Raw genomic sequence first — 55,650 nt, forward strand, 5'->3', positions numbered from 1 at the left:
GAGTTGATCGAGTTCACGAAGACGTTGATTGCCGGCTATAAATGTCCGCGCAGCATCGAGATCACCGAGACGCCGCTGCCGCTGTCCGGTGCCGGCAAGGTGCTGAAGCGCGAGCTGCGCAAGCCGTTCTGGGAAGGTCGGGAGCGGCGGGTCAGCTGAGGGCTTCCGCGCGTTGCGGCATGCGCGCCGAGGAAGTACGAAGATTGATGTTTCCAGATCGCGGTCGCGCGGGTATCTCTTGCGTGACTTATCGGGGACATCCACTCTTGGTCCAGAGGCGCGAGCTCAAGCTCGATATCGAGCGCATTGGCACTGTCTCAGCGATCCTGACGCAGCCGGACCATCCGCGCGCCTGCTACGTGCTGGCGCACGGCGCCGGCGCCGATATGCGGCACTCCTTCATGGAGAAGGCGGCGGAGGGACTCGCCATCCGCGGCATCGCGACGTTCCGCTTCAATTTCCCTTACATGGAGAAGAAGCTGGGCCGTCCTGACCAGCCGGCGGTCGCGCATGCCGCGATCCGCGCGGCGGTCGAGGAGGCGGCGCGGCTCTGTCCCGGCTTGAAGCTCGTCGCCGGCGGCAAGTCGTTCGGCGGCCGCATGACCTCGCAGGCGCAGTCGAAATCGCCGCTGCCGGGCGTGAGAGGGCTCGCCTTCCTCGGCTTCCCCCTCCATGCCGCCAAGAAGCCTTCGTCCGAGCGTGCCGAGCATCTTGCCGGCATTGCCATCCCCATGCTGTTTCTGCAAGGCACGCGCGATGAGCTTGCCGATCTCGGCCACTTCAAGCCGGTCATCGCGCAGCTCGGCGCGAAGGCGACGCTGCATCAGGTCGAAGGCGGGGATCACTCGTTTGCGGTGCTGAAGAAGTCCGGCCGGACCAATGACGAAGCGCTGACGGAAGTGCTCGACACACTGGCGGCCTGGATCGACAAGCTCTCCTGAAGCTCACGCCGCATACAGCCCCTTGTCGCGCGCCTTCTGAATCGCCAATGCGGCGATCAGGTCGAGCGTCGGCGTCGACAGGCCGGCGGTGCGCGCGAAGGCCTGGGGCGCCTTCACCAGCACGTCGATCTCCATGGCGCGGCCGAGCTCGTAATCCTGCAGCAGCGACGGCTTGTGGTTGGGCGCGGGGCCGCTGCGGGTCACGCGCTTGACCTCGGGGATGAAGTGCTGCGCGATCTCGTTCGCCTCGTTCAGCATGCGCGGAATCACCTCAGTAAAGGCGGGGTCGTCGCGCACGCCGCGCGCGGTCTGGCCGGTGAGCAGGCACAGCACCGAAAGCGACATGTTGGTCAGCAGCTTTGACCAGATCGCCTCGCGGATCTCCGCCACCGGCGGCGATTCCAGCCGCGCGTCGTTGAAGACGTTGCGCAGCCTCGTGATGCGCTCGCAATGGCGGTCGTCGCATTCGCCGATCAGGAGGCGGTTGCGGTCCGGCGTCAGGTTCTGCACCACGCCCGGCGCGGTCACCTCGTTCGAGGAGAAGATCACGCCGCCGATGATGCGCTCCTTCGGGATGCAGGCGCGCAACCGCCCGCCGGGATCGAGGAAGGAGATGTCCGGCGGCGTCGGATGCCGCGGCGGCAGGCCGATGCCGTACCACCAGGGAATGCCGTTCTGCGCGAACAAGATTGCGGTGTCGTCCTTCAGCAACGGCTTGATGCTGGACACCAGTCCGGTCAGGGCGGTGGCCTTCAGCGTCGAGATCACGACGTCCTGCGGGCCGAGCTGGGCCGGATCGCCGGAGGCGTTGACCTTGGCGGAAACCTCGGAATCGCCGACCCGCAGCTTCAGGCCGTTCGCACGCACGGCCTCGAGATGCGCCCCCCGCATCACGCAGCTGACCTCATGGCCGGCGCGCGCCAGCCGAACCGCGATGTGGCTGCCGACGGCGCCCGCGCCGAAAATGCAGATGCGCATGATGAGTCCTGTCCCTTGATGCCGCCCCGTGCCAGCATGACACAAGCCGCCATGCGATGGACGCGGCCGCCCCACGCTGGAAAGCTATGGATCAAGCGACGCGGCCTCGGCCATAGTGCCCAACAAACGACCGAAGGGACGGCCGATGACTGCCAACCCGGTGCCGCGCACCCGCGATGAACGCGGGCCGCGACCGTCACGTTGAACCAGCCGGAGGTCAACAACGCCTGTGGCGGCGGCCCAGGCGTCAGCAGCCGCGGCAAATGTTGTTGATGCTGCGATAGACCGCATCGTCGTCCTGCCGCATCTCACGCAGCGATTCGAGCGCAGTGTTTTCGCGCCGCGGCTCCGGCCTGCGCCTGGCCGCGAGCTCGTCCTCCTGGCGCTTGTAGCAGGCCTCCCGATCAGGCTTGGCCTGGATGAAGCGGCAGTTTTGCTCGATAGCGAAAGCGGGTGCAGCCGGGAACGCGAGGGCGATCAGGGCGGCGAAAGAGAATTTGGCGATCATCGTATCCATCCCCGCCGTTGTCTCAGGTCCGGCGACCGGGAGCAACCGTCATCCTGCGATGACGGGACGAGCCGGGCTGATCGACGGAGGACCCGGCTCCGCCGCCGTGCCTGCGCTGTCCGGAAACGGGATTCACGCGAAATCGCATTGAAAAATTGCAGGAAACGTTGAAACAACGGGGTGTCTTGATCGGGCAGGACCAGGCGCTGCCTGAAGGCTTGTAGCGGCCGCGAGTCAACCACGAGAGGAATTGGAATGATCGGGATGGCGCGGCTCGCGATAGCGGGCCTGGTGGCGATCATGGCGATGGGCACGGCGCGGGCCGAGGACGTGCTGAAGGCCAGGATCGGCGTGCTCCGCCTGTCGTCCTCCGCGCCGGTCTTCATCGCGCAGGACAAGGGCTACTTTCGCGAGGCGGGTCTCGAGGTCGAGTTGAAATTCTTCGACGCGGCGCAGCCGATCGCGGTTGCCACCACCTCTGGCGACGTGGATTTCGGCGTCACCGCCTTCACGGCCGGGCTCTACAATCTCGCCGGCAAGGGCGTGCTGAAGGTGATCGGCGGCATGAGCCGCGAGAAGCCCGGCTATCCACTGATCGGCTATTTCGCCAGCAACAACGCCTATGCCAGCGGTCTGAAGACGCCGAGGGATCTCGCCGGCAAGCGCGTGGCGATGACGCAAGTGGGATCGAGCTTTCACTATTCGCTCGGCCTGCTCGCGGACAAGTACGGTTTCAAGCTCGCCGAAGTGAAGATCGTGCCGCTGCAATCGCTGTCGAATGCGGCCGCTGCGCTCAAGGGCGAGACCGTCGATGCCGCGCTGCTGCCGATCTCCACGGCGCGAAAGCTGATGGACGAGGGCGGCGCCAAGTTCCTGGGCTGGGTCGGTGACCAGACGCCGTGGCAGGTGGGCGCCGTGTTCGCTTCGCCCGGAACGCTGACCAACAAGGCGCTGGTCACAAAACTGTTAGGCGCGCTCGCCAAGGCCGACCGCGAATATCACGACGTCATCCTTACCGCGATGAAGGACGGCGTCGCGCCGATCAACGAGCAGACCAGACCGCTGCTGGAGATCATCGCCAAGTACACCAATCTGCCGGTCGAGCAGGTGGTCGGCAATTGCGCCTATATCGATCCCGACGGCAAGCTCGACGTGAAGAACGTCGACAACCAGATCAAATGGATGCAGCAGCAGGGATTCGTCGACAAGGGTTTCGACGTGAATGCGATCATCGCGAAGGATTATGTGAAGGCGGATTGATGCTGATGGTGCAAACTCTCGCGGCAGGAGATCTGCCGCCCTCCCCTGGAGGGGGAGGGTCGATCGCGCCGGCGATGCGTAGCATCGTCCGGGGCGAGCGGGGCGGGGTGAGCCACGCCGGTGGTCTTTCCCTTATTCACGTTAGTATCCGCGGCGCATTTTATCGGCGATCGTCGTCAGTATCATCGCCGATGGACTGTCACCCCACCCCGGTTCGTATTTCGCTTCGCTCAACGCGAACCGACCCTCCCCCTCCAGGGGAGGGTGAAGAGCCCGGGCTCATCGCATGGACCTGATTGCCAACCATATCTCCCATCGCTTCGGCGATCTCGCCGTGCTCGACGATGTCTCCTTCAACGTCAGCGCCGGCGAGGTGGTGGCGGTCGTCGGTCCCTCCGGCTGCGGCAAGAGCACGCTGCTGTCGATCCTCGGCGGGCTGTTGCAGCCGACCTCCGGCGCGCCCGAGTTGCGCGGCGCGCCGCCGGCGGACAGTCTCAATCCGCTGACCTTCGTGTTCCAGGATTTCGCGCTGCTGCCCTGGGCCACGGTGGAGGAGAACGTCGAATTCCCGCTGCTGCATGCCCAGCTTAGCGCTGCGCAACGACGTGCGCTGGTCGCGGATGCCCTGCGCCGCACCGGCCTGACCGATTTTCGCACCACCTATCCAAAGCAGCTCTCCGGCGGGATGCGCCAACGCGTCGGCATCGCGCGCGCGCTTGCGGTGAAGCCCGCCATCCTGCTGATGGACGAGCCGCTGTCGGCGCTGGATTCTCAGACTCGCGAGCTCTTGATGGAGGATTTCGTCCGCCTGCTGGCCGAAGGCGGCATGGGCGCGGTCTACGTCACCCACAATCTCGAAGAAGCCGCGCGGCTCGCCGACCGCATCGTGGTGCTGTCGCGGCGTCCGGGACGTATCCGCGAGGTCGTGACCGTGCCGATGACGCGCGCGGCGCGTGGCGAAGCGGCGGCGCGCGAAAGGCTGCTTGCGCTCCAGAGCCAGATCTGGTCGCTGATCCGCAACGAGGCGATCGATGCCGAGCGCGAGGTCCAGCATGCTTGATCGCGCGGACCCATCTATGAAGGACGAGACGACGCGCCGCGTCCAGTTTCGCGGCGCCGGCTTCGTTTCGGAGCCGAGCCGCTTCGGCGGCTGGCTCGCGCTCGTCCTCGTCATTGCGATCTGGCAGGCCGCGGGCAGCGTCGGCCTCGTCAATCCGTTGTTTCTGCCTCCGCCTTCCGCCATCGCCCGCGCGCTCTATCAACTCGCGGTGTCGGGTGCGCTCTGGCAGCATCTCTCGGCTTCGCTGCTACGCATCGGCGTCGGCTGGCTGCTCGGGACCGCCGCCGGCATCGCCGTTGGCTTCGCCATCGGCCTGTGGCGGCTGGCGCGCAGCGTCGGCATCACCTTCATCTCTGCACTGTTCCCGATTCCGAAGATCGCGCTGCTGCCCCTGCTCATCCTTTGGCTGGGCATCGGCGAGGAGCCGAAAATCGCGACCATTGCGCTCGGCGTGTTCTTCTCGACTGCGATCTCGGTCTATAGCGGCGTCGATGCGGTGCCACGCAATTTGATCCGCATGGCGCAGAGCTTCAACGTTCCCTTCGCCACCATCGTGCGCAAGGTGATCTGGCCGGGCGCGCTGCCCGCGATCCTCGCCGGCTTCCGCATCACGGCGTCGGTGGCGCTGCTGCTCGTCGTCAGCGCCGAGATGATCGGCGCGCAATACGGCATCGGCGCCTTCGTATTACAAGCGGGAAACCTGATGCAGACCGATCAGCTGCTCGCGGGCGTGGTGATCCTGTCGGTGTTCGGGCTCGCAGTGGGCAAGGTGATCGGCTGGCTGGAGACGCGGCTGTTGCACTGGCGATAGCCGCAATCGCAAAGGTGATGAGGACGCAGGCGAGCGCCACAAATCAGGTCGTCATGCCCGGGCTTGACCCGGGCATCCACGTCTTTCCTCGGGCGTAGCGGCACGTGGATGGCCGGGACAAGCCCGGCCATGACGGAGGATAGAACGGCGCCTCACGCGTTGCCGCGATCTTCCCGGAACAGATCCAGCTTCTGCTGCACCGGCCGGTCCGAGAAGCTGAACAGCACGGCATCCTCATCGGCCTCGTGCGTGACCCAGTGCCAGCTCGGCACCACGAACAAGTCGCGGGGCCCCCATTCGACCACGGTGTCGCCGATGCGGCTGCGGCCCTTGCCTTCGATCGGGCAGAACACCGTGGCGTCGGTCGATCGATAGCGCGCGGTCTTGAATCCCCTCGGCAGCAGCTGGATGAAGGTGCCGATGGTCGGCATGGCGAAATCCCCGGTCTCGGGGTTGCTGAACTTCAGCTTGAGGCCGTGGCAGGCGTCCCACTCCTGGCTCGTGCGCGCCTTCTCCAGCGCTTCGCGGGTGTAGGCGTAGGGATAGCTGAAGATCGGCGAGGTCTTCGATGAGCGCTTCACGTCGACGGGCAAGAGGTTATGGCCGTAGCGCGCAAAGCTGTCGCCGGCCGGTTTCGTGATCTTCTGTTGGTCTTCCTTCGATCCTTCCGCGAATGAGCAGTCGAAGAACTGCACCACGGGAATGTCGAGGCCGTCGAGCCAGAACATCGGCTGGTCGGTCTCGTTGGAATGATCGTGCCAGGTCATCGAGGGCGTGATGATGAAGTCGCCCGGCTCCATCGCGGTGCGTTCGCCGTCGACCGCCGTGTGGGCGCCCTTGCCTTCGAGCACGAAGCGTAGCGCGGACTGGCTGTGCCGGTGCGCAGGAGCGACGTCGCCGGGCACCACCATCTGCACGCCGGCGTAGAGCGAGGTCGTGATCTTGGACTGGCCGCGCAGGCCCGGGTTCTCCAGCACCAGCACGCGCCGCTCGGCTTCCTTGGCCGTGATGAGCTTGCCGGCCTCGAGCATGTAGTCGCGGATGACGTCGAATTTCCACAGATGCGGCCGGCAGGCGCTCTTCGGCTCCGGCGTGATCAGATCGCTCATCACCGTCCACAGCGCGGTGAGGTTTTCGCCGTCGATCTTTTTGTAGAACGCCTCGCGTTCCGGCGTCTTGGTCACGGCTTCCATGGCGGCGCTCCCGTTCGTTTGTTGATTGACAGTATACTGACGATCTAGGTAGCGTCAATGTGAGGGATGACATACAAGGTCGTCATTCCGGGGCGACGGGCCGCGCAACGCGCGGCCTGGCGAGCCCGGAATCCATAACCATGATCGGGAGTATGGACTCCGGGCTCTCGCTTCGCGAGCCCCGGAATGACAGAAAACAGCAGGGGAGAGTCCCAATGAAGCTGCACGGCTATTTCCGCTCCAGTGCCGCCTACCGCGTCCGTATTGCGCTCAATCTCAAGGGCCTCAAGGCCGCGCATTTGCCGCATCATCTGCGCAAGGGCGAGCAATGCGCCCCCGCCTATCTCGCCATCAACCCGCAAGGCCTCGTCCCGGCGCTGGAGGACAATGCGGGTGCTGTGCTGACCCAATCGGTCGCCATCATCGAATGGCTCGACGAAACGCACCCCAATCCGCCGCTGCTGCCAAAAGATCCGCTGCGCCGCGCCAAGGTGCGGGCCTTCGCGCTGGCGATCGCCTGCGACACCCATCCGGTGCAGAATTTGAAGGTGCTGGCGCGGCTTCGCGAACTCGGCCTTGCCGAGGAGAAGGTCCAGGACTGGGCGGCGTGGGCCAACCGCGAGGGCCTTTCGGCTTGCGAGACGCTGATCAAGGACGAGCCGGGCCCATTCTGCTTCGGCGATGCGCCGACGCTGGCCGATCTCTGCCTCGTGCCGCAGCTCACCAATGCGCGCCGCTTCGGTGTCGATGTCTCGGCCTATCCGCGCCTGCTTCAGGCGGAGGCCGCGGCCAAGGCCTTGCCGGCTTTCGCCGATGCCGCTCCGGAGAAGCAGCCCGATGCCGAGTAAGCCGCCTCCTCCGATCACGATGGACGCGGTCTACGCCGCGCCGGGCTATCTGTTCCGGCGCATGCAGCAGATCGCGGTCTCGATCTTCATGGAGGAGTGCAAGAGGTTCGACCTCACGCCGGTGCAATATGCCGCGCTGATCGCGATCCACACCCATCCCGGCATCGACGCCACGCGGCTGTCGGCGGTGATCGCGTTCGACCGCTCCACGCTCGGCAGCGTGATCGAACGGCTCGAGGCCAAGGACTATATCGAGCGCAAGCCGGCACCGGAAGACAAGCGCATCAAGCTCCTGTACTTGACGAAGTCCGGCGCTGCCATCCTGCGCGAGATCATCCCCGCCGTCGAACGCGCCCAGGCGCGCATGCTGGAGCCGCTGAAGCCCGCCGACCGCAAGACGCTGATGGGACTCCTGGTGCAGCTCGTCGATCTCAACAACGAAGCCTCGCGCGTGCCGCTGCGGGCGGAGGATGCGCTGGAGCATCTGGGGAAGGGTGGGTGACGAAGTGAGTAAGGCGCTGTTGCAAGAGTGAAGGTGTCATTCCCCGCGAAGGCGGGGAATCCAGTACGCCGCGACCCATCTGTTTTATCACACCCGTCTCGGAGTACTGGATCGCCCGCCTTCGCGGGCGATGACGCCAATTGTGTGGTTGCAGCGGTGCCTCACATCCGCAGCAACGCCTGCCGGTCGATCTTCCCCGTGCCCGTCTTCGGCAGCTCGTCGATGAAGATCACCTCGCGTGGGTATTTGTAAGGAAGCAGCTTGCCTTTCACATAATCCTGTAATCGCCGCGTCGCTTCGCCTGGATCGACGGCGCGGTCGTTCATCACCACCACCGCCTTCAGCGTCATCCGCCGGTCCGGCAACTCGGCGGCGAACACCGCGCATTCTCGGATATCGGGGTGGTCGGCGAGGCACAGCTCGACCTCGAGCGGGTAGACCCACTGGCCGGAGATCTTGATGAGATCGTCGGCACGGCCGCGGAAGAAGTGGAAGCCGTCGGCATCCCTCACGAAGCGATCACCCGTGTAGATCCAGCCGCCCTCGCGGATGGTCTCGGCGGATTTGTCGGGGCGGTTCCAGTACAGCGGCGTGTTGGAATCGCCGCGCACCCACAAGATGCCTTCCTCGCCGTCGCCAACGTCGCGGCCGTGCTTGTCGCGGAGCGCGACCTCGTAGCCGGGCACGCGCAGGCCCGCGGCGCCGAGCTTCTTCTGCCCGGGCCGGTTGGAGAGATAGATGTGCAGCACCTCGGTGGAGCCGAGGCCTTCGACGATCTCGAGGCCGCTGAGTGTCTTCCAGCCGTTGAAGACCTCGGCCGACAGCACCTCGGCGGCCGAGAGCGACATGCGGAGCGACGAGAAATCGGTCTTGTCCGCGCCTTCCGCCTTGGTCAGCGAGGTGTAGAGCGTCGGCAGGCCGAAGAAGACCGTCGGCTTGTACTGCTCGATCGCCGCGAAGATCGCGGCCGGCTTGGGCTGGCCGGGCAGCAACAGCGTCGCGGCGCCGGCCGAGAACGGGAAGGTGATGGAGTTGCCGAAGCCGTAGGCGAAGAAGATCTTCGGCACCGAGAAGCAGACGTCGTCCGGCGTGAGCTTCAACACGCTTTTGGCAAAGGCGAGATCGCTATAGGCCATGTCGTGCTGGAGATGCACGATGCCCTTGGGCCGTCCGGTCGAGCCGGACGAGTACATCCAGAACGCCATCTCGTTGCGATGGGTGTCCGCTTCCGCAAGTTCCGTGGGCAATTGCGCGAGCCAGTCCGCCGCCGCGATCGTGCTCGGTGCGGCGTGACCATCCGCCGCGCCGTTGACGACGATCAGCGTATGCAGCCTGGTGTCCCTGCAGGCCTCCGCATTGAAGCGCGCGCAGAACTCGGCGTCCGCCACCGCAACTTCAGCCCCGGAATCGGCGAGATAGAATTGCAGGAGGTCCGGCGGCGTCAGCGTATTGATCAGCAGCGGCACGAAGCCGGCGCGCACGGCGCCGAAGAACGCGGCCGGATAGGCCGGCGTGTCGTCGAGAAACAGCAGCACCCGGCCGCCGCGCTTCAGGCCGAGCGAGGCAAAGCCGTTGCCCCAGCGGCAAGCCTCGTCGCACAGCTCGGCATAGGTCCGCGTGCCCGCGGGGCCGATCAGCGCGCGCTTGTCGCCGCGGCCCTCGGCGAGATTGTCGAACAGGATGCGGCTGGCGTTGTAGATCTCGGGGACGGCAAAGCCGATCTCGCGTGCGCCAGCGCTGTCGGCGGGGACCTGATCGGAAATCGCGTGGCTCATGCCTCGTCTCCGCCGGTGTTCCCGCCACTCTTGGCGGCCTCGTAGCGGGTCATGAAGGCCGGCGACATCGCGCGCAGCCGGGAATCGTCGATGCGGCCTGAGCGGGTGATGTAGCTGTAGGCGAAGTCCATCAGCGGAAGCTTCATGTGCTGGGCAAAGTGCTCGTACCAGAATGCACTGGTGCGCGCGGCATTGACGAGCTTCTGCACGATGGGCTTGCGCGCGGCCTGGTAGCGATGCAGCGCGGTCGCGAGGTGCGCGTCCGATTCCAGCGCCTTGACCAGCGCGATGGCGTCCTCGATGGCAAGCCGCGTGCCCGAGCCGATCGAGAAATGCGCCGAGTGCAGGGCGTCGCCGAGCAGCACCATGTTCTTGAACGACCAGTGCTCGTTCCAGACCCAGGGAAAGTTGCGCCAGACCGATTTGTTGGAGACGAGGCAATGGCCGCCGAGCGTGTCGGCGAACACTTCCTCGCAGACGCCCTTGGACTGCTCGACGTCCTTGTAGGCGAAGCCATAGGCCTGCCATGTGGCGTGATCGCATTCGACCAGGAAGGTGCTCATGGTCGGCGAGTAACGGTAGTGATGGGCGTTGAAGGCACCGCGCTCGGTCTTCACGAAGGTCTGCGACAGCGTGTCGAATCGCTTCGAGGTTCCGTACCAGACGAATTTGTTGGAGGAGTAGGACAGCGACGTCCCGAAATCGCCTTCATGGGCGCGGCGCACCAGCGAGTTCAGCCCGTCGGCTGCGACGATCAAATCATGGCCGTTGAGCTGGTCGATGGCGTGGATCTGCGTCTCGAAGCGCGGCGTGACGCCGGCATCGAGCGCGCGCTGCTGCAGGAAGCGCAACAGCTCGAGCCGCCCGATCGAGGAGAAGCCGACCCCGTCGATGGCGACGCTGTCGCCGCCGAGGTTCAGCGTGATGTTCTCCCAGCTCTCCATATGCGGCGCGATCGCGTCGACCGTCTCGGGATCGTCGGCGCGCAGGAACTCCAGCGCTTGGTCCGAGAACACGACGCCAAAGCCCCAGGTCGCGTCGGCCGGGTTCTGTTCGAACAGGTCGACCTGATCCTCGGGGTGACGCTTCTTCCAGAGATAGGCGAAGTAGAGCCCACCGGGCCCCCCGCCAATCACGGCGATCCGCAACGTCTGCCTCCCTAATTGACAGTATACTTACTATCTAGGGGTAGACTAATGTGCTGCGGCGTCCCGCGCCAGCGGAATTTATCTGCCACCGCAGGCACGCCAAAGCCCGTGTCCGGACACACGTTTGCGCGCATCCGAACCGTCAGTGGCAAATCATAGCCAAACCTGGGTGGATTGGCCACCGGAGCGTCAGACGCAGCGCTTCACATAGACCCCGTTCACCAGCACGCGGGTGCAGCGAACCGCGGGCACGGGCTTGCGGACGACCACGGCCGCGTTCGGACCGACGCAGCCGGCGCGAACGACGCCGCGCGCGCACACCACCGCATTGGCGTCGGTGGCCTCGAACGTCATGGTCGCGGCAAAGGCGAAGAGCGCAGAAGCAACGAGTAGCAATGAACGCATGTTGTTCTCCCGTGGCTAGTCGTGGTGTAACGGCCTTTCAAAAAGGGTCGGTTAGTTTACGCCTCAGCACGCGAAAACATTCGCGTCACGCACCGCAATTTTCACGTCGCGCACCGCAATTCATGCCGCGGACGAATTCAAGTCCGCTCCGCCTCATCGCGCGGCGAAAGGCGCGAGCACGTCCCTGCACGCCGGCGACAGCGATGCCGCGCGATTGGAAATGCATTGGATGATCCGGCCGCCGCCGGGCGCCACGCCGGCGCAGAGCGTGCGGATGTCGGCGCCGCAGGCCGACCGGACGATGAACAGTTCTTCGCGCGGCAGCAACGGGCGCAGCGTGATCGTGGCCGGCGCCGCGGCGGGCGCGGCCGCGGGAGCAGCTGCGGCCGGAGCCGGGCCCGCCGGCGCAGTTGCGGCCGCTCCGCCACCGAATGCGGCATTCACGGCCTTGGCGCAGCCGGCTGACACCTTCGCCTTGTTCTTCTCCAGGCATTCCAGCGCCGGCGCGCCGCCCGGCGGCACGCTGGCGCAGACCTTGGGATAGTCGCCGCGGCAGGCGCTCTTGATCGCGGAAACCTGCGCAGGGCTCGGCTGCTTGGATGCCGCTGCTTTCGGGGCGGCTGCCGCGGCCGGTTTGGCCGCCGGCTCGGCGGCGGGCGCCGCTTCCGTCTTCACAGGTTCGGATTTGGCTGGCGCCGCTTCGGTCTTTGGTGCGGCGGCCGGCTCGACGGCGCGAACCGCGCTCTGGCATCCCGCTGACAGGCTCGACATGTTCTTGGCGAGACACTGAACCGCCTCCACCCCGCCGGGCGTCACGCTCGAGCAATGCGCCATGAAGTCCGAGCGGCATGCGGACCGGATCGCGCTCTTCTGGGCCTCGGTCGGCGATTGCGCGATCGCTCCTGTTGCAGTTGCGAAGAGCGCTGCCGCCAGCAGCGCCATGCGCGCCGATGCATGTTTCAATCTGTTGAACATTTGAATGAATTCCTGCCCGATCGGCAAAGCCGACCATTCTGAAAAAATACGCAAATGCAATCGTCGCGCGTGAAACCGCGCGAGCGGCATCTTTGGCCGCTTTGACCGCTACCGCAAGTCCATAATGTCAGCGCACCGCGACGTGACTACGCCGCCACTCTCACCATGCGCTTGCCACGGTTCTCGCCCGCCAGCAGTCCGATCAGCGCCTTCGGCGTGTTCTCGAGGCCGTCGATGATGTCCTCCTGCACCTTCAGCCGTCCGGACTTGACCCAGGCCTGGAGGTCGGCGAGCGCGCGCTCGCTTTCCTTCATGTAATCCATCACGATGAAGCCCTGCATGACGAGCCGCTTCACCACGATCAGGCCAGGCACGCCGCGCGGGCCGTGCGCCGCGGGCACGCCGTCATATTGCGAGATCGCGCCGCAGCAGGCGATGCGGCCGTAATTGTTCATCTGCGGCAGGCAGGCTTCGAGGATGTCGCCGCCGACATTGTCGAAATAGACGTCGATACCCTTCGGCGCCGCCGCGCGCAGCGCCTTGAACAATGCGCCGTCCTTGTAGTCCACCGCCGCATCGAAGCCGAGCTCGGAGGTCAGCCAGTTGCACTTGTCCTTGCCGCCGGCGATGCCGACCACGCGGCATCCTTTGATCTTGGCGATCTGCCCGACGATCGAGCCGACCGAACCCGCCGCCGCGGAGACCACGACCGTCTCGCCTTCTTTGGGCTTGCCGATCTCCAACAGGCCGAAATAGGCGGTGAGGCCGGCAATGCCGAACACGCTGAGCAGATGCGTCATCGGCTCGAGCTTCGGCATCTTGGTGAGATGCTTGGCCGGCACCGCGGCAAATTCCTGCCAGCCGGTGTCGCCGAACACGATGTCGCCAGGCGCGAGGTCCGGCGTCTTCGAGCTGACGACCTCCGCGACGGCGCCACCTGCCATCACGCTGTTGGCTTCGACGGCGGAGCGATAGGTTGCGCCGTGCATCCAGGCGCGGTTGGCGGCATCGAGCGAGATGTAGCGCACGCGCAGCAAGGCCTCGCCGTCCTTTGGCTCCGGCAGCGCGCTCTCCACCATCTTGAAATGCTCGGGACCGAGCTTGCCGCTGGGCTTCTCCACCAGCAGGATCTGGCGATTGACGTTGCCGCTCATGGCGTTTCCTCTTCGATGATTTTGATCATGGATGCAGCCCGCCGCAAACAAGCCTGCAAGCCGGATGCGTCATACGTTGCGTGAAGGCTAGAGCGCGGCGTTCCATTTCACAACGGGAACATCCGGCCAACGTCCGAACGCGCCGATCACGTTGCAGCCGGCAAGGGCGTGCAAAACGGTCGACGATTTCCGCGCGGCGAATAATGATGGATCATCGCTCGTGCCGAACTTCGCCAAACACCCGAGCGAGCGCCGCGTCATACGCCGCTTGAACCAGCTTCGGATGCAGCTTGCCCAGCGTCTCCATCATCACGCCGGAATTGATCTCGAGCACGCGCCAATCGCCGTCCACGCGGACCACGTCGATCGACGCGAAGACGATGCCGATGGCGCGCGCGGCGTCGATCGCAAGCTTCACGCTGGCGGCGCGATCTTCGCCGTCCTCGAGCAGCACCGGCTTTGCACCGGCATCGAGATTGTGCCGCCAGTCCGAGCCGCGCTGCTTGCTGTAGACGACGAGCGGCACGTCATCGAGCAGCACCACACGGATCTCCTGCTCGATCGCGACATGGGGCGAGATCACGAGGCCGGGGCTCATCGAGAAGACCTCGCCGACCGCACGATCGAGTTCGCCGGCATTCGTCACCTTGAACACGGCGCGCCCCGACGTCCCCTCGTTCGGCTTCACCACCACGCCTTGCGGCGTCTGCGCGAGCAGCGCCAGCATTCTCTCGCGCCAGTCCGCGCCGGCGACGTGCGTGCCCAGCTTCGGGTTGAGGAAGAGCTCATGGGGAACGCACGGCACGTCCTCGAGCGCCAGCGCCTCTGATGTGGCCGATTTGTCGTTGGCGAGGCGGTGAGCGATGGCGCTGTTGAGGCCGATGTCGTAACCGAAGGTGAAACGGCGCATCTCGCCCCGGCGCATCGCGATCAGCCAGCCGTCCGCGCGGACATCGACTGCTATGTCCCGTTCCGCGCAATAGCGCCTGATCGCCTGAACGAAGATCCGCTCGTCCGTCATCCGATTCACTGTTCTCGGCGCCAAAAGCCGCAAATATGCGGGAAAAGGCGCCGAACCGGGTGAAGATCAGAGCTATTCTTAATGAAATTCTCGCGACCCGGCGGAAATAAAGTGCTCAAACGAGGCGACCGAAGGGAAAGAAATTGCCGAGGACGTCCGCATGGCAGCGGATTCATTAATGATGCGCCCAGTTCGGCTGCAAATGCCGGTTTGACCGGCATCAATTGCATCCGAAACGAGGTTGATTATTGGTCTCAATGGCGTAGATCACACACGCGAAATCCTCCGCCATGGCAATGGTGCCCGCTCCAAAGTCTGGGGCCGGGTAATCCTTTTGCCCTAAAACCGCAAATATTCGGAATATCGAAAATCATGAGCGCGTTTTACCGAGAGAAGGTTCTTTCCGTCCACCACTGGACCGACACGCTGTTCAGCTTCCGCGCCACGCGCGATACCGGCTTCCGCTTCCAGAACGGGCAGTTCGCCATGATCGGCCTCGAGGTCGATGGCCGTCCGCTGCTGCGCGCCTACAGCATGGCGAGCGCCAACCACGAGGAAGAGCTCGAGTTCTTCTCGATCAAGGTCCAGGACGGCCCGCTCACCTCGCGCCTCCAGAAGATCAAGGAAGGTGACACCATCCTGGTCGGCCGCAAGGCGACCGGCACGCTGATCACCGACAATCTGATTCCCGGCAAGCGGCTGATGCTGTTGTCGACCGGGACGGGCCTTGCGCCCTTCGCCAGCCTGATCAAGGACCCCGAAGTCTACGAGCAGTTCGAAACGATCGTGCTGGTGCATGGCTGCCGCCAGGTCTCCGAGCTCGCCTATGGCGAGAAGCTGGTCGCGACCTTGCGCGAGGACGAGTTGTTCGGCGAACTGCTCGCCGACAAGCTGGTCTATTACCCGACGGTGACCCGCGAGCCCTTCAGGAACCGCGGCCGCATCACCGACCTCATCAGCTCGGAGCAGATCTTCGACGACATCGGGCAAGGCCCGCTCGACATCGCAACCGACCGCATCATGATGTGCGGCAGCCCGGCGATGCTGGAAGAATTGAAGCAGATGTTCGAAGGCCGCGACTTCATCGAAGGCTCCGGCAACAAGCCCGGCCATTTCGTGATCGAGAAGGCGTTCGTCGAGCGCTGAGCGCCGCTTGGTGGCCGGGACGCATCTGTCGTTTGCTGCGGTCGCGGGAAGCGATCGCTGATGCGCAGCCGCGGTTTCCTGCCACCGGAAGCCCACGGTCTTTGCCAGAGGCAACTCGAGGGCACGCGCTGCTGGTGCTTGGGCAGCGAAGTCAGAACATGCCGTTCGGATTGGCGGCATGCTCGGGAATGATCTGCAGGACATCCCAATGTTCGACGATCCTTCCCCGATCATCCAATCGGAAAATATCGATTCCCGCGTAGTCGTGGTCTCCAGGCCAGTGTTGGAAGCAATGGAGAACGACGCAGTCGTTCTCTGCCACGACGCGCTTTATCTCGACCCTTTTTCCCGGCCACTCGCGAGCCATGCGCTCGAAATAGTCGATGAAGCCCTTCCTTCCGGTGGCCACATGCGGATTGTGCTGGATGTACTCGTCGCCAACGAAGCGCGCGACGGCTTCGGCGGGCCGGCACGCGTTGAACATCAACTCGTAGAAGGCGATCACATTCGCCTTGTTGCGTTCGAGGTCATGCACGACAGTCTCCTTTGCGAGATCACCGGCGGGAGCCACTGGTGCGGTCAGAAGGATGGTCCGCATCGTCGCCCGCCCGGGCGGCTCGTTCCCTAATCGACCGAGTTTCAGCCAGGGATGCGGGCAATGACCTTGATCTCGAAGTCGAAGCCCGCGAGCCAGTTGACGCCGATCGCCGTCCAATTCGGATAGGGCTCTTCCGGAAAGACCTCGCTCTTGACGGCCATGATCGTCGCAAATTGATTTTCGGGATCGGTGTGAAAGGTCGTCACGTCGACGATATCGTCAAGCCCGCATCCACCCGCCTTCAGCGTCGCCTCCAGATTCGCAAATGCCAGGCGGACCTGAGCCTCGAAATCCGGCTCGGGCGAGCCATCGCTGCGACTGCCGACCTGGCCGGACACGAACAGGAGATCCCCCGATCTGATCGCCGCGGAATAGGTGTGCGACTTATAGAGGTCATGCCGGCCGGCGGGGAAAACGGCATCGCGCTTGCTCATGAGGGATTCTCCTGTTGCGAGTCATTGAAGCCGCACCAGCCAGCGAAATGGCCGTCGCGCTGTCTCTTCGGTGCGAAGGGTTAGTTATGAAGGCCGTTTGTCAGTTGTGTGCCTGGCGCTTGAAGAAATAGTGCAGCACGAAATGTCCAGGCGACACCACGGCAACAAGCTCCCATCCTTCGGATCCCAGCCGGCTGAAATCGTCGGGGCCCAAGGTTCTTTCGAGCACGAGATATTCCCACCGCATGGTCGTCTCCAATTGTTCCTGAGACGTCTTCGGGCGGGCGGTGGGCCGCCTCCATCGCCATTGGGCAATATCCGCCGACTGCCATGTGCTCGGCACGCTACCGTCTCGACGAGAGATGGGACGATTTAAATGGAACGCAAGAGTATCGACGTGCACGGCAGGCGGCATCGACTGGTTCGCCGCATCCTGCCCGATCCATTCGCCGAAGGCATGCGATCCGGAGGCTTGTCGCCGATGCTGGAACGACATTGTGAGCGTGCCAGGGCCTTGAATACTCGCCCGGCTCACCTTGGCCTCTCTATTGCATCGCAAAACCCGTCCATCGGGCTGATTGATTTGTATCGGTCGAATTCGCTAGCCTGAAACAACGGCCGCGTCATATCCGTATGACAGGCGAGGGCGTATTGTGGCGCCTGCTGGCGAGAGGATCGGATCGTGGCCGAGGACAACAAGACGCATGCATCCCCCAAACGCCTGCCGCTGGCGGAGGAGGGGATCATGGAAACCCTGCTGCTGCCGTTCTCGCCGCGCTTCGTCGTGCTGACGATCTGCGCGGTCGTGACCGCGCTCCTGATCGGCATCGGCATCGCCGACGGCAAGATCTTCGACATCCTGCTGATTCCGATCCTCATCTTCGGCGCGCTGACGCTGCTTGGTGTCCGCGATCTCCTGCAGAAGAGTCACGCGGTGCTGCGCAACTATCCGATCTCGGCGCATATCCGATTCCTGCTCGAAGAGATCCGCCCCGAGATGCGGCAATACTTCTTCGAGAGCGAGAAGGACGGCATGCCGTTCTCGCGTGATACCCGCGCGGTGGTCTATCAGCGCGCCAAGATGGAGCTGGACAAGCGTCCGTTCGGCACCCAGGAGGACGTCTACCGCGAGGGTTACGAGTGGATGCACCATTCGGTCTCGCCGAAGGCACATGCCACGGAGAGATTTCGTGTCGTCATCGGTGGACCGGATTGCGCAAGACCCTATTCGGCCTCGGTGTTCAACATTTCGGCGATGAGTTTCGGCGCGCTCAGCCCGAACGCGGTGCGGGCATTGAACGCCGGCGCCAGGAAGGGCGGCTTCGCGCACGACACCGGCGAGGGCGGCGTCAGCCCCTATCACCGCGAGATGGGCGGCGACATCATCTGGGAGATCGGCTCGGGCTATTTCGGCTGTCGCCATCTCGACGGCAGCTTCGATCCCGAAGCGTTTGCGCGCGTCGCCGGCGACGACCAGATCAAGATGGTCGAGCTCAAGATCAGCCAGGGCGCAAAGCCCGGCCATGGCGGCGTGCTGCCGGCGGCCAAGGTCTCGGAGGAGATTGCCAAGATTCGTGGCGTCGCCATGGGCGAGGATTGTATCTCGCCAGCCTCGCACCGCGCGTTCTCGACGCCGGTTGGCATGATGCAGTTCATCGCCGAGATGCGGCGCCTGTCCGGCGGCAAGCCGGCCGGATTCAAGCTCTGTATCGGGCATCCCTGGGAATTCCTGGCGATCTGCAAAGCGATGCTTCAGACCGGCATTTATCCCGACTTCATCGTCGTCGACGGCAATGAGGGCGGCACCGGTGCTGCGCCGCTGGAGTTCATGGATCATTTGGGCATGCCGATGCGCGAGGGCGTCAATTTCGTCCACAACGCACTCATCGGCATTAATGCGCGCGACCGCATCAAGATCGGCGCGTCCGGCAAGATCGCGACTGCCTTCGACATGGCGCGCGCGATGGCGATCGGCGCCGACTATTGCAACTCCGCGCGCGGCTTCATGTTCTCGCTCGGCTGCATCCAGTCGCTGAGCTGTCACACCGACCGCTGCCCGACCGGCGTTGCGACGCAGGACCCGACGCGTGCGCGTGCGCTCTACGTGCCGCTCAAGATCGACCGCGTGGCCAATTATCACCACGCGACGCTGCACTCGCTCACCGAACTGATCGCTGCCGCCGGCCTCGAGCATCCGCAGCAGCTGCGACCGATCCATTTCAGCCAACGAACGTCGACGACCCAGGTGAAGTCCTTCGCGCAGCTCTATCGGGAGCTGCGCCCGGGCGAGCTGCTCGAAGGCACTGAAGACCCGCGCTTTCGCGACGCCTGGAAGATGGCGCGCGCGGAGACGTTCGCACCCGCGCCGTAGGATTCCGGTCGCAGAAATTCGTCGCGATTGCGGCCGGCACTTAACGTCTGTTTCAGCTTAGGGTGTAAATTGCGCCCATGGATGAGCGACGCAGCAAGGCGAGGCACCGCGTGCTGAAGGCCGGAACCATCGCGTTCGGCGGCGGCGTTATCGACTGCACCGTTCGCAATCTTTCCGATCATGGCGCCGCACTCGACGTCTCCAGCCCCATCGGCATCCCCGAGCATTTCACCTTGTTCGTCCAGGCCGACGGGACGCACCTGTCCTGCACCGTGGTCTGGCGCAAAGAAAAGCGCATCGGGGTGAGGTTCGGGTAGAGTTAGGAGTTCATCGCGCACTTTCGCCTCAAACTCCGCTGTCATCCCGGGGCGCGACGAAGTCGCGAGCCCGGGACCCATAACCCCAGGGAGACGTGCGACGCGAGCTGGCGACTCCGAGTCGCCAAACTCCTCCCTTTGGTTATGGGTCCCGGATCGGCGCGCGCTTTTGGCGCGCTTGTCCGGGACGACAGGTGAGACTGAAGGCTTGCGCTATCGCTCAATTCACCCCGTCTCGACCTCGCTCAACCGGCTCGCCAAAATCTTGTCGATCCTCCGCCCGTCGAGGTCGATCACCTCGATGTGCCAACCGGCGAAATCGAAGGCGTCGCCGACATTGGGCAGCATGCTGAATTGTTGCAGCACCAGGCCTGCCACGGTGTTGTAGCGATGCGGCGGCAGCTCGATGCCGAGCAGATCGCCGAACTCGTCGGCCGGCATCCAGCCGGAGATCAGCAGCGAACCGTCGTCGCGTTTGATGAAGGCCGGCTCGGGCGGTCCCGCCTCCGAATGGAAGGCTCCGACGATGGATTCGAGGATGTCGGCCGCCGTCACCATGCCTTCGAAAGCGCCGTATTCGTCGTAGACGAGACCGACGTGGACGGGCGCCGCTTTCAGGATGGTCAGCACGTCGCGCGCATCTGCCGATGCGGGGATGCCGGGTGCTTCGCGCACCAGCGCGCGTAGATCGGGTTCGCGCTCGTTCATATAGGCGACTAGCAGGTCCTTGGCCTGGAGCACGCCGATCGGCTTGTCGCGATCGCCGTCGGAAACGGGAAAGCGCGAATGCGGGCTGTTCGCGATGACGTCGCGGATGACCTCCGCATCATCGTTCAAATCAATCTCGTCGACCTCCGTGCGCGGCGTCATGACCGCGCCGACGGGCCGGTCGCCGAGCCGCATCACGCCGGCGATCATCTCCTTCTCGCCGGGCTCGAGGACGCCCGCATTCTCGGCCTCGCTGACGAGGTGATGAATCTCGTCTTCCGAGACCTTCTCGTCGGCTTTGCCGCCGCGGCCGAGCAGCGTGAGGATCAGCTTGCCGGAGAGGTCGAGCAGAAACACCAGCGGCAGCGATACCTTCGCGAGCACGTGCATCGCGGGGGCGACCCGCACCGCGATGCTTTCAGGGTCGCGCAGCGCGACCTGTTTCGGCACCAGCTCGCCGACGATCAAGGTGGCATAGGTGATGAGCGTGACCACGATGCCGACGCCGACGATGTCGGCAAGCCCTGGAGAGAGGCCAAGCTCGAGCAGCCATTGCGTCAGCCGCTGCCCCAGCGTCGCGCCCGAGAACGCTCCGGAGAGCACGCCGACGAGCGTGATACCGATCTGCACCGTCGAGAGGAACTTGCCGGGGTCGGCCGCCAGCGTTAGCGCCCGCTCCGCGCCGCGCACCCCCTTGGCCGCGAGCAGCGACAGCCTCGCCGGACGCGACGAGACCACGGCGAGCTCGGACATGGAGAGCAGGCCGTTGATGACGATCAGCACGACGACGATAGCGAGTTCGAGTGAGAGCATTGAGGTTCCGGAGGTATGCCAGTGTGGCCGTTCGCACGGCAAGCCATGGATATAGGTATTGCATAAGGGACCGCTGCCGATTTCTTCGCCTCAATCCACGCGTTGCATGGTTTCCCGGCCCCCGCGACGACCTGACACTCCGCGGAACTACGGAGGTTGCTTAACGAGCCCTTAGTGGCCGCAGGCTAGGTTTCGACATTGCGGAAATTTATTCCAGGGGATTGAGCATGCGGATCGGGAAGCTTTTCGCGCTGTCGATGCTGACGGTGACGGTGTTTGCGGTCATCCTCGGCGCCGAGGTGCTGATACCGCAGGCGCGCATTTTCGCGAACCGCTCAGATGCGATCAAGACGGTCGATGCCTTCGGCGCGACGCTGATGGCAAGCCAGCACGTCGCCAGCCTTCGCGCTCCCTATATCGGACCGATCTTCCAGGAAGGCGCCGCGACCCAGGCGCAACTCGACGTTGCCACCAAGGCTACGAAAGCGGCCGAGGCAGGCTTCGAGGCCGCAAGGCGCGCGGTGGTGGTGCTGGATGACGGCAGCGCAATTGCTGAAAATCTCAACCGTGCTGTGCGGCGGCTGAAAGACATCACCGCTGCGGCCGATCGTGCGATGAGCGTTCCCCTCGCGACGCGCGACAGCGCGGCGACGAAGGGCTTCCTGCCCGGTGTTGCCGAGGTCCTCGCCAATCTCGAACCCGTCATGAACCGGCTCGAGGCGAAGGTGATCAACGCCGACTCCTCGCTTGCGGCGCTGCTCAACCTGGCGCGGACGGCGCAGGATCTGCGCGTGTCGGCCGGCAGCCGTGCGGCCACGCTGTCGCCTGCGCTCTCCGCGCGCCGCCCACTCACCGCAGCTGAACTGACGCTGATGGACCGCATGCAGGGACGCGTCGAGGCCGATCGAGAGCGCATCGAGGCCGGCGTCGACCAGCTTGGAAATCCCACCCGCATCGCCGCCGCGCTGAAGGCGGCAACGGAATCATATTTCGGGCAAGCAGCGGTTGCCGTGGACAAGGAGCTTCCTGCAGCCCGGAGCGACGGCAAGTACGGCGCTACGGCGGACGACCTCGCGAAGGTCATCGTGCCGGCGATTCAGATGTTCTACGGCGTGCGCGACGCCGCGTTGGCGGAAGCAGCCGACCGCGCCTCCGCCGCGCGCGACGGCGCGCTGGCGATGCTCGCGCTCGCCGGCGTCGTCGTGACGGCGCTGCTCGGGACTCTCGCTGGCGTGACCATCATGTTGCGCAGGCGCGTCGTGACTCCGCTTGCGAAGCTCGCGGACGTGATCGGGGTTCTCGCCGCCGGACGGCACGAGGTCGAGATCCCGGCAACGGGCCGCAACGACGAGATCGGCCAGGTCGCGGGCTCCCTCCAGCACTTCAAGGATTCGCTGCTCGCCAAGAAAGCTGCCGACGAGGCCGCGGCGGCCGAAGCGGACGCGAAGCTCAAGCGCAGCCAGCGCATGGACCAGATCGCGCGCGAATTCGAGGCCCTGATCGGCGACGTCGTCAACACCGTCTCGACGGCGTCCTCCGAGCTGGAAGCGTCGGCGGGAACGCTGACGAGCACGGCCGACCAGTCCGAGAAGGTCACCGCGACCGTCGCGGCCGCTTCCGAGCAGGCCTCCACCAACGTGCAGACCGTCGCCGCCGCGGCCGAGGAAATGGCCTCGTCGGTCGACGAGATCGGCCGCCAGGTCCAGGATTCCGCGCGCATCGCCGGCGAGGCCGTACAGCAGGCGGTGCGGACCAACGATCATGTCGGCGAGCTCGCCAGGGCCGCAGGCCGGATCGGCGACGTCGTCGAGCTCATCAGCCAGATCGCGGGCCAGACCAATCTTCTGGCGCTCAACGCCACCATCGAGGCGGCGCGCGCCGGCGAGGCCGGACGGGGCTTCGCCGTCGTCGCCTCCGAGGTCAAGGCGCTGGCCGAGCAGACCGCCAAGGCTACCGGCGAGATCAGCCAGCAGATCTCCGGCATCCAGGCCGCCACCGAGGATTCCGTCGGCGCCATCAAGTCGATCAGCGACACCATCTCCCGCATGTCCGAGATTGCCTCCGCGATCGCCGCGGCGGTCGAGGAGCAGGGCGCGGCAACGCGCGAAATTTCCCGCAACGTGCAGCAGGCGGCGCGCGGCACCCAGCAAGTCTCCGCCAGCATCGTCGACGTGCAACGCGGCGCGAGCCAGACCGGATCGGCCTCTTCCAATGTGCTCGCTTCGGCGCGGTCGCTGTCCGGCGAGAGCAGCCGCCTCAAGGTCGAGGTCGGAAAATTCCTGAACGCGATCCGCGCGGCGTAGCGGGCGGCGGACACGCCGTCTTCAGAACTCGGCGTGCAGGCGGCCCGAGAAGATCGAGACCGGCCCACGGTCGGCGTTATAGGCCGGGTTCGTGATGAACTGGTAATCGAACGTCATCGTGGTCCAGTAATTGAGCTTCCAGGCATAGTAGGCTTCGAGGATGCGTTCCGGACTGTAGTTGAGCCGCCCGTCGCCGATCAGCAGCCCGGTGCCGCCGGCGGCAAGAAAGTCGCGATGCGCGTCGGAAAGCCCGTTCACGGCGCCGCCGATGCCGATCGTGTCGTCAGGTCGCCCCCAATGGCTGCCCTTGATCGACAGGCCGCCCGATACGCTGCGGTCGATGTCGGTGAAGGACAGGATCTGGTTCTGGCCGTCATTCCAGCTTGCGCGCGCGAACAGCCCGACGTCCTTGACGATCTGCTGCTCGAGGTTGACGTAAAAGCCGTACTTCGAACGGTCGCGCTGGTTGGCGATGGTGATGTCGTTGATGTCGAGCGCAGGGTTGGCAGCGGCGATCGCGACCACCTGGCGGTAATTGGCAGTATTGCCGCTATTGTAGAACGTACCGACCCGCAGCTTGCCGGGTTGGTCGAAGATTGAATGGCGCTCTTCGAACTCGACCACGGCGCCGCCGGTCTTGAAGACCAGCACGTCGCTGTTGGGCGCATCGGGGACCTGGAACAGCCCGGCGCGCACAGCCCAGTCCTTGCGGTTGAGCTCGACCACGGCGCCGCGGGTGTAGCCCGGCAGGTCGGCGGGGAAATCGTAGGCGGCCGACGACCACATCGCCCAGTTCATGAAGTCGGCGCGCGGGTCCTTGGCGTAGGCATTGCCGTCGAAGAAGTCGCCGACGGCGAAGCGACCGACGATCAGCGTGACTCGATCGACGTCACGCTTGCCCGCGAGCTGGTTCGGGGCGTCGGGCACTTCCTCCTGCTCGCCGCCGAGGCCGAAGGTCTGCCTCAAATAGTAACGCTGTGCACGGATCTTCGGGAATGGCGCGCCGGCTTTCTGCGCCTCGCCGTTCGAGAAGCCGGCGAGACCGAGCGTGCCGTTGATGCCGAAGCCCTGCGCCAGTTCCGGATTGAAATAGAACTCGCCGCCATCCCACAGCCGCGCCCCGAGGAAGGCCGTCGTCGTCCAGGTCGCCTGAAACTGGCCGCTGCCGGGAAGGCTCAGCGGGCTTGCATAAGGCGAGCGGATCGGCCCGTAGCCCTGCGGTAGCACGGTGGTTTGGGCGTGGACGTTCCAGTCGCCGGACTCCGGCAGTTTCGTCTTGCCTGTGACCGGCGCCATCCAGGGCGTGTCGCCGAAGTTATAGTTGAGGCCGAGCTTGAACAGATGAATGCGCGGATCGACGTCCACGTTGGCCATTCCGAAATTGCCGAGATCGTAGGTCCGGCGCGACAGGGCGACATAGTCGTATTCTGCCTTCGCGCTCCAATTGCCGCTGACGGCGAATTCAAGGCCAAGTCCCGCCGTCCATCCGGTCTGGTATTGGCCGACCGGAGAACGCTCGGTGACGCCATCGGCGTCGTTGACGTTGATATGCGTGTGACCCCAAGCGAAGCCACCGGTAACGAACGGCATGAAGCGATCGAAGGCATAACCCAAACGGCCGCGCACGGTGCCGACATAGTCGAGCGTGGTATTGAATGGAGCCGGTGCGCGCTCGTGCGCGGGAAAATCGAGCGGAGCGGTGAACATGGAATCCGCTTCGATGCCGAGAACAAAACCGTTCGCAAGCTGGCGGTTGTAGCCGAGCTGGTAGCCGCCGGTCAGGCCGGTGGCGCTGTGCGGCAGGCCCGAGCCCTGCAAGGCCAGCGGGTTGGTGCCCGGTCCGAAGCCGGCGTCGCCATAGCCGAAATGACCGCCCACATAAAAGCCGGTCCAGTCATAGACAGTTTTCGCGGCGCGCGCCTTCAGCGGCAGATCGGCGGCCAAGCTTGAACAGGGCACAGTCAGCACGCCTGCGGCGATAACCGCGGTCGTTCGCAAGTAGCGGTGTCGGTGATCTCTCAACGCCAAAGCGCACGTCCCCACGCGCATCTACCCACCCGCCGCGATATGCCTGCCGATTCGCGGCGTCCCGTCATAAGGTCTCGGCCCTTCATGCCATCGGGCGAGAGGGTCTTCGATCCGCGTGGCTTAAATCCCAAGCTCCTGCATTGCAACCCTTATTGCGATTGATTCGCAATCTCGGGCGACCGGCCTCTTCTGCAGCTGATGCTTCGCATTGCTTTGTGACGGTGGTGCAACAACGCCCTCTCCCAGAAATGAATGACCCCGCCCGGGGGGACGCCGGGCGGGGTCGGGGGCACGACACGGGGTGGATGAGGCGCCCGTGCCGGACGCGGGATCCACGAGAGATCGGCCTCAGCTACGCGGGATCAGTAGCAGGTGCGAACGCGGCCGATGTACTGGCCGAAGGCGTTGTACTCGGCGACCCAGCCGCAGCGGTGATAGCCGCGGTAATAGGGATCGTTGCTGGCGGCGATCGCCGAGCCGACGACGGCGGCGGTGGCGATGCCGGCACCGACACCCCAGACCCAGGCGGGCTGCTTGGCTTCGGCCGAAGAGGTGGTGGACACCATCGTGCCGGTGACGGCGAGGAGGGCGAGCGCTGCGGCGGCAATCTTGGTCTTGATCGACATGTGAAACTCCATCCGGGTTGAGGCGGTCCGTTGTGGTCCGCGTGCCCCATTGGACGGAGGCTCCTCGTGTCCGGTTCGAATGCGGTAGATGCGCATTCGCAGCTAAGTCTTTTACCGAATGAATCCAGGACGATATTGGCTAGCCGAGGGGGCCTTTGGCGAGCCTGTTCACGTCGAAGTTATCGACCTCGCTCAGCAGCTCGCAAAAGGCGCGCGCGCCCTGATCGAGCAGCCGCTCACCCTTGGCGGGTTCGGCCAAGGTCGCATTGCCGACCGCGCCGCTGGGGTTGAGATCCTGCGCCTGCCAGGCGAATGGCGCGGGACGCTGCGTCGATATCCAGCGATATTGCTGCTCGATGGCGAGGCTGCTTGCTGCGAAATCCGCGATCGCATCCATGCGCACCTGGTCGGGATGGCGCGCCAGCATGATCGAGGTCTCGACCGCGCCGCCGTGAATGCCATGGCGCACCTCGTCGGCCGGGAATAGCCCGTCCGCACCCGACAGCCGCGACCACGAGGTCGTCACCACGAACATTTTCCGGTATGCGCGAAGATTCTGCGCCACCAGCATCATGGCCGCGCTGTTGCCGCCATGGCTGGTGACGATGACCAGCTTCGTCACGCCGCGCCGCGCGACGTCCTCGCCAATATCCGTCCATCGTTTCAGCGCAACGTCGGTCGGCAGCGTCTGCGTGCCCGGATAGTCGATATGCTCGGTGGAAATCCCGATCGGCTCGACGGGGAGGAAGCTGGCTGGGACGGAGGCCGGCAACAGCTTGCGCACGCGCTCCAGATAGGCCTCCGCGATCAGCACGTCGGTCGTCACAGGTAGATGCGGGCCATGCTGCTCGGTCGCCGCCAGCGGCAGCACCGCGATCCAGCGCGACACCTCCGCCGGGCCCGCATGAGCCCAGTCGATGTCGGTCCAGTCGCGGGGCGGCGTCATCAAGGTTTCCTTGCCCGAATTTGTCACGTAATTTGGGGTATCAGGGGACGCGGGCCCGGCCGGCTCGCGTCCCCTGACGTCATGCGGTTTTATCGCGTTGACTTCACTCGGACCAGACACGATTGGGCCAGCCACGATCCCACGGAGTGACATCATGACCCCATCTCATCTGCGGCGAGCGCTCATCGCAGGCGTATTGGCCGTTGCCGCCTCCTTGGCGCCGGCACAGGCCGAAACGCTGGACAAGGTCACCTTCGGCACCAATTGGGTGGCCGAGGCCGAGCATGGCGGCTTCTTCCAGGCGGTCGCCGACGGCACCTACAAGAAGTACGGCCTCGACGTCACCATCGTCCCCGGCGGTCCCAACGAGAACAACCGCATGCTTCTGATCGCCGGCAAGATCGATTTCTTCATGGCCGCGAACACGCTGATGTCGTTCGATGCGGTCGCCAACAACGTTCCCGTCGTCACCATCGCGGCGATCTTCCAGAAGGATCCGCAGGTCATGCTGACCCATCCGGACGCGAAGGTCGCCAAGATCGAGGATCTCAAGCCGCTGACCCTGTTCGTCTCCAAGGAGGGCATGACCAGCTATTTCCAGTGGCTGAAGTCCGAATACGGCTTCGGCGAGAAGAACGTGCGCCCCTATAATTTCAATCCGCAGCCCTTCATCGCCAACCCGAAGAGCGCGATGCAAGGTTATGTCACCTCCGAGCCATTCGCGGTCGAGAAGGCCGCCGGCTTCAAGCCGAACGTGCTGCTGCTCGCCGATTACGGCTTCAACACCTATTCCACCCTGATCGAGACCCGCCGCGACATTGTCGAGAAGAAGCCCGATCTGGTCCAGCGCTTCGTCGATGCCTCCATGATCGGCTGGTACAATTACATCTATCGCGACAATTCCGCCGGCAACGCGCTCATCAAGAAGCTCAATCCGGAGATGACCGACGATTTGCTCGCCTATTCCGTCGTCAAGATGAAGGAGCACGGCATCGTCGATTCCGGCGACAGCCTGAAGAACGGCATCGGCGCCATGAGCGACGAGCGCTATGGCTCCTTCTTCAACAAGATGGTCAAGGCCGGCGTGGTCAAGGCGGATCTCGACTTCCGCAAATCCTACACGCTGCGCTTCGTCAACAAGGGCGTCGGCCTCGAGCTGCGCCCGAACAAGCCGTAGCGCATGCAGAGCTTTGGCACGTCGGTACGGCTGGTGCCCACCTCTCCCGAAGGGAGAGGTCGCATCGCATCGCCAGATGCGATGCGGGTGAGGGGTTACGCTCTCTCGTCGGACCCGCGGCCCCTCACCCGGCGCTACGCGCCGACCTCTCCCCGTCGGGGAGAGGTGAAGAGCGCGGCCCGACCGAGGCCCGCAACACCCAGCCAGCGATGATCGAGCACTCAACGTCATCCGCCGCCGACACCGGCCTGACGCGTCTCGCCGTCAGCCTGCGCGGCGTGACGAAAACTTACGACAACGGCGTCATGGCGCTCGGCCCGTTCGACCTCGCTGTCCGCAAGGGCGAATTCATTTCGCTGCTGGGACCTTCCGGCTGCGGCAAGTCGACGGTGCTGCGGCTGATCGCAGAGCTCAGCGCGCCGACTTCGGGCACGGTGCGGGTGGCGCGGCACCAGGCCGAAATGCAGCCGGGGCACGGCATCGGCTTCGTGTTCCAGGAGCCGACGCTGATGCCTTGGGTCAATATCCGCGAGAACGTGCGGCTGCCGCTGAAACTCGGCGGCATCGCAAAGGCCGAAGGGCGCAGCCGCGCCGACGCGGCGCTCGCAAGGGTCGGACTCGCCGAGTTTGCCGATGCCTATCCGCGCGAGCTGTCCGGCGGCATGAAGATGCGGGTGTCGCTGGCCCGCGCGCTCGTCACCGATCCGGATATCCTCTTGATGGACGAGCCGTTCGCCGCGCTCGACGAGATCACCCGCTTCCGCCTCAACAACGATCTGCTCGCGCTGTGGCGGTCCTTGCGCAAGACCGTCATCTTCGTCACCCATTCGGTGTTCGAATCCGTCTATCTGTCGCAGCGGGTCGTCGTCATGACGGGGCGGCCCGGCCGCACCCAGGCCGATATCCGCATCGAGACGGTCGAGCCGCGCGGGGAGGAGTTTCGCACCTCCACGGACTATTCCGATTATTGCCGGCGGGTCTCGGCCGCGCTGGCGCCGTCCTATTCGGGGCAGTCGACGCTATGAACGCGCAAGCCCCTGTGGTCACGAGACGGTCCGGCGCGCAACGCGCGATGCGTTTCGTGCTGCCCGTCATGGTGTTCGCGGCCGGTCTCATCGCCTGGGAACTCCTGGTTCGCCTCAGGGACATCCCGCCCTATGTGCTGCCGGCGCCGTCCGTGATCGTCCTGACGCTGATCAAGGACTGGGCGGTGCTGTCGCAATCGCTCGCTACCACGCTTCTCACAACGCTCGAAGGCTTTGCCGCTGCCAGCATCGGCGGCATCGCGTTGGCGCTGTTGTTCAACCAGTCGAAATGGGTGGAATATTCGCTGTTCCCCTATGCGGTCGTGCTTCAGGTGACGCCGGTCATCGCGATCGCGCCGCTGCTTCTGATCTATCTGGAGCAGCAGACCGCGGTCGTGGTCTGCGCCTTCATCGTTGCCTTCTTCCCGGTGCTGTCGAACACCACGCTCGGGCTCAATTCGGTCGATCGCAATCTCGCCGGCCTGTTCCAGCTCTATGGCGCTTCGCCGCAACAGACGCTGCGCTTTCTCAAGCTGCCCGCGGCGTTGCCCTACATCCTCGGCGGCCTGCGCATTGCCGGTGGGCTGTCGCTGATCGGTGCCGTCGTGGCCGAGATCGCGGCGGGAACAGCCGGCGCCGGCTCCGGGCTCGCCTACAGAATCGCGGAATCAGGCTACCGCTTGAACATACCCCGCATGTTCGCGGCGCTGCTGTTGTTGTCGCTGGCCGGGATTGTCATCTATGGGGTGCTGGCGCTAGTTTCCCACCTCGTTTTACGGCGCTGGCACGAAAGCGCGCTTGGAAAGGACAATTGATGGCTGCCGGTTCGATTTCGTCCGAGAAGATCGACCTCCTGATCTATGGGCCGGTGAGGCCGATCCTCGAGAACGGGTTTTCCGATCATTTCGTCGTGCACAAGGCCGAGACGCGCGGCGATCTCGAACGGCTGACGCCGGCCATCCGCGACAAGATCCGCGGCGTCGCGGTGACCTATCACACGGTCCGTGCGGACAAGGATTCGCTGTCGCAGCTGCCCAAGATCGAGATGGTGGCGAGCTTCGGCGTCGGCTACGACCACATCGATGCCAAATACGCGGCCGAGCACGGCATCGTCGTCACCAACACGCCGGACGTGCTGACCGAGGAGGTCGCCGACGTCGCCATGGGCCTCTTGATCGCCACCTTGCGCGAATTCATCAAGGCCGACCGCTACGTCCGCTCCGGGCTGTGGCAGACCCAGAACTATCCACTCAGCGTCGGCTCGCTGCGCGACCGCAAGGTCGGCATCGTCGGCATGGGCCGGATCGGCCAGGCCATCGCGCGCCGGCTCGATGCCTCGCTGGTGCCTGTCGTCTATCACTCGCGCAATCCGTCCAAGGACGTCTCCTACAAGCACTATCCCGATCTGATCGAGATGGCGAAGGCGGTGGACACGCTGATGGTGATCGTGCCCGGCGGCGCCGCTACGAACAAGATGATCAATGAAGAGGTGCTGAAGGCGCTCGGTCCGCGCGGAGTTCTCGTCAACGTCGCGCGCGGCTCGGTGGTGGATGAGCCCGCGCTGGTCCAGGCGCTGAAGTCGGGCACCATTCTCGCCGCCGGTCTCGACGTGTTCGCGGCCGAGCCGAACGTGCCTGACGAGCTCAAGACCATGCAGAACGTCGTGCTGCTGCCGCATATCGGCTCGGCCTCGGTGGTGACGCGCAACGCCATGGACCAGCTCGTGGTCGATAATCTCAAGGCATGGTTCGCCGGCAAGGCGCCGCTGACCCCGGTCGCGGAAACGCCGGTCAAGGGACGCTGATGACCGCCCTTCGGGCCTTCGCATTCGCCGTCGCGGCCTCTTTGGCCGCAATCGGCGCCGCGCACGCGCAGGATGCGACGAGCCTGAAGAAGCAAATGCCCGGACAATGGGAGCTGTCGACCACCGAGCGCAGCAAGACCTGCGTCGTCACGCTGAAGGCGGACGCCGCTGGCCAGGGTTTTAAGCTGGAGCTGGAGCCGGCCTGCAAGACCGCGCTGCCCTTCACCAGGGACATCGTGGCCTGGAATGTCAGGGGCCTCGACATCGTCCGCCTGCAGGATGCGGCCGGTGAAGCCGTGATCGACTTCACCGAGGTCGAGACCGGTATCTTCGAGGGCCTGCGCCAGGGCGAGGGGGTCTACATCCTGCAGGACCTCGCCGCCGCCCGCTCGATGGCGAAGTCGATGGACCAGATGATCGGCGACTGGTCGATGGTGCGGGGCAACGGCCAGCCGGTGTGCGGGCTGACGCTGACCAACACCGAGGCCGACGCTGACAATTTCCAAGTCTTCCTCAAGCCGCGATGCGACGCGGCCGTCGCGCAGTTCAACCCGACGCAATGGCGCCTCGAGCGCGGCCAGATCATCCTGATGTCGAAATCAGGCGAAGCCTGGCAGTTCGAGGCCGACGACCACGCCCAATGGCGCCGCGTCCCCGACACCGCCGATCCGTTGATCATGCTGCGGCAGTAGGTGAGGGGTCCGGTACCGTCCCGGCAACCGGAGCGGTAGGGGGCTGTTAGCGGACATGCGCGGGCTCGATCCGAGAGGGAACCGGCAGTCGTTCAGCGATATTGTTGCGGATCGATCGGATACACGTTGGCGTCAAGTTGCATCAGTTGACTGCGCGCGCGTGGACGATCTCGCGCGCCTCGACCGGTCGCACGTCGGACGCGTCGAGAGTGACAACGGCAACCGTATCCCCCGACAGCGTCGTAAACTCCACCTCGAAGGCTTCGCCTTCTTGATGCACCAGCACGACGGTGCCCACGTCACCGGCGGTTAGCCGTTCCGAAGGCACATCTCGCTTCAATACGACAAGGTCCAATTCATTGATCATTGATACTAAATCCTCCTCGGGACCAAGGTCACCAAGCGTGGGACGTTTTCCTGAGGCTCCACGAACCATACCACACGGACGATCGGAGTACGACCCTGCGGGGTCTCCAACGGGCCGTCGATCTCGTATTTAGTTCCAAACAGCGATCGATGTGACTTGGTGATGTCGTTTGCCCTGGCGTGCGCGACGATGGCATCGCGCAAGAGAGGCCAGTTCTGGACACTGAAACCGAACCCTTCGAGGAAACGAGCCTTTGCGCGGCCGCCGGGGTGGTTTGCGTTTAACAAATACCTCACGATCTTCGCCTCCGGGACGACAACACGGTCAAAATCAGGGAGGCGTGGCATGTCCTGATTCTCAAACGTGTCCGGTGTATCCCATGACGGGCGTTTATCTCGCGCCTATATCAACCGCATCCCGCGCAGACTCGCATGCCCGTTCTTGCCGACGATGATATGGTCGTGAACGGCGATCCCCAGCGGCTTGGCAATATCGATGATCGCCTTGGTCATCTGGATGTCGGCCTGCGAGGGCGAGGGATCGCCGGAGGGGTGATTATGGACGAGGATCAGCGCGGTCGCCGACAATTCCAGCGCGCGCTTGATCACCTCGCGCGGATAGACCGGGGTGTGGTCGACCGTGCCGGTCTGCTGCACCTCGTCGGCGATCAGCTGGTTGCGCTTGTCCAGGAACAGCAGGCGGAATTGCTCCTTCTCGGCAAACGCCATGCTGGTACGGCAATAGTCGATCACCTCGTTCCAGGACGATAGCGCGTTGCGGCTGTTGACCCCGCCCTTGGCGACGCGATGCGCGCAAGCTGCGATCAGCTTGAGCTGGTTGATCGCAGCCTCTCCGACACCGTCGACCTCGCGCAGGCGCGCCACCGGCGCATGCACCACTTCGGCGAAGGAGCCGAAAATCTTGATCAGCGTCTTCGCCAGCGGCTTGGTGTCTCGCCGCGGCAGCGCCGGAAACAGTGCCATCTCGAGCAGCTCGTAGTCGCTCAGCGCATCCGCGCCCGCGCTGTAGAAGCGCTCGCGCAGCCGCTCGCGATGGCCGTGATAGTGCGGCGTGTCGGCGGCTGGATTGTCTGGCTGGTCGGTCTTGCGGGGCATCGGCACAAGCATGCCGCGCCCGGCGGTTTTTGCAACTCTGAAGTGTCGGGCGACGACCCGGCAGAGCTAAAGAAAAAGCGCCGCGCGAACACGGCGCCTTCGTATCACGGCGTTGGGCGCGATCAGGCCTTGACGGCGGCGAAGGCGTAGCCGTTGCCGTCCTTGGCCAGCGTGCCGACGTTCGGGAAGCCGAAATGATAGCCGGCGATCATGCCCTTTTCCGCGATCACACGGTCGAAGAAGGCGCGCCGCGTGGCTTCCGCCTTCGGTCCGTCGCTGTCGAAGCCGGAGAACCAGCCGGGATTCCTGACGAACAGCTGGTGGATGCCGGTGACGTCGCTCTGGATGAAGAGCTGCTGCCCGCCGGAGGCCACCAGGAAGGACATGTGGCCGATCGTGTGACCCGGCGTGGCGATGGCCTTGACGCCGGGCACGAGATCGGCGCCGTCGCCATACTGCTTGATGTTCTTCCACGTCGGGAAGGTCGCCTGAATCCGCTTGACGTGGGGGCGGTTGGCTTCGGGCACCTTTTCAACCAGGGCCGCATCGGTCCAGAACTTGTACTCCACTTCGGGCATCATGATTTCCGCGTTCGGAAACACCTGCTCGTTGGTTTCCTTCACCCACAGGCCCGAAATGTGATCGGGATGGAAATGCGAGATCACCACCGTCGACACCGTCGCCGGATCGAGACCGGCCGCCTTCATGTTGCTGGCGAGCTTGCCGACGCTGGCGGGACCGTTGCCGCCGAAGCCGGTGTCGAACAGAACGACCTTGCCGCCGGTCCGGATCGCAGTGACCGTGAAGGGGTTGTCGATCTTGTCGGGTCCGATGCCGGCTGCGGTCAGCGCCTTCTTGACGTCGTCGAGCCCGGCATTCTTGACGATGCCCTCGGTAACCGTCCGCTCGATCGAGCCCTCGTGCAGGCTGAAGACCTCGATGTCACCGACCTTGTACGAGAGGCTCTCGCCGGCGCGCTGCGCAGAGGCGGCATCGATGAAGGACACGGGCCCCTTGAGGCCGAAGACCAGCGCTGCCCCCGTGCTCCCGAGGACCAGATCGCGACGTGAAACCTCGAACATAGTGGTGCTCCCTTTGAGGTGAATCCTCGGAAGGCTGTTGAAGCCCGCGAAGGTTCGACACCGGGATGCCTCGCCTATTCCCTGGCGATTGTCACGCGGGGAACGGCAAGATGACGCAGGCAGGCCGTTGTCTTGAGAGCGATTTGCAACAAGGGTTGTGCTTACGCTGCAGCGATCTGCTTTTCGCCGTGCCGTTCCGACAGCGTGAAAATCTCGACGCCCGTCGCCGTCACGCCGACCGAATGCTCGAACTGCGCCGACAGCGAGCGGTCGCGGGTGACCGCGGTCCAGCCGTCGGAGAGAATCTTCACATGCGGCTTGCCGAGATTGATCATCGGCTCGATGGTGAAGAACATGCCGGGCTTGAGCTGGACGCCCTCGCCGGGCCGGCCGACATGGATGATGTTCGGCTCGTCGTGGAACATGCGCCCCAAACCGTGGCCGCAGAAATCGCGCACCACGCTCATGCCCTGCGGCTCGACGAAGCTCTGGATGGCATGGCCGATGTCGCCGGTGGTGGCGCCGGGCTTCACCGCGGCGATGCCGCGCATCATCGCTTCATAAGTGACCTCGATCAGGCGCTCGGCCTTGCGCGCAATCGGGCCGATCGCATACATCCGGCTGGAATCGCCATACCAGCCGTCGACGATGAAGGTGACGTCGATGTTGACGATGTCGCCTTCCTTCAGCGGCCGGTCGCCGGGCATGCCGTGGCAGACCACGTGGTTGAGCGAGGTGCAGGTCGAGTAGCGGTAGCCGCGATACATCAGAGTCGCCGGATAGGCGCCGTGGCTGAAGGCGAAGTCGCGGACGAATTCGTCGATTCTGGAGGTCGGCACGCCCGGCCCGACGATGTCGGTGAGCTCGTCGAGGCATTTCGCCACCAGCGCACCCGCCTTGCGCATGCCCGCAAAGGCGCTCGGCCCATGCAGCTTGATCTGTCCGGTCTTGCGCAGGGAGGTCTCGGTGGCTTCGACGTAGCTCATGCGGATGCGGTCGTCCTCGATGTCGGTGGGAAGGCTTGATTTCAGGCCCCAATTTAATGATTGGCGGCCTTCATGCAAGCCGAGCCGACCGCCCCTGGCCCGAAAGCGTCCTAATTCGGGACTTCTACGGTGGTTTCCACCGGCAGGGCGCCGCCTCGGATGCGGATTTCGCGGACGGGATAGGGAACCCGGATGCCCTCGCGCTTGAAGGCGTCCCAGAGCTCCAGCATCACGTCGCTCTTGACCTTGTCCATGCCGTCGGGGTCGGCGATCCAGAAGGTCAGCGAGAACTTCATCCCGGCTTCCGCGAACTCCGTCAGGATGCAGGTCGGCGGCTTGCCCTTCTGGGCGCGGGGATGGGCGGCGGCGGTCTCGGCAGCGAGCGTGCAGACCAGGCGGGGATCGGCATCGTAATTGGTGCCGAAGGCGATCTTCACCAGCGTGTTCTTGTCGGTATAGGTCCAGTTCACGACCTTCTGCGTCACCAGATCCTCGTTCGGGACCAGGAATTCGCGCCCGTCGCCGGCAGCGACGGAAATATAACGCGTCTTCATCGCGCTGATCCGGCCGGTGTTGTCTCCGATCGTGACGAGGTCGCCGGGTTTCACCGATTTGTCGGCGAGCAGGATGATGCCCGAGATGAAATTGGCGACGATCTTCTGCAGGCCGATACCGATGCCGACGCCGACCGCGCCGGAGAATACCGCGAGTGCGGACAGGTCGATCCCGACGGCGCCGAGCGCGATCACGACCGCAACCGTGAGCAGCCCGATGCGGATGATCTTGACCAGCAGCACCTGCACCGACGGCGTGAGGTCGGTGGTCGAATTGATGCGGCTCTCGGCGAAATTGCTGGCGATGTTGGTGAGCCAGAGTGCGATCAGCAGCAGCGCGCCGGCCTTGAGCGCCAGCAGCGGGGTCAGCCTGAGGCCGCCGAGCACGATCGCGAAGGAATCCAACAGGTCGACCGTCGCGTCGAGCTGGCCGACGATGGAGAGCGCAGCGATGAACCAGGCCGTGATCGACACCAGCTTGACGATGAAGGCGTTGCGCAGCACCGAGGTCACGAGCCGGATCGCCAGCCAGGCGAAGCCGAGCTTGGCGGCGACCATCAGCAGATAGGAGCGGCTCGGCCAGGTCGCGTGATACATCACCACGCGCGAGACGATCACGAGTAGCGTGAACACCGCCGTCGAGGCGCTGGCGACCATCACCCGGATGAAGTGCCGGAGCGGCAGCGGCAAGCGCATCGCCAGTGACGTCATGTCGACACGGCTGCGGATCGCGGCCTCCGCGGCATAGGCGATGCCGGCCGCGGCCAGGATGAGACCGAATTGCAGGTAGAACCACGGAGAGGAGATCTCCGCTCCGACGCTGCGTGCGGTGGTCTGCACGAACTCCATGAAGTCTTTGAGGTCCATGTCCATCGGTCTCGTCGGCGGGCGGAGGAAGAATTGATTCGAGGGCGCCGGACAATCCCACAACGGGCGCGGCCGGGCCACCGATACACCGTGAAGTGAAGCGCGTTAAGGCCTCAAAACGAGGGCAGATCGCAGCGAACCACGGAAAATGGGTTGGCGCACGAGTCCGCCGACGATAAGGATGCAATCCCAGCGATTTTTACCTGGAAGGTGGATGGCTTCCCTCGACTCCGTCAGCATCGCCATACTGCTCGGCGCCGTCCTCGTCATGGCCGGCATCCTCTCGAGCCTGCTCGCGTTGCGCTTCGGCGCGCCCTTGCTGCTCGTCTTTCTTGCGATCGGCATGCTCGCCGGCGATTCCGGCCCTGGCCAGCTCCAGTTCGACGACGTCCGCACCACCTATCTGGTCGGCTCCGTCGCGCTCGCCCTGATTTTGTTCGACGGCGGCCTGCGGACGCGCTTTGCCAGCATCCGTACTGTGCTCGCCCCGTCCGTGATGCTCGCGACCGTCGGCGTGCTGCTGACCGCCCTCGTCACTGCGCCGTTCGCGAAATACGCGCTCGATCTCAACTGGTCGGAATCGCTGCTGGTCGGCGCCGTGGTGGCCTCGACCGATGCGGCCGCGGTGTTCCTGCTGGTGCACACCCAGGGCCTGCGCCTGCGCCCGCGCGTCGGCGCGACGCTGGAGGCCGAATCCGGCACCAACGACCCGTTCGCGATCTTCCTGACGCTCATGCTGGTGGAATACATCTCGATCGGCTCGAGCTCGCCCGGCCATGTGCTGGTGGAGTTCATTCAGGAGGCGGTTCTGGGCGCCATCGTCGGTGTCATCGGCGGGCGCCTGGTCGTGGTCGCCCTCAACAAGGTGGCGCTGCCGCAGGGCCTGCATGCCCCGTTCGTGGCCACAGCTGCCCTCGTGATCTTCGGTGGCTCGCAGATCATGCACGCCTCCGGCTTCCTCTCGGTCTATCTCGCCGGCATCATCATCGGCAACCGGCCGACGCGTGCGCATAATTCGGTGGTGACGTTCCTCGACGCGGCGACCTGGCTGGCACAGATCGTGATGTTCGTTCTGCTCGGCCTTCTGGTCTCGCCGAGCCGGTTGGGTGACAGCATCGTGCCGGCCGTCGCCGTCGCGTTCGTCCTGATGCTGGTGGCGCGGCCGATCGCGGTGTTCGTGTGCCTTTGGCCATTCCGCTTCAACTGGCGCGAGCGAATCTTCATCGCCTGGACCGGCCTGCGCGGCGCGGTCGCGATCTTCCTCGCCTCGATCCCGATGCTGGTCGGCCTGTCCAAGGCCTATCTCTATTTCGACGTCGCCTTCGTCGTCGTCATCATCTCGTTGCTTCTGCAGGGCTGGACCCTGGCCTTCGCCGCGCGCAAGCTGCACGTGGCGCTGCCGCGCGCCGAGCGTGGCCCGCGCCGCGTCGAATTGGATCTGCCCGGCCAGCTCGAGCAGCAGCTGGTCGGCTATCCGGTGCGGCCCAAGAGCCTGTATTTCCGCCGCGGCCTGATCCCGTCCTGGTCCAAGCCGACGCTGGTCATCCGCAACGAGCACATCCTGACGCCGACGGAGGCCGATCCTGTCGCGCCCGGCGACTACATCTACCTGCTGGCGCCGCCTGAGAAGGCCGAGGCGCTCGACCGCTTCTTCGTCGACATGCAGCCGAGCTCTGCGCCCGATCCGCATCTGCTCGGCGACTTCGTGGTCTCCGGAGAGCACACGCTGGCCGAGCTCACCGCGATCTACGGCGTGGCGGTGAGCGAGGAAACGAGCAAGCTGACCCTGGCCGATTATTTCGACGTCCATCTCGACCACGCCCCGAAAGAGGGCGCCGAGCTGCCGCTGGACGAGATCGTGCTGGTGGTACGCAGCATCTCCGGCGGCCGTGTCAACCTCGTCGGCCTGCGCCTGCCCGAGGAGGACGAGACCCCGCCACAGCTGACGCGCACGCAGGCGCTGCGCAGGAAGCTCGCGGATGTGTGGGCGTCGGTGGCGGGGGTCTAGCGACCCGCTCGCGTCCGGGGCACGAAATCCGCCGCAGCCATGCGCTCTACGCCAGCACCTTCACCCCGCCGAAACTCGTCACCCGGCCCTGCTTCAGCATCACGATCTGGGTGGCGAGCTGGCGCAGCTCGGCGACGTCGTGGCTGACATAGACCATCGGAACGTTGGCCTCGTCGCGCAGCCGCACCAGATAGGGCAGGATCTCGAGCTTGCGGCCCTCGTCCAGCGCGCCGAGCGGCTCGTCGAGCAACAGCAGGCGCGGCTTCGACAGCAGCGCGCGGCCGAGCGCGACGCGCTGGCGTTCGCCGCCGGAGAGCTTTCCGGGACGGCGATCCCTGAGCGCGCCGATGTCGAGCAGGTCCACGACCCGCTTGTGTTGCGCGGGATCCGGCGCAAGGCCGTTCATCCGCCGTCCATAGTCGAGATTCTGCGCGACGCTGAAATGCGGAAACAGCCGCGCGTCTTGGAACACATAGCCGATGCGGCGGCGATAGGTCGGCACATGAATGCCGGCGGCGGTGTCCTCGACGGTTTCGCCGTCGATCACGATGGTTCCGCGGTCGGGCCGCAGCAGCCCTGCGATCATGTTGACCAGTGACGTCTTGCCGGCGCCCGAGGCGCCGAACAGGCCGATGGCACGGCCTTCGCTGGCGAAGGATGCCTGCAGGGAGAATTCGCCGAGCTGCTTTTCGATGTCGACGCGCAGCATGGTCAATTCCCGTGCAGCCGCGCGGTGGCGCGCCGGGCGAACCATTCTGCCGCGATCAGCGCGCCCAGCGCCAGCATGATCGAGACGATCACCAGCCGTCCCGCAGCGGCGTCGCCGTCCGGCGTCTGGATCAGCGAGTAGATCGCCGAGGAAATCGTCTGGGTCTCGCCGGGAATGTTGGAGACGAAGGTGATGGTGGCGCCGAACTCGCCGATGGCCTTGGCAAAGCCCAGCACCATGCCGGCGAGCACGCCGGGCAGCGCCAGCGGGAGTGTCACCGTGAAGAATACTTTCCACGGCGCGGCGCCCAGCGTCTCGGCCGCCTGCTCGAGGCGGCGGTCGATCGCCTCGATCGACAGCCGCATCGGCCGCACCAGCAGCGGAAACGCCATCACGCCGCAGGCGAGCGCAGCACCGGTCCAGCGGAACGAGAAGACGATGCCGAGATGATCGGCGAGAAATCCGCCGACGAGGCCCTTGCGGCCGAAGGTCAGAAGCAGGAGATAGCCGGTGACGACCGGCGGCAGCACCAGCGGCAGATGCACCACGGCGTCGAGCAACGACTTGCCCCAGAAGTCATGGCGCGCGAGCAGCCAGGCCAGCGCAATGCCGAACGGCGTTGCCACCAGCGTTGCGATGACGGCGACCCTGAGCGAAAGCAGGATCGCCGTCCATTCGGCGGGGGAGATGTCGAGCATCAGTCGAGGATATCAGGTGGTGGGGCTGACCAGGAACTTGAAGCCGTATTTTTCCAGGATGGCCTTGGCCGCCGTCGAGCGCAGGAAGGCGAGATAGTCGTTCGTCTCCGGCTTGGCCGTCGCGGTCGCGGCGACCGGATAGACGATGGCGGGATGCGAGTCCGCCGGGAAGGTGCCTACGATCTTCACGCCGGGCTCGACCTTGGCGTCGGTCGCGTAGACGATGCCGAGGGCCGCCTCGCCGCGTGCCACCAGCGTCAGCGCCGCGCGCACGCTCTCGGCCATGGCGAATTTCGGCTCGGCGGCCTGCCAGGCTCCGAGCCTTTCCAGCGCCGCCTTGGCGTATTTGCCTGCGGGCACCGACTTGACGTCGCCGGTCGCGATCCTGCCGTCGCCGGCGAGTGTGGCGAGATCGAAACCTTGCGCGATCGTCACGCTGTCGACCCTGGAATCCTTCGGCGCGATCAGCACAATGCTGTTGCCGAGCAGATTGACCCTGGAAGCCTCGTTGATGGTCTTCTTCGAGATCGCATAGTCCATCCAGTCGGTGTCGGCGGAGACGAACACGTCGGCCGGCGCACCTTGCTCGATCTGCTTGGCCAGCACCGAGCTTGCGGCATAGCTGACGCTGAACTTGACGCCGGTCCTGGCGGTGTAGGCGGCGTCGATCTCGTCGAGCGCGTTCTTCATCGAGGCGGCGGCGAACACGGTGATGGTCTTGTCCTGAGCGCTCGCAGGCGAGAAGCTCGCGCCGGCCAGGATGACGAAGGCGGTGAGAAGTCCTGCAATACGAATCATAAATAGCGCTCCGTGCGAGCTTGCGCGGACTATGCACGCGCAAATCTGGCGTTGACGGTTTGATGCGACGAGCGGACGCGCTGTTCCACGGCGCCACGGTGGCTTACGGCCAGCGTGGGATATCGCAACTGCGAAGATAGCAGGCCCGTTCGGAAGGTCAAACCAGATGCGTCATCCCGGGCTCGCTTCACGCACCGGGACGACGGCGGTGGGCGAGGCGATAGCTTGCCCTTACGGCTTCGCGTCGCCTGCGTTCAGCACCGCCTTGCAGGCCAGCGGCATCTGCGCCAGCGTCATCGGCGGCTTGGGCTTGGGCGGCTCCGGCGGCGGCTTGGGGTGCAGCACCGCGTCCGAGAACCAATAGGCGAGATCGGCGGGCTTGCAGCCTTCGTCCTCGGGCTGCGAGGGCTGGCTCTCGCATTCGGCGGCGCCCGCCGGGCAGCGCATGCGGATGTGGAAGTGGTAGTCGTGGCCCCACCAGGGGCGGATCTTCGACAGCCAGGCGCGGTCGCCCTTGGCCTCGCGGCACAGCGCCTTCTTGATCGCGGCGTTGACGAAGATGCGCTGCACCGCCGGCTCCCGCGCCGCATCGCGCAGCACCAGGACATGGCCAGGCGTGAACACCTTCGGATCGACGTCGAGCCGGTCCGGCCGCACCATCATCACCGCCGACATCTCCTCGCGCTCCTCGCGCGAAAGCCGGCGGTCCGGCATCGGCGTCAGCCAGATGTCGGCGTCGAGGCCAATCTGGTGGCTGGCATGGCCCGACAGCGCCGGCCCGCCGCGCGGCTGGGCGATGTCGCCAACGAGGATGCCGGGCCAGCCTGCGTCCTTGTGCGCCTTCGCGGCGAGCCGCTTGATCAGCGCGATCATGTCGGGGTGACCGTAGCTGCGGTTGCGCGACAGCCGCATCACCTGCCAATGCGCGCCGTTGACCGGAATTTGCTCCGCGCCGCCGATGCAGCCCCTCGTGTAGGAGCCGATCACGTGGGCGGGTCCCTTCGACGGCAGCAGCTTTCGCGCGAACAGCTCCTTGGCGGCCACGTCGGGGTCGTTCGGATTGGCCAGCGGCGGCAGCGGCTTCGGGGTCACGCTGCCCTTGTCCTGCGCCAGCGCGTTGCCGGCGGTCAGGAAGGCGAGCAAAAGCAGGAGGATGGTGATGCCGCGGCGACTCATGCGACGCCCTTATAGCCCAAGATGGAGCCCAGCGCCGCATCTGGGTCAAGAACGGGGCTTCGAAGCCGCCGCCGGCTCACCGTCATGCCGAATCGTGTCTCGGCCGGCCGTTTCTTAAGAGTGCAATAACCGTATCCTGCATTGACCAAAATTCGTGCGCGCGAGGCAGGAGTATTCGCGGCTCGCATGCAATCGCGCGCGATTCGGGAACTGATTCAATCGCGCGCGCAATTTTGCGCCGGATCGATCGCTGATTGCGGCGCCGGACCCGGTCCGAGCACGCCCGCCGCCATGAGCCGCGGCGCGCAAACAGGCAAGCAGGCTGCGCCTCGCGCGAAACGCCCCGGGCAAGATTACTTTTTTTTCAGACACTTGCCCCAAAGCTGGCGGCCGCAAGCGCGACTGGGACGAGTGAAGTTGAGTTTGGAGTCTCGAAAAGCAAAAAAGCGAAAGCATGGCGTGCTTACCCGCGCCGGCCGGAAAGCGCGCAAGCGGCGCTTCGCGCGCGCGCGTGCCCTCTCCGGGCGCGACGAAGTCCTGCGCAGCCGCGCCGAGGCGGAAGCCGCGATCGCCAACGCGCACAGATCCCACGAACGCCTGCGCCAGGCCATCGATATCCTGCCGCAGGGCATCGTGTTTCTCGATGCCGAAGGTCGCTACGTCCTCTGGAATAAGAAATACGCCGAGATTTACAGCAAGACCGCCGACCTGTTCGAGGAAGGCGCCCGCCTCGAAGACACGCTGCGCATCGGCGTCGCCCGCGGCGACTATCCCGAGGCCGTCGGTCACGAGGACGAGTGGATCGCCGAGCGGCTGCGAAAGCTCTATCAGCCCGGCGCGCGGCACGAGCAGACGCTGTCGGACGGCCGCGTCATCCTGATCGACGAGCGCCTGACCGACGACGGCGGCGTCGTCGGCCTGCGCGTCGACATCACCGAATTGAAGCAGCGCGAGGCGTCGTTCCGCCTCCTGTTCGACGGCAACCCCGTGCCCATGATCGTCTGCGCGCTGGACGACGAGCACATCATCGCCGTGAATGACGCCGCGGTCGCGCATTACGGCTACAGCCGCTCCGAGTTCGAGCGGCTGAAGATCCGCTCCTTGCAGGCCTTCGACAGCGAGCCGCCCTGGATCGCCGACGCGGACGGCGAGGAACAGGCCGGCCGCACCTGGAAGCACGTCAAGGCGGACGGCGCGCTGATCGACCTTGCGATCTATTCCCGCGAACTGACCTATGCCGAGCGTCCTGCGGTTCTGCTCGCGCTGATGGACATCACCGAGCGCAAGCGCGCCGAGGCGCGGCTCGCCTTCATGGCCCAGCATGATGCCCTGACCGGCCTGCCCAACCGCAGCCTGCTGCGGCAGCAGATGGACGAGATGCTGCTGCATACGCGGCGCAGCACCGACAAGGTCGCGCTGCTGATCCTCGGGCTCGACAATTTCAAGGCGGTCAACGACACGCTGGGGCATGCGGTCGGCGACAAGCTCCTGCGCGGCGTCGCCAAGCGGCTGCGCTCCACCTTGCGCGAGGAGGACGCGCTGGCGCGACTCAATTCCGACGAGTTCGCGATCATCCAGAGCGGGCTGGCGCGCCCCGAGGACGCGGTGATGCTGGCAAAGCGGCTGCTCGAGGCCATCGCCGATCCCTATCTGCTCGACGGCCATTCCGTGGTGATCGGCGCCTCGATCGGGATCGCGATGGCGCCGGGGGACGGCGATGATTCCGAGAAGCTGCTCAAGAGCGCCGACATGGCGCTGTCGCGCGCCAAGCTGGATGCCCGCGGCAGCTTCGCCTTTTTCGAGGCTGCGCTCGACGCCAAGGCGCAAAGCCGGCGCAAGATCGAGGTCGAGCTGCGCGAGGCGATCCAGAACGACGTGCTTCGCCCCTATTACCAGCCGCTGATCGACCTCTCGAGCGGCCGCATCACCGGCTTCGAGGCGCTGGTGCGCTGGCCGCATGCCGAGCGCGGCATGGTCTCGCCGGCCGAGTTCATCCCTGTCGCCGAGGAGACCGGCCTGATCAATCCGCTTGGCGGGCAGATGCTGCGCCGGGCCTGCCTGGATGCCGCGGCCTGGCCCGACGACGTTCGGGTCGCCGTCAACCTGTCGCCGCTCCAGTTCCGCAGCGGCAATCTGCTCTCGGTGGTGACGGACGCGCTGAAGCATTCCGGCCTGCCGCCGCGCCGGCTCGAGCTCGAGATCACCGAGACGCTGCTGCTGGAGAAGAGCGCGCAGGTGCTGGCGACGCTGCACGCGTTGCGCGCGCTCGGGGTGCGCATCTCCATGGACGATTTCGGCACCGGCTATTCCAGCCTCAGCTATCTGCGCAGCTTTCCCTTCGACAAGATCAAGATCGACCAGTCCTTCGTGCGCGATCTCGCCGCCAATCGCGAGGCCCAGGCGATCATCCGTTCCATCGTCAGCCTCGGCAAGGGCCTTGGCGTGACCATCACCGCCGAAGGCGTCGAGACCGAGGCCGAGCTGAGCTGCCTTCGCGCCGAGGGCTGCCATGAGGGCCAGGGCTTTCTGTTCAGCAAGGCCCGGCCGAATGCGGAGATCGTCAGCCTGCTGGCGGCGCAGCGCGGCATCGACGGCGACGAGGACGCCGCGCTGGTGGCGTGAGCACGCAATGCGCGCACCGGGGTGCAGCGCGCTTTCGCCTCGCTCCTAAGGAAAGACGTGGAAAGATTTCACGCTGCCCGCAGTCCGGCCAGAAACGTATCCACGCTTCGGATCAGCGCCGAGGCATGTTGCCCCAGCTCACCCGTTGCAACCATGACGTCGCCGGCCAGCGCGCGGGACTGGTCGGCGGACTGGCTGGCGCCGGCGACATTGGCCGAGACGTCCGTGGTGCCGGCCGAGGCCTGCTGCACGCTCTGGGCGATCTCCCGCGTTGCCGATCCCTGTTCCTCGACCGCGGAGGCGATCGTATTGGCGATGCCGCTGATCTCCCGGATGGTGTCGCTGATGCCGGAGATTGCGGTGACGCAATTTCCGGTCGCGGCCTGGATTGCCGTGACCTGGCTCGCGATCTCGTCGGTCGCCTTGGCGGTCTGGCTCGCCAGCTCCTTCACTTCGGCGGCGACCACGGCAAAGCCGCGGCCGGCTTCGCCCGCGCGGGCGGCCTCGATCGTGGCGTTGAGCGCGAGCAGGTTGGTCTGGCTGGCGATTTCGCTGATCAGCTTCAGCACGTCGCCGATGCGCTCGGCGGCGGTGGCAAGGCTCGTGACCATCTCGGTCGTCTCCGCGGCCTTGCGGACGGCGCCGCTCGCAACTTCGCTGGAATGGGTGACCTGACGGCCGATCTCGTTGACGGATGAGGCCAGCTCCTCCGTCGCGGCCGCGACGGCGTTGACGCTGGCCGAGGCTTCCTCGGAGGCTGTCGCTGCGGCGGAAGCGCGCTGCGAGGTACCGTTGACGCTGGTGGTGATCTCGCCGGCAACGCTCTGCATGCCCTCGGTCGCCTTTGCCACCGCGGCAACCACGCCCTTGACGTCGGCCTCGAAGCGGTCGGCCATCTGGCGCTGGAGCGTCTGTTTCTCGACCTCGGACCTGACCCTGTCCGCTTCCTGTGCTTCGCGCAGAGCGTCCGCCTCCAGCATGTTGCGGCGGAAAACGTCCACCGCCTTGGCCATGGTGCCGAGTTCGTCCCTGCGTTCGCTTCCGGGAATGGTGACGCTGGTGTCGCCGCTGGACAGCCGGTTCATGACCGCGGTGATCGCGGTGAGCGGCCGCGACAGGCCGCGCCCGAGCAGCAGCGCCAGCATGATCGTGACGGCAAGGATCGCAGCCGTACCGAGGATCAGGTTGCGCTCGGCCGTGGCGAAGGCGGCCTCATATTCGCTCGTATCCTTGATGATCTCGAGCACGCCAACCGGCGCTCCCGCGTAGTTCTTGATCGGTCCGGCATAGACCTCGACCGGATGACCGTCGAGTTCGGCCTCATGCCGGACCGCCGAACCGTCGACTGCGTTCTTCAGCTGATCCGGCGTGGTGACGACCGTGTTGCCAAACGTTGACGACAGCTTGTTCAGGTTCTTGCCGTCGAGCGAGTAGACCGCGAGGTCGATGCCAAAGCGCTTCTTGGCCCGGTCGACGAACTCCTTGCCGAAGGCGGCGCCGATATCAACGTTGGCGAAGCTTTTGCCGTCTCGCATGATCGGTGTCATGCCGAAGATGCCGAGCGCCTCGCGCCCCGGCTCGACGCCGACGATCTGGCGGCCGCCCTTGATCGCCTCGACCACGGTCTCGCGGCGCGCCGAGACGTCATCGCCGAACACCTTGGGCGCATGCACCCGGTAGAATGCGACAGCAGGCGGAACCTGAAAGGTGATGAGCGGGATACCCTGCGCCTTCAGCGATTTGTTGGCTTCGCCGAGCAGTGCGGCCAAGCTGTCCCGGTCGCCCTTCGCTATCGCATCGCCGACCGGCGGCAGCGCCGCGATCACCGCGGAGACGGCCAGTGCCGAGCGCCCTTCATAGTCGATCGCCGCGATCACGCTCTCATATTGCAGCTTGAGCTGCTGATCGAGCGCCATCCGCGCCAGCGCCCGCTGCTGGGTGATCGAGAAGCCGGAGAGGATCGCGCAGGCCACCGCCACCGTGAGTGCGATGGCGAGGATCAGGCGGACGGCAATCGACTTGATCTTGAACATGAAGAATTCCCGGGTATTTCCAAATTTTGCTTTTGTGGGAATGCTTTCAGAAATTGCTTAACAATGAGGGCGGACGGCCTCCGTGTTTTCACGGAGATGCTGCCATCGATTTTGCATGACTCAATGCAACCGGCGCATGGAGCCCTGTGGTTCGCGGTGGCAAAGGCAACGCGCGCGGTCGTTCCTGCAGGTGTCGAATGCACGTCGCGGATTACAAGGCTTGATCCGACTCGTAAGTGGCACGTCGCAACCTGAGATTGGGATGGGAGCGCTGGCTAGCTCGTGAGAATGGGCAGGAAACGACTCCCATCGAATCCATCGTGTCAGGCCGCGGCGCGGCCGAGATCGAGCGCTGGCCGGCGCTTGGTCGGAAAGCTCAGCGCCACCGCGACCGCTGCAAGCCCGATCGCGAACGAACCGACGTGCAGCCATGTGTATTGCTGGAAGCTGTCGAACACCAGCCCGCCGGCCCAGGGCCCGAGCGCCATGCCGAGGCTGGCGAAGGCCGACACCGCGCCGAACACGGTGCCCATGATGCGCGCGCCGAAGAATTCGCGGACCAGCACCGCATACAGCGGCATCACCCCGCCATAGGCGAGGCCGAACACCACCGAGAGCGCGTAGAACTCGCCGAGTTGCGCCACTGCGAGATAGGTCGCGATGCACATCGCCTGCAAGAGCAGCCCGCCGACCAGCACGGGCTTGGCACCGATTCGATCGGCAGCCGCGCCCAGCAGCAGGCGGCCGCCGAGGCCCGAGACGCCGGCCACGCTGTAGACCGTCACCGCCGTGAGCGGGGCGATGCCGCAGACCATCGCATAGGACACCATGTGGAAGATCGGGCCGGAATGCGCGGCGCAGCAGGCGAAATGCGCCGCGGCGAGCGCGACGAATTGCGGCGTGCGCAGCGCCTGCGCCGCCGTGAGGTCGCCTCCCGGAGCCGTGTCCGGCGTTGCGGGACCGGTCGCGACCGGCGCCGGACGCACCAGGAAGCAGGCGGGGATCAGAAGCGCCCAGGCGGCGATCCCGATCACCAGCATCGCGGTGCGCCAGTCATAAGCCGTGATCAGCCAGCTTGCGGTGGGCGCCACCGTCACCGGCGAGACGCCCATGCCGGCGGAGACCAATGCCACCGCAAGGCTGCGGTTCTTCTCGATCCATGCGCTCGCGAGCGCCATCATCGGCGCGTAGAAGCTGCCGGCGGCGATGCCGATCAGGACGCCGAAGCACAGCTGGAACTGCCACAGCTGCGTGGCCTGGCTCGCGGTGACGAGACCGAGCCCCAGCAGCAGGCTCCCCGCGAGCACCACGATGCGGGTGCCGAAGCGGTCCGACAGCGCGCCCCACAGGAACGCGGCAAATCCCATGCAGAGGAAATCCAGCGTAGCCGCCGCCGACACCCCGGCGCGCGACCAGCCCATCGCCTCCGAGATGGGCTGCAGGAACACCGCCAGCGACAGCATCGTGCCGAACCCGACACAGGTCATCAGCGCGCCTGCGGCGACCACGACCCAGCCGTAGTCGAAGCTCGACGGTTTGCTCATGCGTTTCCTCGGCGCTCTTGGTCTTGTTGGCGGTGCGCGGGAGGGATGGTGGCCCATCGGGCGGCGGAGGGCAAGCAGGGATGCATTTGCACGGAGTCTCGCGAGAACAATTGCCGGTTTTTGATATCATCGAGGGCGAACCACGATCCTTGGTGCTAGTAGATGACCGAAGCCGTCATCCGTGCTGCCGTTGAACATGATCTGCCCGAGGTGCTGAGCCTCTACCGGCAACTGCATCCGCACGATCCTCCGTTGGAGACGACTGATGCCGAGCGGGTCTGGTCGCACTTGCTCGCATCCGGCTTCACGACGGTGATCGTGGCGCAGACGGCGGAGCTGCTGGTCGCTTCGTGCACACTCGCGATCGTGCCAAACCTGTCGCGAGGGGGCCGGCCGTACGGAGTGATCGAGAATGTCGTCACTCACGACGGCTACCGTCGCCACGGGCTCGGCCGACGGGTTCTTGCGGGTGCCCTGGAAATCGGCTGGCAGGCCGATTGCTACAAAGTTCTATTGGCGACGGGCTCGAAACGAGAAAGCACGCTTCGCTTCTATGAGGGAGCAGGCTTCGAGCGGGGAGGCAAAACATACTTCGAGGTTCGCCGCCCCTAGCTCGTAGGATGGGTAGAGCGAAACGAAACCCATCTTACTTCACAAGCAAAATCAAAGCGGGCAAGAACGGCGAGAACCTGCGTTCGTCCGCTTGAGCGATGGGTTTCGCAAGGGCTCAACCCATCCTACGTGCTTATCTGCGGGGCGAGAGCAAGGCGCGTTGCTTCCGGAGGCTGACACGGCCAGTCGGCAATGATAGCATGCCGCTCGTCACCGGCCTGCGATGTTGCTTTCATGAAGCGCGCGCCCACGAACGTGCGAGGAGGCAAGTGCGATGAACTGGGGTGCGCTATTTAGGCCGCGCGGGTGCCGCGGGCTTTTCTTGCCCGTCATCTTCGCTTCCGCGCTCTGGGCACCTTTGGCCTGCGCACAGGACGTACGAGGCGCTCCCGGCGAGCCGGGGCCGGTCTTTTCAGATAGCGGCCCCGATGCCGAACTCTACGGCGCGGCCGAGGGTTACCCGGTTGGCAAGCGGGGCGTGCCTCCTCAGCTCGACAGGCTCGTCGGGAGCTACAGCCATTTCGACGACATCAACCCCTCGCGCACGGTTCGTCGCGCAACGGCGCCGTGGCAGTTCAAGCGCGCGCCGGAGCCGTCGATCACGTACAGTTTCGGTACCGAAAAGCTGAGTCTCGCGGACTACCTCGCGCGCAACCCGGCGACGGGACTCCTGATCGCCAGGGACGACACCATCCTCTACGAGCACTATCAATATGCGCGGACCGATCGTCACCGCTTCGTCTCGCAGTCCATGGCCAAGACGCTGGTGGCCATGCTGGTCGGGATCGCGGTCTCGCAGGGACGGATCAAGTCGATCGACGACCTCGTCTCGACCTACGTGCCCGGCCTTGCAGGAACGGAATATGGCAACACATCCATCCGCGCCTTGCTGAACATGTCGTCGGGCGTCGAATTCTCGGAAGTCTATGACGGCAAGGACGACATCGCCCGGCTCGCGCGGGCCCTCTTCACCGGGGAGGCGAAAGACCCCGCGGCGGTCGTCGCGCAGTTCAACAACCGGACCGCACCGCCGGGGACGAAATGGCACTATGCCAGCGTCGAGACCGAGATCCTCGGCCTGGTCCTGCGCGCCGCCACGGGCACGCCGGTCGCCGACTATCTTCACGACCGGATCTGGGAGCCCATCGGCACCGAGGCGGATGCATCGTGGGCGATCGACGGCAGCGGGCAAGAGATTGCGTTCTGCTGCTTCAACGCCACCTTGCGCGACTATGCGCGCCTCGCCCGGTTGCTCGCCCATGACGGCGCCTGGGAGGGGCGGCAGTTGATCCCCCGGCAGTGGCTGCTGGATGCCACGACCGTCAGGCCGGAGGATCACCATCTGGCGCCGCGCGTGGCCACGCCCTATTTCGGCTACGGCTATCAGGTGTGGCTCCTCCCGGGCGAGCAGCGCCGATTTGCCCTGCTCGGCATCCGCGGCCAGTTCATCCTGGTCGATCCAGCCACCAAGCTCGTCATGGTGCACACGGCCGTTCGGAAAAAGCCGTCCGAGCCGGGCGCGCTCCGGGAGCCGCTCGCGTTGTGGTCGGCCGTGCTTCAACAGCTCGGGCAGTGACGACCTGATCGTGTCTTGAACCGCAGATATTCGCGATGACCATGTCGGCGCCGACGGGGTTCGATCGTCCTTGGTCTACAAATCCCGAAAGGTGCAGCGGACGGCTCGGCACACAGGGACGTGATGCCGCATCCCGACTGCAAGAATTGAACTGGAGCATGCCCATGAGGATATCAGTCGAAACCAGCGTAGCTGCCCCGATCGATCGGGTCTGGCAGGCCTATACGACGCCTGCCGACATCGTGAAGTGGAATGCGGCGTCCGACGACTGGCATACGACCAGGGCGACCGTCGACCTGCGCGAAGGCGGCGCATTCTCGTCGCGGATGGAAGCCAAGGACGGCAGCATGGGCTTCGACTTCGCCGGCACCTACACGGGGATCATCGAGCACAAGCGGATCGAATATGCGTTCGGCGACCGGAAGGCCGAGGTCGAGTTCGTGCCGGGCGCGAAGGGCGTTGTCGTCCGTGTCGTCTTCGACGCCGAAACGACGCACTCGGTCGAACAGCAGCAAGCCGGCTGGCAGGCGATCCTCGACAACTTTGCGCGATACGTCGAAGCGAAGAAGGTGTGATCGATCGGGTGCCGACGGACACCCGTCACACCCTGCGATGATGCCACATACCCCTGTTTTGCCCGACACAGCAACTCGATTTCGCAAAAGCGGAAAAGCGCAGTGCCGCCAACGGGGCGGCTACTGTGCATGGGGTTGTTTTCGCGCTTTTGATTTGCCGGCCTCGGCAGCCGGGCCGGCCGGTCCCCAGCCCGCCTCAGCTGTCCACCTTCAGCGCGGCGATGAAGGCTTCCTGCGGGATGTCGACCTTGCCGAACTGCCGCATCTTCTTCTTGCCTTCCTTCTGCTTCTCCAGAAGTTTTCGTTTGCGCGTGATGTCGCCGCCGTAGCATTTTGCGGTGACGTCCTTGCGCAGCGCGCGCACCGTCTCGCGGGCGATCACCTTGCCGCCGATCGCCGCCTGGATCGGGATCTGGAACATGTGCGGCGGGATCAGCTCCTTCATCTTCTCGACCATCGCGCGGCCGCGACCCTCGGCGCGGGTGCGGTGGACCAGCATCGAGAGCGCGTCGACCGGCTCGTTGTTGACTAGGATCTGCATCTTGACGAGATCGGCCGGCTTGTAGTCGGTCAGATGATAGTCGAACGAGGCGTAGCCCTTGGAGACCGACTTGAGCCGGTCGTAGAAATCGAACACGACTTCGTTGAGCGGTAGATCGTATTTCACCATCGCGCGGGCGCCGACATAGGTCAGCTCCTTCTGCGCGCCACGGCGGTCCTGGCACAGCTTCAGCACGCTGCCGAGATATTCGTCGGGCGTCAGGATGGTGGCCTCGATCCAGGGCTCCTGGATCTCGGCGATCTTCACCACGTCGGGCATGTCGACGGGATTGTGGATCTCGAGCTCGCTGCCGTCGGTGAGCTTCATCTTGTAGATGACGCTCGGCGCGGTCGCGATCAGGTTGAGGTCGAATTCGCGCGACAGCCGCTCCTGGATGATCTCGAGGTGCAGAAGTCCGAGGAAGCCGCAGCGGAAGCCGAAGCCGAGCGCGGCCGAGGTCTCCATCTCGAACGAGAAGCTGGCATCGTTCAGCCGCAGCTTGCCCATCGCCGCGCGCAGCGTCTCGAAGTCGTCGGCATCGACCGGGAACAGGCCGCAGAACACCACCGGGATCGCCGGCTTGAAGCCGGGCAGCATCTCGGCGACCGGCTTCCTGTCGTCGGTGATGGTGTCGCCGACGCGGGTGTCGGCGACCTCCTTGATCGCGGCGGTGATGAAGCCGATCTCGCCGGGACCGAGCTCCTCGACCTGCTGCATCTTCGGCGTGAAGAAGCCGACGCGCTCGACGTCGTAGGCGGCGCCTGTGCCCATCATGCGCACGCGCTGGCCCTTCTTCATCGTGCCGTCGACGATGCGCACCAGCACTACGACACCGAGATAGACGTCGTACCAGCTGTCGACCAAGAGCGCCTTCAGCGTCGCGTCGCGATCGCCCTTCGGCGGCGGCAGGCGGGTGACGATGGCTTCCAGCACGTCGGGAACGCCGAGGCCGGTCTTGGCCGAGATCATCACCGCGTCCGAAGCGTCGATGCCGATGACGTCCTCGATCTGCTGCTTGACCTTCTCCGGCTCGGCCGCGGGCAGGTCGACCTTGTTCAGGACCGGGACGATCTCGTGATTGTTGTCGAGCGCCTGATAGACGTTGGCGAGCGTCTGCGCCTCGACGCCCTGGCTGGCGTCGACCACGAGCAGGGAACCTTCGCAGGCCGCCAGCGACCGCGAGACTTCGTAGGCGAAGTCGACATGGCCGGGCGTGTCCATCAGGTTGAAGATGTAGTCCTTGCCGTCCTTGGCGCGGTACGACAGCCGTACCGTCTGCGCCTTGATGGTGATGCCGCGCTCGCGCTCGATGTCCATGGAATCGAGCACCTGCTCCTTGCCCGCCATCTCGCGGTCGGAGAGGCCGCCGGTCATCTGGATCAGGCGGTCGGCCAGCGTCGATTTGCCATGGTCGATATGGGCGACGATGGAGAAATTGCGGATGTTGGAAATGGGGACGGTCGTCATGGGCGCGGGATACCACTCACATCCCCGTGCGGCAACCATATTGCTGTATTTTCAGGGCCTTTCTTCACGCCAAGCTGATTCCACGAGCGGCGAAAACGCGCTAGGCAAGCGCCCATGTCGACCACCTCGATCCCCACCACCAAAGCGCGCACGAAGACCCGCCTGAGCTTTGACCGCGTCCGGGCCTTTCTGGTGGCCTGCGCGGTCCGTCCCGAGGCGCGGCTGTGGCTGGTGATCCAGTTTGCGATCCTGCATGCGGTGCTCTGGACCTTCATCCTGATCAATCTCAAGGCGGCGCAGGACGTTCACATGGACGTCGCAGAAGCGTGGGGCTGGGGCCAGAAATTCCTCTGGGGCTACGGCAAGCACCCGCCGCTGTCGGGCTGGGTGGCCGGCCTCTGGTTCAGCGCGTTCCCGGCGGCGGATTGGGCGACCTATGCGCTGGCGATGACGACCGTCGGCGTCGGCATGGTGATCTGCTGGCTGATCGCCTTGCGCGTGGTGGATGCGCGGCGCGCGTTCCTGGTCGTGGTGATGATCGCGCTCTACCCGATCTTCAATTTCAAGGGCTTCAAGTACAACCCGGACCTGCTCCAGCTCGTCACGCTGCCGCTGCTGGTGCTCGCTTATCTCCACGCGTTCGAGAAGCGGAGCTGGCGGTCCGGCATCCTGCTCGGGCTTGCCGGCGCCCTGGCGCTGATGACCAAATACTGGGTGCTGACCATGATCGGCGCCATCGGCCTAGCCGCGCTGCTCCACCCCGAGCGGTTGCGGTTCCTTGCATCGCCGGCGCCGTGGCTGGCGATCGTGACGATGGGGCTCGCGATGATCCCGCACATCGTCTGGCTGGCGGACGCGCATTTCGTGCCGTTGACCTATGCCGGCGATACCTACAGCCTCGCCGACAGCGCCCAGGTGCATCAACTCGTCGCCGGCTATGTGCTGCATAATCTCGGGCTGCTCGCCTTGCCTGTGGCGCTCGCGGCGCTCGCGATGGCGCTGGTGCCGCCTTGGGGCAAGCTGCTGCTGCGCGCGCCCACGCGCATCGTCACGCGTGCCTGGGCGCGCGGCGGCAATGCCGGCGTCAATCTCTCGCAGGCGCTGAACGTCTGGATCATCCAGGTCATCGTCGCGGTCGGCCCGCCGCTCGGCGCGTTGGTGTTCAGCATCTACATGAAGACCGATTGGGGCATCTCGCTGTTCTTTCTGGTCCCGCTCGCGCTGGTCGCGATCCCGGCGCTGCGCGTGCAGGCGGCGGTGCTGTTCAACATCGCCGCGATCTGGCTGTTGCTCAGCGCGGCGACGCTCGCCGCCTCGCCCTGGATCGCCGCGCGCGAGATGGCGGCCAATGCCGGAAACACCGCGACCTATGGCGCGCGCTCGGAGCTGGCGCGCAAACTGACCCAGGATTGGCACATGCGCTTTGCCTCGCGGTGGGCGGTGGTTGCCGGCACCATGGAGTCGATCCAGCCGATGGTGTTCTACAGCCCGGACCACCCGTCCGCATTGCTGCCGCTCGAGGCCTGGGATTCCGGTCTGACCTCGCTCGAGGACGCCAGGAGGTACGGCTTCATCGGCGTGTTCGATCCGACCGATGAGCGGCTGCCAAAGTTCGAGAAATGGGTATCGGAAGTCGCGCCCAATGCCGAGCGCATGGTGCTGAGCACGCGCCGCTTCACCAACGGCAAGGCCGGTCCCACGATGAGCTGGAACGTCTACATCTCGCCGCCGGCGAAGTGAGGGTTATTGTCGTTCCGGGGCGCGCGTAGCGCGAACTATGCTGCGCATCGCCCTGGAATGACGATGGGCCTAAACCCCTTCCTCGTTGAACTTGCTCTCCACGAGTTCCGTGATCGCCGCGAGCGCGGCTTCCGCTTCGGCACCGGCCGCCGCCACCGTGATCGTCGTCCCGGGTCCGGCCGCCAGCATCATCAGGCCCATGATCGAGGTGCCGCCGACGGTCTCGCCGCCGCGCGTCACCCACACCTGCGCATCGAAGCGCTCGACGGCCTGGACGAATTTTGCGGAGGCGCGGGCGTGCAGGCCGCGCTTGTTGATGATCAGGAGATCCCTGGAGATCGCGCCGTCGGGCACGCCGGTCCCGGCTTGTGGCGCCTCCTCGCTCATTTGCCGGCGAGAACGCGGCTGGCGATGGTGACGTATTTGCGGCCGGCTTCCTGGGCCATCGCGATGGCGTCGGGCAGCGGCCGCTCCTCGCGCACCTTGGCGAGCTTCACAAGCATGGGCAGGTTGATGCCCGCGAGCACTTCGACCTTGGGCCGGCTCATGCAGGATATCGCGAGGTTCGACGGCGTGCCGCCGAACATGTCGGTGAGGATCGCAACGCCGTCCCCGGAATCGACGCGGTTCACCGCCTCGATGATGTCGCTTCGGCAGAGATCGGAATCATCTTCGGCGCCGATCGTGATCGCTTCGATTTGCTTTTGTGGACCCATGACATGCTCAAGCGCTGCCTTGAATTCGTCGGCAAGGCGCCCGTGGGTCACAAGTACTAGACCAATCATCGGAAAACTCCTCGCGGGCGCTTTTGGTGCACCGCACGAACGCGCCACTTTGACCATCCAGAGCCCCCGCGCAAGAGGGGATGTTGCGCATCTCCCTGAATCTAGACGGATGGATAAGGGGAGCTGCGCCGGTCTATTCGCTGGCGATAGTGGGGTTCATATGGTTACCATTTCCCTTCAAACAATCGCCTCAAGGGTTAACCGAAGATGAACTCTTGGTAGTGGTCA

The 55,650-nt window shown here is 65.0% G+C and carries 54 protein-coding genes (2 of these 54 only partly in view); 22 read left to right on the forward strand and 32 right to left on the reverse strand.

All coding sequences use genetic code 11. The features are described from left to right. Positions 1-159: the 3' end of an acyl-CoA synthetase gene (locus tag AC3WLX_RS26360; protein ID WP_492338138.1), read on the forward strand. It extends 1,398 nt beyond the left edge of the window; only the last 159 of its 1,557 coding nucleotides appear in the window; the start codon falls outside the window, past its left edge; its stop codon occupies positions 157-159. A 107-nt stretch (positions 160-266) separates the two neighbouring features. Beyond that, entirely contained in the window at positions 267-941 is a 675-nt protein-coding gene (locus AC3WLX_RS26365) for an alpha/beta hydrolase family protein (RefSeq protein WP_492338139.1), read from the forward strand. Between the two features lie 3 nt (positions 942-944). On the opposite strand, the gene AC3WLX_RS26370 is transcribed toward AC3WLX_RS26365, so the two are convergent. Together AC3WLX_RS26370 and AC3WLX_RS26375 are read right to left on the reverse strand one after the other, a co-directional pair. Next, a complete protein-coding gene (locus tag AC3WLX_RS26370) occupies positions 945-1,919 on the reverse strand; it encodes a ketopantoate reductase family protein (RefSeq protein ID WP_492338140.1) in 975 nt (324 codons plus the stop codon). Positions 1,920-2,166: 247 nt separating this feature from the next. Next, complete coding sequence (locus AC3WLX_RS26375) at positions 2,167-2,427, reverse strand: hypothetical protein (RefSeq protein WP_492338141.1); 261 nt, start codon at positions 2,425-2,427, stop codon at positions 2,167-2,169. A 255-nt stretch (positions 2,428-2,682) separates the two neighbouring features. On the opposite strand from AC3WLX_RS26375, the gene AC3WLX_RS26380 reads away from it, so the two are divergent. The 3 genes from AC3WLX_RS26380 (at position 2,683) to AC3WLX_RS26390 (ending at position 5,558) form a co-directional block, all read left to right on the forward strand. Further along, entirely contained in the window at positions 2,683-3,687 is a 1,005-nt protein-coding gene (locus tag AC3WLX_RS26380) for an ABC transporter substrate-binding protein (RefSeq protein WP_492338142.1), read from the forward strand. A 286-nt stretch (positions 3,688-3,973) separates the two neighbouring features. After that, the gene (locus AC3WLX_RS26385) at positions 3,974-4,747 is read left to right on the forward strand and encodes an ABC transporter ATP-binding protein (protein ID WP_492338143.1); all 774 of its coding nucleotides are present in this window, start codon (positions 3,974-3,976) and stop codon (positions 4,745-4,747) included. Beyond that, a complete protein-coding gene (locus AC3WLX_RS26390) occupies positions 4,740-5,558 on the forward strand; it encodes an ABC transporter permease (protein WP_492338144.1) in 819 nt (272 codons plus the stop codon). Before AC3WLX_RS26385 ends, AC3WLX_RS26390 begins: the two co-directional genes overlap by 8 nt. Positions 5,559-5,710: 152 nt before the next feature. Here the strand turns inward: AC3WLX_RS26390 and gtdA are convergent, their stop codons facing one another. Further along, complete coding sequence (gtdA, locus tag AC3WLX_RS26395; protein WP_291627387.1) at positions 5,711-6,751, reverse strand: gentisate 1,2-dioxygenase; 1,041 nt, start codon at positions 6,749-6,751, stop codon at positions 5,711-5,713. 215 nt (positions 6,752-6,966) lie between these two features. Between gtdA and maiA the strand changes: the two genes are divergently transcribed. Further along, positions 6,967-7,599 carry a maleylacetoacetate isomerase gene (maiA, locus tag AC3WLX_RS26400; protein WP_492338145.1) on the forward strand — a complete coding sequence of 211 codons (633 nt, stop codon included), beginning with the start codon at positions 6,967-6,969 and terminating at the stop codon, positions 7,597-7,599. Continuing rightward, the gene (locus AC3WLX_RS26405; RefSeq protein WP_492338146.1) at positions 7,589-8,101 is read left to right on the forward strand and encodes a MarR family winged helix-turn-helix transcriptional regulator; all 513 of its coding nucleotides are present in this window, start codon (positions 7,589-7,591) and stop codon (positions 8,099-8,101) included. Before maiA ends, AC3WLX_RS26405 begins: the two co-directional genes overlap by 11 nt. A 161-nt stretch (positions 8,102-8,262) precedes the next feature. On the opposite strand, the gene AC3WLX_RS26410 is transcribed toward AC3WLX_RS26405, so the two are convergent. The 6 genes from AC3WLX_RS26410 to AC3WLX_RS26435 all read right to left on the reverse strand — a co-directional run bounded on the left by AC3WLX_RS26410 (position 8,263) and on the right by AC3WLX_RS26435 (position 14,579). After that, positions 8,263-9,876 carry a benzoate-CoA ligase family protein gene (locus AC3WLX_RS26410; RefSeq protein WP_492338147.1) on the reverse strand — a complete coding sequence of 538 codons (1,614 nt, stop codon included), beginning with the start codon at positions 9,874-9,876 and terminating at the stop codon, positions 8,263-8,265. After that, on the reverse strand, positions 9,873-11,024 hold the full coding sequence (locus AC3WLX_RS26415; RefSeq protein WP_492338148.1) for an FAD-dependent monooxygenase: 1,152 nt from the start codon (positions 11,022-11,024) through the stop codon (positions 9,873-9,875). Before AC3WLX_RS26415 ends, AC3WLX_RS26410 begins: the two co-directional genes overlap by 4 nt. Positions 11,025-11,213: 189 nt before the next feature. Further along, positions 11,214-11,429, reverse strand: a complete 216-nt coding sequence (locus tag AC3WLX_RS26420) for a hypothetical protein (protein ID WP_128265055.1) — start codon at positions 11,427-11,429, stop codon at positions 11,214-11,216. A gap of 153 nt (positions 11,430-11,582) precedes the next feature. After that, positions 11,583-12,404 carry a cysteine rich repeat-containing protein gene (locus AC3WLX_RS26425; RefSeq protein ID WP_492338149.1) on the reverse strand — a complete coding sequence of 274 codons (822 nt, stop codon included), beginning with the start codon at positions 12,402-12,404 and terminating at the stop codon, positions 11,583-11,585. A 146-nt stretch (positions 12,405-12,550) separates the two neighbouring features. After that, complete coding sequence (locus AC3WLX_RS26430; protein WP_492338150.1) at positions 12,551-13,558, reverse strand: NADP-dependent oxidoreductase; 1,008 nt, start codon at positions 13,556-13,558, stop codon at positions 12,551-12,553. Positions 13,559-13,769: 211 nt separating this feature from the next. Continuing rightward, positions 13,770-14,579, reverse strand: coding sequence for an ATP-grasp domain-containing protein (locus AC3WLX_RS26435; protein WP_492338151.1), 810 nt, complete (start codon positions 14,577-14,579; stop codon positions 13,770-13,772). Between the two features lie 372 nt (positions 14,580-14,951). Between AC3WLX_RS26435 and AC3WLX_RS26440 the strand changes: the two genes are divergently transcribed. Beyond that, positions 14,952-15,725, forward strand: a complete 774-nt coding sequence (locus AC3WLX_RS26440; protein ID WP_492338152.1) for a ferredoxin--NADP reductase — start codon at positions 14,952-14,954, stop codon at positions 15,723-15,725. A 151-nt stretch (positions 15,726-15,876) separates the two neighbouring features. Here AC3WLX_RS26440 and AC3WLX_RS26445 read toward each other — a convergent pair whose 3' ends face one another. From AC3WLX_RS26445 to AC3WLX_RS26455, 3 genes are all read right to left on the reverse strand, one after another. Next, entirely contained in the window at positions 15,877-16,260 is a 384-nt protein-coding gene (locus tag AC3WLX_RS26445) for a nuclear transport factor 2 family protein (RefSeq protein ID WP_492338412.1), read from the reverse strand. A 104-nt stretch (positions 16,261-16,364) separates the two neighbouring features. After that, positions 16,365-16,757, reverse strand: a complete 393-nt coding sequence (locus tag AC3WLX_RS26450) for a RidA family protein (RefSeq protein ID WP_492338153.1) — start codon at positions 16,755-16,757, stop codon at positions 16,365-16,367. Positions 16,758-16,857: 100 nt separating this feature from the next. Next, positions 16,858-17,253: a hypothetical protein gene (locus tag AC3WLX_RS26455; protein ID WP_492338154.1), complete on the reverse strand. Its 396-nt coding sequence runs from the start codon at positions 17,251-17,253 to the stop codon at positions 16,858-16,860. Between the two features lie 186 nt (positions 17,254-17,439). Here AC3WLX_RS26455 and AC3WLX_RS26460 point away from each other — a divergent pair, with 186 nt between their 5' ends. Next, entirely contained in the window at positions 17,440-19,128 is a 1,689-nt protein-coding gene (locus tag AC3WLX_RS26460) for an FMN-binding glutamate synthase family protein (protein WP_492338155.1), read from the forward strand. 77 nt (positions 19,129-19,205) lie between these two features. Next, complete coding sequence (locus AC3WLX_RS26465; protein WP_492338156.1) at positions 19,206-19,445, forward strand: PilZ domain-containing protein; 240 nt, start codon at positions 19,206-19,208, stop codon at positions 19,443-19,445. 225 nt (positions 19,446-19,670) lie between these two features. Here the strand turns inward: AC3WLX_RS26465 and AC3WLX_RS26470 are convergent, their stop codons facing one another. Next, a complete protein-coding gene (locus AC3WLX_RS26470) occupies positions 19,671-20,966 on the reverse strand; it encodes a hemolysin family protein (RefSeq protein WP_492338157.1) in 1,296 nt (431 codons plus the stop codon). Between the two features lie 227 nt (positions 20,967-21,193). On the opposite strand from AC3WLX_RS26470, the gene AC3WLX_RS26475 reads away from it, so the two are divergent. After that, positions 21,194-23,269 (forward strand): methyl-accepting chemotaxis protein, encoded by a 2,076-nt coding sequence (locus AC3WLX_RS26475; protein WP_492338158.1) that lies wholly within the window; start codon positions 21,194-21,196, stop codon positions 23,267-23,269. 21 nt (positions 23,270-23,290) lie between these two features. On the opposite strand, the gene AC3WLX_RS26480 is transcribed toward AC3WLX_RS26475, so the two are convergent. The 3 genes from AC3WLX_RS26480 to AC3WLX_RS26490 form a co-directional block, all read right to left on the reverse strand. Continuing rightward, a complete protein-coding gene (locus AC3WLX_RS26480) occupies positions 23,291-25,318 on the reverse strand; it encodes a carbohydrate porin (RefSeq protein WP_492338159.1) in 2,028 nt (675 codons plus the stop codon). A gap of 341 nt (positions 25,319-25,659) precedes the next feature. Then, positions 25,660-25,923: a hypothetical protein gene (locus AC3WLX_RS26485; protein WP_492338160.1), complete on the reverse strand. Its 264-nt coding sequence runs from the start codon at positions 25,921-25,923 to the stop codon at positions 25,660-25,662. 139 nt (positions 25,924-26,062) lie between these two features. Further along, on the reverse strand, positions 26,063-26,869 hold the full coding sequence (locus tag AC3WLX_RS26490; protein WP_492338161.1) for a creatininase family protein: 807 nt from the start codon (positions 26,867-26,869) through the stop codon (positions 26,063-26,065). Positions 26,870-27,023: 154 nt separating this feature from the next. On the opposite strand from AC3WLX_RS26490, the gene AC3WLX_RS26495 reads away from it, so the two are divergent. The 5 genes from AC3WLX_RS26495 to AC3WLX_RS26515 all read left to right on the forward strand — a co-directional run bounded on the left by AC3WLX_RS26495 (position 27,024) and on the right by AC3WLX_RS26515 (position 31,567). Then, positions 27,024-28,046 (forward strand): ABC transporter substrate-binding protein, encoded by a 1,023-nt coding sequence (locus AC3WLX_RS26495; protein ID WP_492338162.1) that lies wholly within the window; start codon positions 27,024-27,026, stop codon positions 28,044-28,046. A gap of 209 nt (positions 28,047-28,255) precedes the next feature. Continuing rightward, entirely contained in the window at positions 28,256-29,071 is an 816-nt protein-coding gene (locus AC3WLX_RS26500; RefSeq protein ID WP_492338163.1) for an ABC transporter ATP-binding protein, read from the forward strand. Further along, positions 29,068-29,886: an ABC transporter permease gene (locus AC3WLX_RS26505; protein WP_492338164.1), complete on the forward strand. Its 819-nt coding sequence runs from the start codon at positions 29,068-29,070 to the stop codon at positions 29,884-29,886. Before AC3WLX_RS26500 ends, AC3WLX_RS26505 begins: the two co-directional genes overlap by 4 nt. Beyond that, entirely contained in the window at positions 29,886-30,875 is a 990-nt protein-coding gene (locus AC3WLX_RS26510; protein WP_291626224.1) for a 2-hydroxyacid dehydrogenase, read from the forward strand. The genes AC3WLX_RS26505 and AC3WLX_RS26510 overlap by 1 nt, the downstream gene beginning before the upstream one ends. Continuing rightward, the gene (locus AC3WLX_RS26515; RefSeq protein ID WP_492338165.1) at positions 30,875-31,567 is read left to right on the forward strand and encodes an AprI/Inh family metalloprotease inhibitor; all 693 of its coding nucleotides are present in this window, start codon (positions 30,875-30,877) and stop codon (positions 31,565-31,567) included. Before AC3WLX_RS26510 ends, AC3WLX_RS26515 begins: the two co-directional genes overlap by 1 nt. A 142-nt stretch (positions 31,568-31,709) precedes the next feature. On the opposite strand, the gene AC3WLX_RS26520 is transcribed toward AC3WLX_RS26515, so the two are convergent. From AC3WLX_RS26520 to AC3WLX_RS26545, 6 genes are all read right to left on the reverse strand, one after another. Further along, the gene (locus AC3WLX_RS26520) at positions 31,710-31,934 is read right to left on the reverse strand and encodes a DUF4926 domain-containing protein (protein WP_291626220.1); all 225 of its coding nucleotides are present in this window, start codon (positions 31,932-31,934) and stop codon (positions 31,710-31,712) included. A gap of 5 nt (positions 31,935-31,939) precedes the next feature. After that, complete coding sequence (locus tag AC3WLX_RS26525) at positions 31,940-32,281, reverse strand: DUF6883 domain-containing protein (protein ID WP_492338166.1); 342 nt, start codon at positions 32,279-32,281, stop codon at positions 31,940-31,942. A 54-nt stretch (positions 32,282-32,335) separates the two neighbouring features. Continuing rightward, positions 32,336-33,049: a RadC family protein gene (gene radC, locus AC3WLX_RS26530; RefSeq protein WP_291626218.1), complete on the reverse strand. Its 714-nt coding sequence runs from the start codon at positions 33,047-33,049 to the stop codon at positions 32,336-32,338. 122 nt (positions 33,050-33,171) lie between these two features. Then, positions 33,172-34,131 carry an MBL fold metallo-hydrolase gene (locus tag AC3WLX_RS26535; RefSeq protein ID WP_291626216.1) on the reverse strand — a complete coding sequence of 320 codons (960 nt, stop codon included), beginning with the start codon at positions 34,129-34,131 and terminating at the stop codon, positions 33,172-33,174. Between the two features lie 161 nt (positions 34,132-34,292). Beyond that, positions 34,293-35,117: a type I methionyl aminopeptidase gene (gene map, locus AC3WLX_RS26540; protein ID WP_291626214.1), complete on the reverse strand. Its 825-nt coding sequence runs from the start codon at positions 35,115-35,117 to the stop codon at positions 34,293-34,295. 110 nt (positions 35,118-35,227) lie between these two features. Then, positions 35,228-36,544 (reverse strand): mechanosensitive ion channel family protein, encoded by a 1,317-nt coding sequence (locus AC3WLX_RS26545; protein ID WP_492338167.1) that lies wholly within the window; start codon positions 36,542-36,544, stop codon positions 35,228-35,230. A 208-nt stretch (positions 36,545-36,752) separates the two neighbouring features. Here AC3WLX_RS26545 and AC3WLX_RS26550 point away from each other — a divergent pair, with 208 nt between their 5' ends. Beyond that, complete coding sequence (locus tag AC3WLX_RS26550; RefSeq protein WP_492338168.1) at positions 36,753-38,546, forward strand: potassium/proton antiporter; 1,794 nt, start codon at positions 36,753-36,755, stop codon at positions 38,544-38,546. 46 nt (positions 38,547-38,592) lie between these two features. On the opposite strand, the gene modC is transcribed toward AC3WLX_RS26550, so the two are convergent. The 4 genes from modC to mepA all read right to left on the reverse strand — a co-directional run bounded on the left by modC (position 38,593) and on the right by mepA (position 41,927). Further along, complete coding sequence (modC, locus tag AC3WLX_RS26555; RefSeq protein WP_492338169.1) at positions 38,593-39,255, reverse strand: molybdenum ABC transporter ATP-binding protein; 663 nt, start codon at positions 39,253-39,255, stop codon at positions 38,593-38,595. Positions 39,256-39,257: 2 nt separating this feature from the next. Further along, entirely contained in the window at positions 39,258-39,953 is a 696-nt protein-coding gene (gene modB / locus AC3WLX_RS26560; RefSeq protein ID WP_492338170.1) for a molybdate ABC transporter permease subunit, read from the reverse strand. Between the two features lie 12 nt (positions 39,954-39,965). Then, positions 39,966-40,751 carry a molybdate ABC transporter substrate-binding protein gene (gene modA, locus AC3WLX_RS26565; RefSeq protein ID WP_492338171.1) on the reverse strand — a complete coding sequence of 262 codons (786 nt, stop codon included), beginning with the start codon at positions 40,749-40,751 and terminating at the stop codon, positions 39,966-39,968. A gap of 231 nt (positions 40,752-40,982) precedes the next feature. Then, a complete protein-coding gene (mepA, locus tag AC3WLX_RS26570) occupies positions 40,983-41,927 on the reverse strand; it encodes a penicillin-insensitive murein endopeptidase (RefSeq protein WP_492338172.1) in 945 nt (314 codons plus the stop codon). A gap of 459 nt (positions 41,928-42,386) precedes the next feature. Between mepA and AC3WLX_RS26575 the strand changes: the two genes are divergently transcribed. Further along, the gene (locus AC3WLX_RS26575) at positions 42,387-44,549 is read left to right on the forward strand and encodes a putative bifunctional diguanylate cyclase/phosphodiesterase (RefSeq protein ID WP_492338173.1); all 2,163 of its coding nucleotides are present in this window, start codon (positions 42,387-42,389) and stop codon (positions 44,547-44,549) included. A 68-nt stretch (positions 44,550-44,617) separates the two neighbouring features. Here AC3WLX_RS26575 and AC3WLX_RS26580 read toward each other — a convergent pair whose 3' ends face one another. Further along, positions 44,618-46,582, reverse strand: a complete 1,965-nt coding sequence (locus AC3WLX_RS26580; RefSeq protein ID WP_492338174.1) for a methyl-accepting chemotaxis protein — start codon at positions 46,580-46,582, stop codon at positions 44,618-44,620. Positions 46,583-46,905: 323 nt separating this feature from the next. Next, on the reverse strand, positions 46,906-48,126 hold the full coding sequence (locus tag AC3WLX_RS26585) for an MFS transporter (protein ID WP_492338175.1): 1,221 nt from the start codon (positions 48,124-48,126) through the stop codon (positions 46,906-46,908). 162 nt (positions 48,127-48,288) lie between these two features. Here AC3WLX_RS26585 and AC3WLX_RS26590 point away from each other — a divergent pair, with 162 nt between their 5' ends. From AC3WLX_RS26590 to AC3WLX_RS26600, 3 genes are all read left to right on the forward strand, one after another. Beyond that, entirely contained in the window at positions 48,289-48,738 is a 450-nt protein-coding gene (locus AC3WLX_RS26590; RefSeq protein WP_492338176.1) for a GNAT family N-acetyltransferase, read from the forward strand. 322 nt (positions 48,739-49,060) lie between these two features. After that, the gene (locus AC3WLX_RS26595) at positions 49,061-50,314 is read left to right on the forward strand and encodes a serine hydrolase domain-containing protein (protein WP_492338177.1); all 1,254 of its coding nucleotides are present in this window, start codon (positions 49,061-49,063) and stop codon (positions 50,312-50,314) included. Positions 50,315-50,478: 164 nt separating this feature from the next. After that, on the forward strand, positions 50,479-50,889 hold the full coding sequence (locus AC3WLX_RS26600) for an SRPBCC family protein (RefSeq protein ID WP_492338178.1): 411 nt from the start codon (positions 50,479-50,481) through the stop codon (positions 50,887-50,889). A 196-nt stretch (positions 50,890-51,085) separates the two neighbouring features. Here the strand turns inward: AC3WLX_RS26600 and lepA are convergent, their stop codons facing one another. Beyond that, entirely contained in the window at positions 51,086-52,897 is a 1,812-nt protein-coding gene (gene lepA / locus AC3WLX_RS26605) for a translation elongation factor 4 (RefSeq protein ID WP_492338179.1), read from the reverse strand. A gap of 114 nt (positions 52,898-53,011) precedes the next feature. Between lepA and AC3WLX_RS26610 the strand changes: the two genes are divergently transcribed. After that, positions 53,012-54,637, forward strand: a complete 1,626-nt coding sequence (locus AC3WLX_RS26610; protein ID WP_492338180.1) for a glycosyltransferase family 39 protein — start codon at positions 53,012-53,014, stop codon at positions 54,635-54,637. A gap of 69 nt (positions 54,638-54,706) precedes the next feature. Here the strand turns inward: AC3WLX_RS26610 and AC3WLX_RS26615 are convergent, their stop codons facing one another. The 3 genes from AC3WLX_RS26615 to AC3WLX_RS26625 all read right to left on the reverse strand — a co-directional run. Then, positions 54,707-55,024, reverse strand: a complete 318-nt coding sequence (locus AC3WLX_RS26615) for an HPr family phosphocarrier protein (protein WP_291625122.1) — start codon at positions 55,022-55,024, stop codon at positions 54,707-54,709. Then, on the reverse strand, positions 55,021-55,422 hold the full coding sequence (locus tag AC3WLX_RS26620; RefSeq protein WP_007597752.1) for a PTS sugar transporter subunit IIA: 402 nt from the start codon (positions 55,420-55,422) through the stop codon (positions 55,021-55,023). The genes AC3WLX_RS26615 and AC3WLX_RS26620 overlap by 4 nt, the downstream gene beginning before the upstream one ends. 190 nt (positions 55,423-55,612) lie before the next feature. Next, a protein-coding gene (locus AC3WLX_RS26625; protein ID WP_492338413.1) for an HPr kinase/phosphorylase crosses the window boundary here: on the reverse strand, positions 55,613-55,650 show its 3' portion. It continues 430 nt past the right edge of the window; the window shows 38 of its 468 coding nt (coding positions 431-468); the start codon falls outside the window, past its right edge; it ends in the stop codon at positions 55,613-55,615.

This window comes from Bradyrhizobium sp. FW305-F6 (assembly GCF_058782905.1).

Excerpts from the sequence above, each read along its gene's own strand:
- AC3WLX_RS26370 (WP_492338140.1), bottom strand. The coding sequence starts at position 1,919 with ATGCGCATCTGCATTTTCGGCGCGGGCGCCGTCGGCAGCCACATCGCG.
- AC3WLX_RS26375 (WP_492338141.1), bottom strand. The coding sequence starts at position 2,427 with ATGATCGCCAAATTCTCTTTCGCCGCCCTGATCGCCCTCGCGTTCCCG.
- AC3WLX_RS26380 (WP_492338142.1), top strand. The coding sequence starts at position 2,683 with ATGATCGGGATGGCGCGGCTCGCGATAGCGGGCCTGGTGGCGATCATG.
- AC3WLX_RS26385 (WP_492338143.1), top strand. The coding sequence starts at position 3,974 with ATGGACCTGATTGCCAACCATATCTCCCATCGCTTCGGCGATCTCGCC.
- AC3WLX_RS26390 (WP_492338144.1), top strand. The coding sequence starts at position 4,740 with ATGCTTGATCGCGCGGACCCATCTATGAAGGACGAGACGACGCGCCGC.
- gtdA (WP_291627387.1), bottom strand. The coding sequence starts at position 6,751 with ATGGAAGCCGTGACCAAGACGCCGGAACGCGAGGCGTTCTACAAAAAG.
- maiA (WP_492338145.1), top strand. The coding sequence starts at position 6,967 with ATGAAGCTGCACGGCTATTTCCGCTCCAGTGCCGCCTACCGCGTCCGT.
- AC3WLX_RS26405 (WP_492338146.1), top strand. The coding sequence starts at position 7,589 with ATGCCGAGTAAGCCGCCTCCTCCGATCACGATGGACGCGGTCTACGCC.
- AC3WLX_RS26410 (WP_492338147.1), bottom strand. The coding sequence starts at position 9,876 with ATGAGCCACGCGATTTCCGATCAGGTCCCCGCCGACAGCGCTGGCGCA.
- AC3WLX_RS26420 (WP_128265055.1), bottom strand. The coding sequence starts at position 11,429 with ATGCGTTCATTGCTACTCGTTGCTTCTGCGCTCTTCGCCTTTGCCGCG.
- AC3WLX_RS26425 (WP_492338149.1), bottom strand. The coding sequence starts at position 12,404 with ATGTTCAACAGATTGAAACATGCATCGGCGCGCATGGCGCTGCTGGCG.
- AC3WLX_RS26430 (WP_492338150.1), bottom strand. The coding sequence starts at position 13,558 with ATGAGCGGCAACGTCAATCGCCAGATCCTGCTGGTGGAGAAGCCCAGC.
- AC3WLX_RS26435 (WP_492338151.1), bottom strand. The coding sequence starts at position 14,579 with ATGACGGACGAGCGGATCTTCGTTCAGGCGATCAGGCGCTATTGCGCG.
- AC3WLX_RS26440 (WP_492338152.1), top strand. The coding sequence starts at position 14,952 with ATGAGCGCGTTTTACCGAGAGAAGGTTCTTTCCGTCCACCACTGGACC.
- AC3WLX_RS26450 (WP_492338153.1), bottom strand. The coding sequence starts at position 16,757 with ATGAGCAAGCGCGATGCCGTTTTCCCCGCCGGCCGGCATGACCTCTAT.
- AC3WLX_RS26455 (WP_492338154.1), bottom strand. The coding sequence starts at position 17,253 with ATGTCGTTCCAGCATCGGCGACAAGCCTCCGGATCGCATGCCTTCGGC.
- AC3WLX_RS26465 (WP_492338156.1), top strand. The coding sequence starts at position 19,206 with ATGGATGAGCGACGCAGCAAGGCGAGGCACCGCGTGCTGAAGGCCGGA.
- AC3WLX_RS26470 (WP_492338157.1), bottom strand. The coding sequence starts at position 20,966 with ATGCTCTCACTCGAACTCGCTATCGTCGTCGTGCTGATCGTCATCAAC.
- AC3WLX_RS26475 (WP_492338158.1), top strand. The coding sequence starts at position 21,194 with ATGCGGATCGGGAAGCTTTTCGCGCTGTCGATGCTGACGGTGACGGTG.
- AC3WLX_RS26480 (WP_492338159.1), bottom strand. The coding sequence starts at position 25,318 with ATGCGCGTGGGGACGTGCGCTTTGGCGTTGAGAGATCACCGACACCGC.
- AC3WLX_RS26485 (WP_492338160.1), bottom strand. The coding sequence starts at position 25,923 with ATGTCGATCAAGACCAAGATTGCCGCCGCAGCGCTCGCCCTCCTCGCC.
- AC3WLX_RS26490 (WP_492338161.1), bottom strand. The coding sequence starts at position 26,869 with ATGACGCCGCCCCGCGACTGGACCGACATCGACTGGGCTCATGCGGGC.
- AC3WLX_RS26495 (WP_492338162.1), top strand. The coding sequence starts at position 27,024 with ATGACCCCATCTCATCTGCGGCGAGCGCTCATCGCAGGCGTATTGGCC.
- AC3WLX_RS26500 (WP_492338163.1), top strand. The coding sequence starts at position 28,256 with ATGATCGAGCACTCAACGTCATCCGCCGCCGACACCGGCCTGACGCGT.
- AC3WLX_RS26505 (WP_492338164.1), top strand. The coding sequence starts at position 29,068 with ATGAACGCGCAAGCCCCTGTGGTCACGAGACGGTCCGGCGCGCAACGC.
- AC3WLX_RS26510 (WP_291626224.1), top strand. The coding sequence starts at position 29,886 with ATGGCTGCCGGTTCGATTTCGTCCGAGAAGATCGACCTCCTGATCTAT.
- AC3WLX_RS26515 (WP_492338165.1), top strand. The coding sequence starts at position 30,875 with ATGACCGCCCTTCGGGCCTTCGCATTCGCCGTCGCGGCCTCTTTGGCC.
- AC3WLX_RS26520 (WP_291626220.1), bottom strand. The coding sequence starts at position 31,934 with ATGATCAATGAATTGGACCTTGTCGTATTGAAGCGAGATGTGCCTTCG.
- AC3WLX_RS26525 (WP_492338166.1), bottom strand. The coding sequence starts at position 32,281 with ATGCCACGCCTCCCTGATTTTGACCGTGTTGTCGTCCCGGAGGCGAAG.
- radC (WP_291626218.1), bottom strand. The coding sequence starts at position 33,049 with ATGCCCCGCAAGACCGACCAGCCAGACAATCCAGCCGCCGACACGCCG.
- AC3WLX_RS26535 (WP_291626216.1), bottom strand. The coding sequence starts at position 34,131 with ATGTTCGAGGTTTCACGTCGCGATCTGGTCCTCGGGAGCACGGGGGCA.
- map (WP_291626214.1), bottom strand. The coding sequence starts at position 35,117 with ATGAGCTACGTCGAAGCCACCGAGACCTCCCTGCGCAAGACCGGACAG.
- AC3WLX_RS26545 (WP_492338167.1), bottom strand. The coding sequence starts at position 36,544 with ATGGACATGGACCTCAAAGACTTCATGGAGTTCGTGCAGACCACCGCA.
- AC3WLX_RS26550 (WP_492338168.1), top strand. The coding sequence starts at position 36,753 with ATGGCTTCCCTCGACTCCGTCAGCATCGCCATACTGCTCGGCGCCGTC.
- modC (WP_492338169.1), bottom strand. The coding sequence starts at position 39,255 with ATGCTGCGCGTCGACATCGAAAAGCAGCTCGGCGAATTCTCCCTGCAG.
- modB (WP_492338170.1), bottom strand. The coding sequence starts at position 39,953 with ATGCTCGACATCTCCCCCGCCGAATGGACGGCGATCCTGCTTTCGCTC.
- modA (WP_492338171.1), bottom strand. The coding sequence starts at position 40,751 with ATGATTCGTATTGCAGGACTTCTCACCGCCTTCGTCATCCTGGCCGGC.
- mepA (WP_492338172.1), bottom strand. The coding sequence starts at position 41,927 with ATGAGTCGCCGCGGCATCACCATCCTCCTGCTTTTGCTCGCCTTCCTG.
- AC3WLX_RS26580 (WP_492338174.1), bottom strand. The coding sequence starts at position 46,582 with ATGTTCAAGATCAAGTCGATTGCCGTCCGCCTGATCCTCGCCATCGCA.
- AC3WLX_RS26585 (WP_492338175.1), bottom strand. The coding sequence starts at position 48,126 with ATGAGCAAACCGTCGAGCTTCGACTACGGCTGGGTCGTGGTCGCCGCA.
- AC3WLX_RS26590 (WP_492338176.1), top strand. The coding sequence starts at position 48,289 with ATGACCGAAGCCGTCATCCGTGCTGCCGTTGAACATGATCTGCCCGAG.
- AC3WLX_RS26600 (WP_492338178.1), top strand. The coding sequence starts at position 50,479 with ATGAGGATATCAGTCGAAACCAGCGTAGCTGCCCCGATCGATCGGGTC.
- lepA (WP_492338179.1), bottom strand. The coding sequence starts at position 52,897 with ATGACGACCGTCCCCATTTCCAACATCCGCAATTTCTCCATCGTCGCC.
- AC3WLX_RS26610 (WP_492338180.1), top strand. The coding sequence starts at position 53,012 with ATGTCGACCACCTCGATCCCCACCACCAAAGCGCGCACGAAGACCCGC.
- AC3WLX_RS26615 (WP_291625122.1), bottom strand. The coding sequence starts at position 55,024 with ATGAGCGAGGAGGCGCCACAAGCCGGGACCGGCGTGCCCGACGGCGCG.
- AC3WLX_RS26620 (WP_007597752.1), bottom strand. The coding sequence starts at position 55,422 with ATGATTGGTCTAGTACTTGTGACCCACGGGCGCCTTGCCGACGAATTC.